The 43,419-nt window shown below is 61.0% G+C and carries 48 protein-coding genes; 10 read left to right on the forward strand and 38 right to left on the reverse strand.

Going from position 1 to position 43,419, the window contains the following annotated elements; all coding sequences use genetic code 11:
* From Q4P21_RS04680 to Q4P21_RS04690, 3 genes are all read left to right on the forward strand, one after another.
* The coding region (locus tag Q4P21_RS04680; RefSeq protein WP_303387671.1) for a glutamate--cysteine ligase at window positions 1-972 on the forward strand (972 nt) is incomplete at its 5' end.
* Between the two features lie 145 nt (window positions 973-1,117).
* Window positions 1,118-1,972 carry a phosphatase PAP2 family protein gene (locus Q4P21_RS04685; protein ID WP_303387672.1) on the forward strand — a complete coding sequence of 285 codons (855 nt, stop codon included), beginning with the start codon at window positions 1,118-1,120 and terminating at the stop codon, window positions 1,970-1,972.
* Window positions 1,973-1,981: 9 nt separating this feature from the next.
* Window positions 1,982-2,683: a DedA family protein gene (locus Q4P21_RS04690; protein WP_303387673.1), complete on the forward strand. Its 702-nt coding sequence runs from the start codon at window positions 1,982-1,984 to the stop codon at window positions 2,681-2,683.
* Window positions 2,684-2,721: 38 nt separating this feature from the next.
* Here the strand turns inward: Q4P21_RS04690 and tsaD are convergent, their stop codons facing one another.
* The 5 genes from tsaD to alr are packed head-to-tail and all read right to left on the reverse strand — an operon-like array spanning window position 2,722 to window position 6,917.
* Window positions 2,722-3,813 (reverse strand): tRNA (adenosine(37)-N6)-threonylcarbamoyltransferase complex transferase subunit TsaD, encoded by a 1,092-nt coding sequence (gene tsaD, locus Q4P21_RS04695; protein WP_303387674.1) that lies wholly within the window; start codon window positions 3,811-3,813, stop codon window positions 2,722-2,724.
* Window positions 3,810-4,286: a ribosomal protein S18-alanine N-acetyltransferase gene (gene rimI / locus Q4P21_RS04700; RefSeq protein WP_303387675.1), complete on the reverse strand. Its 477-nt coding sequence runs from the start codon at window positions 4,284-4,286 to the stop codon at window positions 3,810-3,812. The genes tsaD and rimI overlap by 4 nt, the downstream gene beginning before the upstream one ends.
* A 56-nt stretch (window positions 4,287-4,342) precedes the next feature.
* Window positions 4,343-5,077 carry a tRNA (adenosine(37)-N6)-threonylcarbamoyltransferase complex dimerization subunit type 1 TsaB gene (gene tsaB, locus Q4P21_RS04705; protein WP_303387676.1) on the reverse strand — a complete coding sequence of 245 codons (735 nt, stop codon included), beginning with the start codon at window positions 5,075-5,077 and terminating at the stop codon, window positions 4,343-4,345.
* A complete protein-coding gene (gene tsaE, locus Q4P21_RS04710) occupies window positions 5,065-5,703 on the reverse strand; it encodes a tRNA (adenosine(37)-N6)-threonylcarbamoyltransferase complex ATPase subunit type 1 TsaE (protein ID WP_303387677.1) in 639 nt (212 codons plus the stop codon). The genes tsaB and tsaE overlap by 13 nt, the downstream gene beginning before the upstream one ends.
* Window positions 5,703-6,917 carry an alanine racemase gene (gene alr, locus Q4P21_RS04715; protein WP_303387678.1) on the reverse strand — a complete coding sequence of 405 codons (1,215 nt, stop codon included), beginning with the start codon at window positions 6,915-6,917 and terminating at the stop codon, window positions 5,703-5,705. Before alr ends, tsaE begins: the two co-directional genes overlap by 1 nt.
* 199 nt (window positions 6,918-7,116) lie before the next feature.
* Between alr and mshA the strand changes: the two genes are divergently transcribed.
* Together mshA and Q4P21_RS04725 are read left to right on the forward strand one after the other, a co-directional pair.
* Entirely contained in the window at window positions 7,117-8,367 is a 1,251-nt protein-coding gene (gene mshA, locus Q4P21_RS04720; protein ID WP_303387679.1) for a D-inositol-3-phosphate glycosyltransferase, read from the forward strand.
* A gap of 270 nt (window positions 8,368-8,637) precedes the next feature.
* On the forward strand, window positions 8,638-11,709 hold the full coding sequence (locus Q4P21_RS04725) for a S8 family serine peptidase (protein WP_303387696.1): 3,072 nt from the start codon (window positions 8,638-8,640) through the stop codon (window positions 11,707-11,709).
* A 126-nt stretch (window positions 11,710-11,835) separates the two neighbouring features.
* Here Q4P21_RS04725 and Q4P21_RS04730 read toward each other — a convergent pair whose 3' ends face one another.
* Window positions 11,836-12,468: a hypothetical protein gene (locus tag Q4P21_RS04730; RefSeq protein ID WP_303387680.1), complete on the reverse strand. Its 633-nt coding sequence runs from the start codon at window positions 12,466-12,468 to the stop codon at window positions 11,836-11,838.
* Between the two features lie 114 nt (window positions 12,469-12,582).
* Here Q4P21_RS04730 and Q4P21_RS04735 point away from each other — a divergent pair, with 114 nt between their 5' ends.
* The gene (locus Q4P21_RS04735; protein WP_303387681.1) at window positions 12,583-14,274 is read left to right on the forward strand and encodes an alpha-amylase family glycosyl hydrolase; all 1,692 of its coding nucleotides are present in this window, start codon (window positions 12,583-12,585) and stop codon (window positions 14,272-14,274) included.
* Window positions 14,275-14,453: 179 nt separating this feature from the next.
* Entirely contained in the window at window positions 14,454-15,398 is a 945-nt protein-coding gene (locus tag Q4P21_RS04740) for a hypothetical protein (protein ID WP_303387682.1), read from the forward strand.
* 157 nt (window positions 15,399-15,555) lie between these two features.
* On the opposite strand, the gene Q4P21_RS04745 is transcribed toward Q4P21_RS04740, so the two are convergent.
* The 6 genes from Q4P21_RS04745 to glmS all read right to left on the reverse strand — a co-directional run bounded on the left by Q4P21_RS04745 (window position 15,556) and on the right by glmS (window position 23,947).
* Window positions 15,556-16,635 carry an inositol-3-phosphate synthase gene (locus Q4P21_RS04745; protein ID WP_303387683.1) on the reverse strand — a complete coding sequence of 360 codons (1,080 nt, stop codon included), beginning with the start codon at window positions 16,633-16,635 and terminating at the stop codon, window positions 15,556-15,558.
* Between the two features lie 241 nt (window positions 16,636-16,876).
* A complete protein-coding gene (gene mgrA / locus Q4P21_RS04750) occupies window positions 16,877-17,914 on the reverse strand; it encodes an L-glyceraldehyde 3-phosphate reductase (RefSeq protein WP_303387684.1) in 1,038 nt (345 codons plus the stop codon).
* 36 nt (window positions 17,915-17,950) lie between these two features.
* Window positions 17,951-20,071 carry a glycogen debranching protein GlgX gene (gene glgX / locus Q4P21_RS04755; protein WP_303387685.1) on the reverse strand — a complete coding sequence of 707 codons (2,121 nt, stop codon included), beginning with the start codon at window positions 20,069-20,071 and terminating at the stop codon, window positions 17,951-17,953.
* Window positions 20,072-20,081: 10 nt separating this feature from the next.
* Window positions 20,082-21,611 (reverse strand): NAD(P)H-hydrate dehydratase, encoded by a 1,530-nt coding sequence (locus tag Q4P21_RS04760; RefSeq protein WP_303387686.1) that lies wholly within the window; start codon window positions 21,609-21,611, stop codon window positions 20,082-20,084.
* A 1-nt stretch (window position 21,612) separates the two neighbouring features.
* Window positions 21,613-21,960 carry a holo-ACP synthase gene (locus Q4P21_RS04765; protein ID WP_207343546.1) on the reverse strand — a complete coding sequence of 116 codons (348 nt, stop codon included), beginning with the start codon at window positions 21,958-21,960 and terminating at the stop codon, window positions 21,613-21,615.
* 61 nt (window positions 21,961-22,021) lie between these two features.
* Entirely contained in the window at window positions 22,022-23,947 is a 1,926-nt protein-coding gene (gene glmS, locus Q4P21_RS04770) for a glutamine--fructose-6-phosphate transaminase (isomerizing) (protein ID WP_303387687.1), read from the reverse strand.
* A 142-nt stretch (window positions 23,948-24,089) separates the two neighbouring features.
* On the opposite strand from glmS, the gene coaA reads away from it, so the two are divergent.
* The 3 genes from coaA to mscL all read left to right on the forward strand — a co-directional run bounded on the left by coaA (window position 24,090) and on the right by mscL (window position 26,583).
* A complete protein-coding gene (gene coaA, locus Q4P21_RS04775; RefSeq protein ID WP_207343544.1) occupies window positions 24,090-25,058 on the forward strand; it encodes a type I pantothenate kinase in 969 nt (322 codons plus the stop codon).
* A 434-nt stretch (window positions 25,059-25,492) separates the two neighbouring features.
* The gene (locus tag Q4P21_RS04780) at window positions 25,493-26,110 is read left to right on the forward strand and encodes a D-alanyl-D-alanine carboxypeptidase family protein (protein WP_303387688.1); all 618 of its coding nucleotides are present in this window, start codon (window positions 25,493-25,495) and stop codon (window positions 26,108-26,110) included.
* 65 nt (window positions 26,111-26,175) lie between these two features.
* Window positions 26,176-26,583 carry a large conductance mechanosensitive channel protein MscL gene (gene mscL, locus Q4P21_RS04785; protein WP_207343542.1) on the forward strand — a complete coding sequence of 136 codons (408 nt, stop codon included), beginning with the start codon at window positions 26,176-26,178 and terminating at the stop codon, window positions 26,581-26,583.
* Window positions 26,584-26,648: 65 nt separating this feature from the next.
* Here the strand turns inward: mscL and glmM are convergent, their stop codons facing one another.
* The 26 genes from glmM to Q4P21_RS04915 all read right to left on the reverse strand — a co-directional run.
* Window positions 26,649-27,995 (reverse strand): phosphoglucosamine mutase, encoded by a 1,347-nt coding sequence (glmM, locus tag Q4P21_RS04790; protein WP_303387689.1) that lies wholly within the window; start codon window positions 27,993-27,995, stop codon window positions 26,649-26,651.
* A 228-nt stretch (window positions 27,996-28,223) separates the two neighbouring features.
* Window positions 28,224-28,739: a 30S ribosomal protein S9 gene (gene rpsI / locus Q4P21_RS04795; RefSeq protein WP_207343540.1), complete on the reverse strand. Its 516-nt coding sequence runs from the start codon at window positions 28,737-28,739 to the stop codon at window positions 28,224-28,226.
* 37 nt (window positions 28,740-28,776) lie between these two features.
* Window positions 28,777-29,220: a 50S ribosomal protein L13 gene (gene rplM, locus Q4P21_RS04800; protein ID WP_207343539.1), complete on the reverse strand. Its 444-nt coding sequence runs from the start codon at window positions 29,218-29,220 to the stop codon at window positions 28,777-28,779.
* 226 nt (window positions 29,221-29,446) lie between these two features.
* Window positions 29,447-30,355 carry a tRNA pseudouridine(38-40) synthase TruA gene (locus Q4P21_RS04805; protein WP_303387690.1) on the reverse strand — a complete coding sequence of 303 codons (909 nt, stop codon included), beginning with the start codon at window positions 30,353-30,355 and terminating at the stop codon, window positions 29,447-29,449.
* Window positions 30,356-30,490: 135 nt separating this feature from the next.
* Window positions 30,491-31,006: a 50S ribosomal protein L17 gene (gene rplQ / locus Q4P21_RS04810; protein ID WP_303387691.1), complete on the reverse strand. Its 516-nt coding sequence runs from the start codon at window positions 31,004-31,006 to the stop codon at window positions 30,491-30,493.
* Window positions 31,007-31,090: 84 nt separating this feature from the next.
* Window positions 31,091-32,101 carry a DNA-directed RNA polymerase subunit alpha gene (locus Q4P21_RS04815; protein ID WP_207343536.1) on the reverse strand — a complete coding sequence of 337 codons (1,011 nt, stop codon included), beginning with the start codon at window positions 32,099-32,101 and terminating at the stop codon, window positions 31,091-31,093.
* 133 nt (window positions 32,102-32,234) lie between these two features.
* Entirely contained in the window at window positions 32,235-32,636 is a 402-nt protein-coding gene (rpsK, locus tag Q4P21_RS04820; protein WP_038464649.1) for a 30S ribosomal protein S11, read from the reverse strand.
* Between the two features lie 47 nt (window positions 32,637-32,683).
* Window positions 32,684-33,061 carry a 30S ribosomal protein S13 gene (gene rpsM, locus Q4P21_RS04825; protein ID WP_038464651.1) on the reverse strand — a complete coding sequence of 126 codons (378 nt, stop codon included), beginning with the start codon at window positions 33,059-33,061 and terminating at the stop codon, window positions 32,684-32,686.
* Between the two features lie 190 nt (window positions 33,062-33,251).
* Window positions 33,252-33,365: a 50S ribosomal protein L36 gene (gene rpmJ / locus Q4P21_RS04830; protein WP_011775570.1), complete on the reverse strand. Its 114-nt coding sequence runs from the start codon at window positions 33,363-33,365 to the stop codon at window positions 33,252-33,254.
* A 29-nt stretch (window positions 33,366-33,394) separates the two neighbouring features.
* On the reverse strand, window positions 33,395-33,616 hold the full coding sequence (gene infA, locus Q4P21_RS04835) for a translation initiation factor IF-1 (protein ID WP_207343633.1): 222 nt from the start codon (window positions 33,614-33,616) through the stop codon (window positions 33,395-33,397).
* 217 nt (window positions 33,617-33,833) lie between these two features.
* Window positions 33,834-34,793, reverse strand: a complete 960-nt coding sequence (locus Q4P21_RS04840; RefSeq protein ID WP_303387692.1) for a P1 family peptidase — start codon at window positions 34,791-34,793, stop codon at window positions 33,834-33,836.
* 212 nt (window positions 34,794-35,005) lie between these two features.
* Window positions 35,006-35,842 carry a type I methionyl aminopeptidase gene (gene map, locus Q4P21_RS04845; protein WP_303387693.1) on the reverse strand — a complete coding sequence of 279 codons (837 nt, stop codon included), beginning with the start codon at window positions 35,840-35,842 and terminating at the stop codon, window positions 35,006-35,008.
* 114 nt (window positions 35,843-35,956) lie between these two features.
* Window positions 35,957-36,535 (reverse strand): adenylate kinase, encoded by a 579-nt coding sequence (locus Q4P21_RS04850; protein ID WP_303387694.1) that lies wholly within the window; start codon window positions 36,533-36,535, stop codon window positions 35,957-35,959.
* Window positions 36,532-37,857 carry a preprotein translocase subunit SecY gene (secY, locus tag Q4P21_RS04855; RefSeq protein WP_207343533.1) on the reverse strand — a complete coding sequence of 442 codons (1,326 nt, stop codon included), beginning with the start codon at window positions 37,855-37,857 and terminating at the stop codon, window positions 36,532-36,534. The genes Q4P21_RS04850 and secY overlap by 4 nt, the downstream gene beginning before the upstream one ends.
* 220 nt (window positions 37,858-38,077) lie before the next feature.
* The gene (gene rplO, locus Q4P21_RS04860) at window positions 38,078-38,557 is read right to left on the reverse strand and encodes a 50S ribosomal protein L15 (RefSeq protein WP_207343532.1); all 480 of its coding nucleotides are present in this window, start codon (window positions 38,555-38,557) and stop codon (window positions 38,078-38,080) included.
* Window positions 38,558-38,559: 2 nt separating this feature from the next.
* Window positions 38,560-38,772, reverse strand: a complete 213-nt coding sequence (gene rpmD, locus Q4P21_RS04865) for a 50S ribosomal protein L30 (RefSeq protein ID WP_207343531.1) — start codon at window positions 38,770-38,772, stop codon at window positions 38,560-38,562.
* Window positions 38,772-39,485 carry a 30S ribosomal protein S5 gene (gene rpsE, locus Q4P21_RS04870; RefSeq protein WP_207343530.1) on the reverse strand — a complete coding sequence of 238 codons (714 nt, stop codon included), beginning with the start codon at window positions 39,483-39,485 and terminating at the stop codon, window positions 38,772-38,774. The genes rpmD and rpsE overlap by 1 nt, the downstream gene beginning before the upstream one ends.
* Window positions 39,482-39,853, reverse strand: coding sequence for a 50S ribosomal protein L18 (rplR, locus tag Q4P21_RS04875; protein WP_207343529.1), 372 nt, complete (start codon window positions 39,851-39,853; stop codon window positions 39,482-39,484). The genes rpsE and rplR overlap by 4 nt, the downstream gene beginning before the upstream one ends.
* 2 nt (window positions 39,854-39,855) lie before the next feature.
* Complete coding sequence (gene rplF / locus Q4P21_RS04880) at window positions 39,856-40,392, reverse strand: 50S ribosomal protein L6 (protein ID WP_207343528.1); 537 nt, start codon at window positions 40,390-40,392, stop codon at window positions 39,856-39,858.
* A gap of 22 nt (window positions 40,393-40,414) precedes the next feature.
* Window positions 40,415-40,813 carry a 30S ribosomal protein S8 gene (gene rpsH, locus Q4P21_RS04885; protein WP_207343527.1) on the reverse strand — a complete coding sequence of 133 codons (399 nt, stop codon included), beginning with the start codon at window positions 40,811-40,813 and terminating at the stop codon, window positions 40,415-40,417.
* A 103-nt stretch (window positions 40,814-40,916) separates the two neighbouring features.
* Window positions 40,917-41,501 carry a 50S ribosomal protein L5 gene (gene rplE / locus Q4P21_RS04890; RefSeq protein ID WP_207343526.1) on the reverse strand — a complete coding sequence of 195 codons (585 nt, stop codon included), beginning with the start codon at window positions 41,499-41,501 and terminating at the stop codon, window positions 40,917-40,919.
* Window positions 41,498-41,860 (reverse strand): 50S ribosomal protein L24, encoded by a 363-nt coding sequence (rplX, locus tag Q4P21_RS04895; protein WP_207343525.1) that lies wholly within the window; start codon window positions 41,858-41,860, stop codon window positions 41,498-41,500. Before rplX ends, rplE begins: the two co-directional genes overlap by 4 nt.
* Before the next feature lie 3 nt (window positions 41,861-41,863).
* Window positions 41,864-42,232, reverse strand: coding sequence for a 50S ribosomal protein L14 (gene rplN / locus Q4P21_RS04900; protein WP_044576718.1), 369 nt, complete (start codon window positions 42,230-42,232; stop codon window positions 41,864-41,866).
* Window positions 42,233-42,671: 439 nt separating this feature from the next.
* Entirely contained in the window at window positions 42,672-42,902 is a 231-nt protein-coding gene (rpsQ, locus tag Q4P21_RS04905; RefSeq protein WP_207343631.1) for a 30S ribosomal protein S17, read from the reverse strand.
* A 62-nt stretch (window positions 42,903-42,964) separates the two neighbouring features.
* Entirely contained in the window at window positions 42,965-43,288 is a 324-nt protein-coding gene (gene rpmC, locus Q4P21_RS04910; protein ID WP_038464680.1) for a 50S ribosomal protein L29, read from the reverse strand.
* 2 nt (window positions 43,289-43,290) lie between these two features.
* The coding region (locus Q4P21_RS04915; RefSeq protein WP_303387697.1) for a ribosomal protein L16 at window positions 43,291-43,419 on the reverse strand (129 nt) is incomplete at its 5' end.

Below are 43,419 nucleotides of genomic sequence, written 5' to 3' on the forward strand. Positions count from 1 at the left end.
GGTGAAATGCTGCAAAACACTGTGGAATTGGTCACAGGCGTTGCCAACACCGTCGCCGACGGAATCGCCGATCTGCGCCACAGCCTCACCGACCTGCGTGCCGCCGCCACCCCCCTGGGGCTCGAACTACTCAGTGCTGGCACCCACCCCTTCAGCAACCCGAGCGAGCAGGCCGTCACCGACAAGGAACGCTACGCCAAACTGGTGGACAGGACCCAGTGGTGGGGCAGCCAGATGCAGATTTACGGTGTCCACGTCCATGTAGGCCTGGACCATGTTTCCAAGGCCATGCCGGTGCTGGACGGGCTCGTCAACCATTTCCCGCACTTCCAGGCACTCTCCGCTTCCTCCCCTTACTGGAATGGGGTGGACACCGGATACGCTTCCCAGCGCGCCCTGATGTTCCAGCAGCTGCCCACGGCCGGGCTGCCGTTCCAATTCCCCAACTGGGCCGCCTACGAATCCTACGTCCAGGACATGTTCACCACCGGTGTCATTGATGCCCACAATGAAATCCGTTGGGACATCCGCCCCGTCGCAAACCTCGGCACCATTGAAATGCGCATCTGCGACGGCATGTCCACGCTTGAGGAGATCGGCGCCGTCGCCGCACTGACCCAATGCCTCGTGGAAGACTTTTCCACCACCTTGAACGACGGCGGCACCATCCCCACCATGCCGCCCTGGCACATCCAGGAAAACAAGTGGCGCGCAGCCCGGTACGGCATGGACGCCATCATTATTTTGGATGCCGCCGGCAACGAACAACTCGTCACCGAGCACCTCGTTGAGCTGCTGAACAAGCTGGAACCGGTCGCTGCCAAGCTGGGCTGCTCCAACGAACTGGCCAGCGTGGAAAAGATTATTGCCAGCGGCGCCAGCTATCAACGCCAACGACGCGTTGCCGCCGCCCACGGAGGCGAGCTGCGCGCCGTCGTGCGTGAACTTGTTGCGGAAATGGCAAGCAACTAACCCCACCGGCTGGCGGGATAACGCTCTCCGAATGTCCCGTGGCGTGGAGCTTCTTAGCTAACTCTCAGCTGCCTCGCGTAAGAATTAGGGCAGGGCCATTACGTCCTGCCCTAAAACTTCACGCCACCTATCAGGGAGTTCCCGCATGGCACCACCGCCCCACAGCAGCAACGAAGCTGGAATCCTGTTCCGCACACGCCTGGCCGTGCTTCCACAGCCTGCCTATTGGGGACTCTGGGTGGCCGTCTTGTCTGTCGCAGTGCTGGCAATCGGTTTCTATGCCGTGGGAACGCCGGACTTCAGCACGGGTGAGTTCACTATTGACCAGCAGCTGAGCAGAAGCCACGTTGGCATCCTGACTTTCATCGCCATGAGCATCGGGACTGTTTTTTCGCCTGCGGGCGGGGTCCTCATCATTGCCGCACTGTGCCTATTTCTGCTGATCGTGCGTAAATCGCCGGTCAACGCCGTGGCCTTTGGCGGTGTGGCGGCTGCCGGTTGGTTGTCCAGTCAATTCTTTAAGGCCATTGTTGAACGGCCCCGGCCAAACCCGGCCTTGCTCTTTGACCCGTTGGCACCGGAAACAGGATCCAACAGCTTTCCCAGCGGCCACGTGGCCTTGGTCGTTGGCCTCGCTTGGGCCTTCTTCTTCCTTCTCAGGAACGGTCCATGGGCGAAACCAGCCGTGGTCCTGGGCGTTCTGGTGTCCGTCGCCGTCGCGTGGTCCCGGCTCTACGAAGGCGTCCACTACCCCAGCGACGTCATCGCGTCTTTCCTGGCTGCGAGCGCGGGTGTGCTGTTGTTTTGCGGTTTGTGGAACCGTTTCCAAGCCCAGCTGCTGCACCGCATTCCACTCCTGGCACGCTTCGGGCCTGTTGCCGCGCCCAAGACCGGAGCCAATGCGGCTGGCGGCCCCGCCGGTGGTCCGACTCGTGGCCCCGCCTCGTCGGGAGGATCCACACCTGCAGGCAGTTCCTTCTCCCCCGATCAGAATTCCTGAGGCCGCGTGGTGTCTGCCGTTTTACCTGCCATTCAGTATTTTCTTCCCCTAACCGGGACCCAGCACTCCGGACTGCTTTCCGCCCTGGACCCCGTAACGCTGCTGGAGGGGCTCGGGCCGGCGGTACTGGCAGTCGTAGCCTTGATCGTCTTCATTGAATCAGGTCTGTTGTTTCCATTCCTGCCCGGGGACTCGCTCCTTTTCACGGCTGGACTGCTGCACCACGAGCTCAATATTTCGCTGCCAGTACTCATTGGGGTGGTGGTGCTGGCTGCCATTGCCGGAGACCAAGTGGGGTATTTCCTGGGCCGTAAATTTGGCCGCCGCTGGTTTAAGGACGACGCTAAAATCCTCAAGAGCAAATACCTGCATGAAACCGAAGACTTCTTTGCCAGGCGCGGTGGCTGGGCCATTGTGCTGGCCAGATTTGTCCCCATAGTGCGCACCTATGCTCCCCTCGTTGCCGGGGTGGCCAACTACAACTACCGAAAGTTCACGCTGTGGAACATCGTCGGGGCCGTGGGCTGGGCCGGCTCGATCGTCATGCTGGGAACCTGGCTGGGGCACTTTGAGGTGATAGCCAACAACATTGATATCTTGGCTGCGCTTCTTGTGCTGGCCTCCTTGCTGCCGGCTGGCATCAGCTTCCTGCTCAAACGCCGCACAGTCAGGGCCGGCAAACCTGCGCAGGACGACGCCGCGGGCAGCTAGCCGCCCATCCAGCACTTCGAAAGTGGTGCAGTCGATGACTACAAACTGATGCTGGTCACCGGCATGGAGGAATCCGGGGCGAAGGACAGCTCGCTTGGAACCACGCCGTTCATCACCAGCTGCGCACCCAAGGCCGCCACCATGGCACCATTGTCGGTGCACAGGGACATCTTCGGCACCAGCAGCACGATGCCCGCCGCCGCACAACGCTGCTGAGCCAGCACACGCAGGCGGGAATTGGCGGCAACTCCCCCGCCCAGCAGCAACGTCGTGATGCCTTGTTCCTTGCACGCCAGCACCGCCTTGGCCGTGATGACATCCAGCACTGCTTCCTGGAACGACGCCGCGATGTCCGCCACGGGGATGTCCTCACCCCTGGCTTCGTAGCCTTCCACGCAGCGGGCCACGGCAGTCTTCAGCCCAGAGAAGGAGAAGTCGTAGCGGTGCGGCCCCGGCGCTTCGGAAGTTCCCATGTATTTGGGCATGGTCAGCCCGCGCGGGAAACGGACGGCCTTGGCGTTACCTTCCTTCGCCAGCCTGTCAATGGCAGGACCGCCCGGGTAGTGCAGACCCAACAGCCGGGCCACCTTGTCAAAGGCCTCCCCCGCCGCGTCGTCTATCGTGGCCCCGAGCAGTTCCACGTCGGAGGCAATGCTGCGCACCCGCAGGATCTCCGTGTGACCGCCGGACACCAACAACGCGCCAAGGTTTTCCGGCAGCCCCCCGTCCTTTCCGACAGCAGCGATGAACTCATCCAGCAGTGCGACTCCCACATGTGCCACCAAGTGGTTGATGGCGTACAGCGGCTTGCCCGTCGCCAGGGCCAAGGCCTTGGCGGCGCTGACACCGACCATGAGGGCACCAGCCAAACCTGGTCCGCTGGTGACAGCGAAGGCATCGACGTCATCGAGACTCACCCCGGCATCGGCCAAAGCCTGCTGAAGGGTGGGGACGAAGGCGTCAAGGTGGGCGCGGGACGCAATTTCGGGGATGACCCCGCCAAAACGTATGTGTTCCTCCATGGAGGAGGAGACCGTGTTGGTCAACAGTGTTGTGCCGCGCACCAGCCCCACGCCTGTTTCATCACAAGAGGATTCAATCCCCAGGATCAGCGGTTGGGTGTGGTTCATGGGTGGTCCTTCGCGGTGGTGGGAGCATCTGGTGCCGGCAACGAAAGGTGCATGACGAGCCCGTCGGAGCCGTCCCGGTAGTATTTGCGCCGGGTGTGGATGTGGCTGAAGCCGTAGCGTTCGTAGAGCCGTTGGGCACGGGGGTTGACCGCGCTGACTTCGAGCATGACCTCGGTAGCACCGCGTTTTGCAGCTTCGGTGATGAGTTCATCCATCATGGCCCGGGCGATTCCCCGGCCTTCATAGTCCGGGAGCACACCAATGGTTTGGATGTCCCCCGTCGGCGGCACACACATGAGGCCTGCATAGCCGACGGCGGTGCTGCCGCCATCGGCGTCGGGCACCTCGGCAATGACATAGCGGCGGGTTTCAGGATGTTCAAGTTCCTGGACAAACATGCTCCTGGGCCAGGCGTCTACACCGAAAAGCAGCTTGTCCAGGGCGGCAATGAAGTCAATGTCGCCCGGCCCCATGTCGCGTAGAAGTGCCGGCGGGCCGCCCGGTATTGCTTGTTGACCCGGCCCGGGCATCACAGGGCCCGCTTTCGGGGGCCGGGCACTTTCGCGTCGGATTCGCGCAGGTACAGCGGGGTCGATGGTAAAAATCCGGCTGTTTCGAGTGAACCGGACCCGGCAATCCGGCGGGCAGCCGCGCGTGCCAACTCAAAAGCAGTGGGCTGCGTGTGGGCGAACGTTGGGTGGACGCTGCAGCCGTTGCTTTCCAGCACGGCTTGATACAGTCCGGCGCCTGCGCCAAAGACCTGGAGGCCGAAAATCTCCTCTGCCGGTCCCACATGGGGCCCGTCAATCAGGTGGGCACCGGCACTGTATTTGGCCCAATACACTTCCTTACGACGCGCGTCGGTGGCTACCACAAAGTCGTTCATGGCCAGCGGACCAACTGCACGGCCATCCCGACGCGCTGGTGTGTCAAAGACTTGCTGGGCCAGCGCGTCAAGGCTCATCATGCCGTAGAGGGGTACACCCCACGTGAAGCTGAGCGTGCGAGCCATCGCAATGCCTGAACGCAGCCCTGTGAACGGGCCCGGGCCGGTGCCCACCACAATCGCATCCAGTGCCGGACCTTCCACAACAGGGTCGGTGAAAAGCGATTTCACCCCTGGTGCCAGCACCTCGGCATGGCTGCGAGTGTCGTCGGTGGCAAAGTTGGCCACCAGTTCCGTGGTCCGCACCAGATCCAACGGATCGAAGTCAAGGACCGCGGCGCTGGCAATGGCGGAGGTGTCAATGGTCAGGATTCGCACGGGTTTATTGTCAATTCTGTAATTTGTTTAGGCGGGCCAAGCTTGGAAAAGTCGGTGGTGGCCCAGCGTGGCCCGACGGCGCGCAGGCGCAGCGTGCGAGGTTCCCCATCATCTTCATCGGCGTCAAAGCTGTCGGCAAAGTCAGGGGCTTCGCCAGGTTCACCGGACCCGGCAACCTGTCCGGTTTCGGTGGGCCCCGCAGCCTCGGGTATCCCATTGCCGACGGCGCGCAGCAGTTCAATTTCAAGGCGGCTGGCGGCAAGATGTTCAACCCTGTCTTCGCCCCACTCAACAACTGTCACCGAGCTGTCCATGGTGTTTTCCAAATCGATGTCATCGATTTCCCCTGGCGTGGCAAGCCTGTACGCGTCAACGTGGACAAGATCGGGCCCTCCTGGGTTGTGCCCCTCCGGCAGGTTCGGGTGAATGCGCACCAACACGAAAGTCGGCGAGATGATGCCCGGGCGCACACCGAGGCTGCGCCCCAAACCTTGGGTAAACGTAGTTTTTCCCGCGCCGAGTTCCCCGCTGAGGATGATGAGGTCACCGGCTTGGAGCAGTGCAGCCAGCTTCTCGGCGATGTTCTGGGTTTGCTCAGGCGTGTCCGTGACGAACTCCCACACCATCAGTGTGCACCGTCGCTGTCGGCAGTAGCCTCTGACGCGCAGTCAGCCTGTCCAACATAGGTGCGCGGCACGCGCTGGCTGATCCGCGTCACGATCTCATAGTTGACCGTCCCGGCAGCTTCAGCCCACCGCTCGACGAGGGGTCCGCCGTCGAGCCCGTTGCCAAAGATCTCGGCTGTGGCCCCCAGCGCCGTTCCTGCCGTGTCGGCAAAGTGGCTCCGCCCGGCAGGCCCCAAGTCAATCACCATCTGATCCATGGCGATGCGCCCCACCACCGGGTACGTGATGCCGCCAACGCGTACTGGCCCGCCAGTGGCAACGCGCGGTATGCCGTCTGCGTAGCCCAAGGGCACCAGCCCCAAGGTGCTGGGTTCTGCCGTGGCGTAGTTCAGCCCGTACGACACCCCTTGGCCGGCAAGCACGTCCTTGCACAACGCGATGTGGGTTCGCAGCGTCATGGCCGGAACAAGGCCCAGCTCTGCGGAAGTAGTGTCAGCAAACGGAGACAGACCGTACAGGCCCAGCCCCACCCGCACCATGTCAAAGTGGGTGTCCGGACGGGACAACGTGGCCGGGGTGTTGGCGAGATGACGGACGTCCACATCGAGTCCCGCGTTCTCCACCACGGCCACAGCCTCGCGGAATCGCGCAAGCTGCAGATCGGTTTCGGGACGGTCCGTTTCATCGGCGACGGCCAGGTGGCTGAACACGCCTACAACGCGCAACACACCCTGACGCTGGTAGCTCGCGGCGGCTTCAACCAGCGTGGGCCAATCAGCCAACGAGCAGCCGTTGCGGCCCAGCCCGGTGTCCACTTTCAAATGCACCCTCGCCGGGTGTTCCAAGGAACGGGCCGCTTCAACGATGCTGTCCAGTTCCCAGCCGGAGCAACCAAGGTCGATGTCAGCCGCGACGGCCGCGGCAAAGTCGGTGGCTGGGGTGTGCAGCCACGCCAGAACGGGCGTCTTCAGCCCGGCTGCACGCAAGCCCAGTGCCTCACTGACATGGGCGGTGCCCAGCCAATCGGCGCCGGCGGCCACTGCTGTTTGGGCCACCTGGATCATGCCGTGTCCGTAGGCATCGGCCTTGACCACTGCCATGAGTTGGGCCGGCGCGGCAATGGAACGAAGGCGGCGGACATTGTTGGCGATCGCGGACAGGTCAATGATGGCTTGCCGTTCTAGCTCAGGAACGGGCGCAACGAAGGTGCTCACATCCCCATTTTAGGCCTCTTCCCCGACACCGCCCGCCAGCGCCGTCCGTCACTTCGCCATGGCACGTTTTTTGGACGACGTGCCCTCGTTGCGTTCGGGCTAGGTTCAGTGACTTGGCGGTGGCAAGATTAGGGTAGTAACAGCCCAGCTTTGACGTGTTCGTCGGCGGCTGCGCGCAACATCCACCAGGAAGGCAGCTGTGCACCAAGTCCGGCGCGTCGCCATGCTGTCCCTCCATACTTCCCCGCTCGAGCAGCCGGGCGGCGGCGACGCAGGTGGCATGAATGTCTACGTTCTGCACCTGGCCCTCGAGCTCGCCGCCATCGGGGTGGCCGTGGACATTTACACGCGTCGGACCGCCGAAGGACAAGCTAACCACGTGCAGGTGGCAGCCAACGTTGCCGTTCATCACATCACAGCTGGCCCGTTTACGAAGATTTCCAAAGAGGCTCTGCCTGATTTCATTCCCGAGATGGCCGATGCCGTGGCAGCTCATGTAAGTGCTCTGCCCGGGGATCCTGTCACTGTCATCCATTCGCATTACTGGGTTTCCGGCATGGCGGGGATCTTGGTGGCCCAGGCGCTGGACTTGCCGCTTGTGCACACCATGCACACCATGGCACGGGTCAAAAATAATCACCTGCCGCACGGGCAAACCGCCGAACCAGGCATCCGGGAGGACGGCGAGCAGCAGATTGTGAGTGCCGCCACTCGCCTGATAGCCAACACTGCAGCCGAGGCGGCCGAGCTCGAAGGCCACTATGACGGTTGCGAGCAGCGCATCGATGTAGTCTCCCCCGGCGTCGACCTGAAGATTTTCAAGCCTGCCTTCCGCGACCGGTCCCGGCAGCTGATGGGCATCACCCGCGAACATTTCCATGTGGTGTTCGCCGGGCGGCTGCAGCGACTCAAGGGCCCGCACGTGCTGGTCGGAGCCGCCGCCCTGTTGCGTCACGAGCGCCCCGACATCAACTTGCTGTTGACGTTTTTGGGCGCCCGCAGCGGCAATGACAAGTACGATCTCGAGCATATGATTGACGACGCCGGATTGGCCAGCATCGCTTCCATCCTGCCTCCTGTGGGGCCTGGGCAGCTTGCTGATTGGTACAGGAGTGCCGACGTCGTGGCCGTGCCATCCTCCAGCGAATCCTTCGGTCTGGTGGCCTTGGAAGCCCAGGCCTGTGGCACGCCCGTCATTGCCACAAATGTCGGCGGACTTCCGCGTGCTGTCAGCGATGGCCGCACGGGACTTCTGGTTGAGGGCCGCTCGGCGCGCGTGTGGGCGGATGCGCTGGCATCCCTGCATGACTTCGGCGAAACCCGTGCAGACATGGGCCGAGCCGCTTCCGTCTTTGCCGAATCGTTCGGCTGGGAAGACACCGCTGCCCAGACCATCCTCAGCTACGATCTGGCCCTGACTTACCAATATGTGGCCCCACCTGGTTGTTGAGAATTGTGCGTGAGCTCTTTCACAAGCGGCTGTTACCCTGTACGGTTTGTCAGATACCCGCCAACTTTGACAAATTTGTCAATTCTGGCGTTCCGCTGATCGCTCCGGCAAAGGCGCCGGGCGGTCCCCGCCGAAAGGTTCGCATTACTCGTGAAACATCTGGGGAGATCTCTGTTCAGCAAACCAGGCTTCAGGAGGGCTGCGGCAATATCCGCCGGCCTCCCGCTGCTCCTGTCCACCGTGGGGGTGCTGCCGGCGACTGCTGGCACGATGCAGTCCGCGCCTTCCACCGTCCAAACAAAAAATATTGACACGATTGACTACCAGGCCGGCCGCTACATTGTGGTCCTGGCCGAAAAACCCGCCGCCACCTACGACGGCGGAACGACCGGGCTGTCCGCAACCCGGCCAGTGCAAGGCCGCAAACTGGACGCCGCGCGTCCGGAGGTCAAAAAGTACCAGGCCCACCTGGAAAACCAACAGGTTGCTGTGGCTAAATCGGAAAACGTCACGATCAAGCACAAGTTCACAGCAGCCATCAACGGCTTCTCCGCCACGCTGTCCGCTGACCAGGCTCTCGCCCTGGCCAAGGACCCAGACGTACTGATGGTCGCGCCGGACACTGAAAACGCACCCGACTACTCCACCACCGACTTCCTGGGCCTCAGCGGCAAGAAAGGCTCGTGGAAAACGGACTTTGGCGGCGTAAAGAACGCCGGTAAGGGCGTGGTGGTCGGCGTGATCGACTCCGGCTACACGCCGTCGAACCCGTTCTTTGCAGGTGAGAAGGTCAAACCGCTGAAGGGCAATCCCCAAGTGGGGGTCCCGTACCGCACGGCTGACGGCAATTTCGCCATGCTGAAGGCCGACGGCGCAACATTCGTCGGCGAGTGCCAAAAGGGCGTCGGTACCGGCGCAGACTTTGACGGCACCGCCTGCAACTCCAAGGTACTCAGCGCCCGCTACTTCGCAGACACCTTCCTGAGCTCCGTGGCTCCCGAGCACCGAGCACCGCAGGAACTCATCTCCCCTGTGGACGTCAGCAACCACGGCACCCATACGGCCAGCACCGCCGCAGGCAATCCCAACATCCACGCCAACATCGGCAGTAAAGATCTTGGCATCACCGGCGGCATTGCCCCGGCAGCCAAGCTCTCGATCTACAAGATCTGTTGGGAGGACGATGACCCGGGCACAGGCGGCTGCTACAGTTCCGCCTCGATCGCAGCCATCAACCAAGCGATCTTGGACGGCGTCGATGTGCTCAACTACTCCATTTCCGGCAGCACTTCCACCACCACGGACCCCGTAGCCTTGGCCTTCCTTTCCGCCGCATCGGCAGGCATTTTTGTTGCAGCCTCAGCTGGCAACTCCGGGCCCACGCCCAGCACCGTTAACCATGGCGCCCCGTGGCTGACCACCGTGGCCGCCACTACCTTCAGCTCCGAGTTGCAAGGGACGGCTGAATTTTCCGACGGCAGCAAGTTCCGCGGAGCCAGCATGATGGACCACGAGGTCCCGCCCAGCCACGTCGTGTTGGGCGCTGACGCAGCCGCAGCGGGAGCATCCACACCGGAGCTTTGCGGTCCGGACTCGCTGGATGCAGCCAAAGTGACTGGCAAAGTGGTGGTTTGCGACCGCGGCGTATTTGACCGCGTTGCCAAGAGCGCCGAGGTCAAGCGCGCTGGCGGCATCGGCATGATTCTGGTCAACATCATCAGCGGGTCCGAGGACCTGGACCTCCACGCGGTCCCCACCGTCCACGTCAACCCGCCGGCCAGTCAGGAGATCAAGGACAAGGTCACGGCCAATCCGGACATTTTGGTAGCCCTCGTCGACAAGGACACCACGGGGCTGCCTGTTGACCCACAGCCACAGATTGCTGGCTTCTCTTCCCGCGGACCACTCACGGCCACGGATTCAGACCTACTCAAGCCCGACGTCGCAGCACCCGGAGTCAACGTATTGGCAGGGGTTTCTCCCATTGGTTCGGACGGTGCCCAGTTTGGCATGATGTCAGGAACTTCGATGGCTGCCCCGCACGTTGCCGGATTTGGAGCTCTGCTCCTTTCCAAGAACCCACTATGGTCCCCGGCAACGGTCAAGTCAGCCATGATGACCACCGCCTCTGATGTGGTCAACGAGGACGGGACGAAGAACACCGGCGTATTTGCCACTGGCGCAGGGCAGGTGGCCGTAGCCAATGCCCTGGAACCAGGGCTGGTTTACGATGCCGGCGTCGATGACTACTTGAAGTTCGTGCAGGGCACAGGCTTGGACCTGGGCATCCCGGGATTGGGCAGCACCCCGGCACGCGACATGAACGTGGCTTCGTTCGCCGTCGGCAGTCTGACCGGAAAAGTCACCGTCACCCGTACGCTGACCGCGCTGACCCCGGGTCTCTACCGTGCCAGCGCAAGTATCCCCGGCGTGGATGTCACGGTCACCCCTCCGGTGCTGAACTTTAGCTATGCCGGAGAACAACGAAGTTTCAAAGTGACCTTCGAAAATGCCACGGCACCGTTGAGTGAATTTGCCACCGGCAACCTGGTTTGGCAGGGGGCCGGCAAGAATGTGGCCTCCCCCATTGCCGTGCGACCGTTGCCGGTGCTCGCGGATCAGAACATTGCGTTTTCCTCCAAGGGCGTCAACGGCAGCGGTAAGATTCCGGTGACATCCGGAACCAACGCCCCCATCGCGGTCACCTTGGATGGGTTGTCCAAGGCTGATTCCACCCCGATTTCCCTGGTTCCGGGCCCATTGGCGGTGACAGTGAACAAGTCGAATTTCCTGAAGACCGTGACTGTCCCGGAAGGAGCCAAGCTGGCGAAGTTCTCCGTCATCTCCTCTGAGCCTACGGCCGACTTCGACATGATCGTCTTCAACCCTTCCGGAACGTACTCCGATGTGAGGACGGGCTCGGCCAGTGAAACTCTGTCACTGCCGAACCCTGCGCCGGGAACGTACACCATCCTCGCCAACCTGTATTCCAGCAACGGCGGTGCCGCAGTCAACGCAACCGTGGATGCGGCCGTGCTGGGGGCCAACTCCGGCAATGCCACTGTGGCTCCGAACCCGCTGAAACTGGCGAACGGCCAATCAGGCTCCGTGGTCCTGACTTGGTTCGGGCTGGAAACCGGCTCCTACATTGGACGCGTGACATTCGGAGACAGCGGAACCGAGACATTCGTTTCGGTCATCGTCACTCCAGCTGGCAACGCCGTGGCTCCTGACAACGGTAAAAATAAGAAGGATAAGCCAGCCAACCCCGGCAAACCCAAGCAGAAACCCCAGCAGTTGGAGCTTCCCGACGATTCAATGCACACTGACCTGAAACTTTAGGCCAGAGGCAGGCATCCCCTGCCGCCCACACAGCAACTGTGTGTCAGAAACCGTACGAAACCCCCGCATCCCGGGCGTTAATGTGCACCTTCTGGCACACAGTTTGCTGTGTCCGGTCCGTAAAGGCTAGATCGCGCCGGTTCCGCCAGCTACAGCCCCAAAGAGCGGAGCCAGTGCCTGCCAGCGCGCGGTCTGGCAACTGTCCGTGCGTTTGAAGGTCGCGTTGACGGACCGCCCGTTGAACGTGCCGGTGACAACAGCCACCTCCGGGCCACTGAAAACATCCAGGCACGCTTGCTGCGGGCCGGGGACAGGAAAAAAGATGCCTTCCCCGTAGCGGTCCAAGGCTGCCATCGCCGCGGTGGGATCCGGGACTGTTGACCCCGGCCCGGGCTCACCATTGGCGGACACCAGGATGAACACCTGCGGCTGCGCACCGGGCGAGGGTGTCACGGCGATGGAAAGCTCACTTGACTCGAGCGCTGGCTGCGGGGGCTCTGACGGGAATCCACTGTTTGCTGGGGGAATGCTGTTGGACGGTGTCACGGCGGGTGCCTCCGGCTGCGTGGTGTGGACGGAAGCGCTGGAGCTCGGCGGCACGTCGGGCGCGGTTGAGCAGGCAGCCAAACCGGCCACCAATACGGTACATGTCACCGAGGCCACGGAGGCCACGGCCACACGAAACGGAGCCTTTGCGCGGTACGCTGCGCCATTGCCTGCTGCACGGCCAGACGTCGTCGAGGTCCAAAACCATCCCAACTTCAACGCCTCCTCGCGTTTCTGCAATACTAGCCCACCGCGTTCGGGCATGCTTGGAACAAAGCCGCACGCAAAGTTGGTAACGTCACGGATACGACGAGAGGAACCCCTTCCATGAGCAATCCCGCACCAGCATCAACCCACCCCGAGGCCACCTGGTGGCGCCAAGCCGCCGTGTACCAGATCTATCCGCGCAGCTTTGCCGACTCCGACAATGACGGCATGGGCGACTTGCCTGGCATCACGGCCCGCATGGACTACTTGTCGGCGCTGGGAATCGATGCCATCTGGCTCAGCCCGTTCTACCCCTCCGCACTGGCCGACGGCGGCTACGACGTCGATGACTACCGCAACGTCGACCCGCGTCTTGGTTCACTGGACGACTTTGACGCCATGGTGGCCGCCGCCCACGAATCCGGCATCAAGATCATCGTGGACATCGTGCCCAACCACTCTTCAAACTTGCACCCCTGGTTCCAGGCCGCACTCGCTGCGGCTCCGGGCTCCCCAGAGCGCGCCCGCTACCACTTCCTTGACGGGCTGGGCGAGGAAGGCGAGCTGCCGCCGTCGGACTGGCCCTCCCACTTTGGCGGAGGCGCCTGGACGCGGGTGAAGGAGGCAGCGGGCCCGAACGCCGGCCAGCTGGGCCAGTGGTACCTGCACCTTTTCGCTGCGGAACAGCCGGACTTCAACTGGGACAACCCTGAAGTGCGCGAAGATTTCCACACCACGCTGCGTTTCTGGGCGGACCGCGGCGTTGACGGCTTCCGGGTCGATGTGGCGCATGCGTTGGACAAGGACATGTCCCTGCCGCTGCGCTCCAAGCCGGCACTGGAGATCCTGGTCGACGACGGCAGTGACCCGCTCTTTGACCGCGACGCCGTGCATGAGATCTTCGCCGGTTGGCGTTCAGTGCTCAACGAATATGACCCGCCCAAGGCCGCCGTGGCCGAGGCTTGGGTACCGTTTACTGACCGACGGTTGAAGTACGCCCGCCCCACCGAGCTGGGCCAGGCCTTCAACTTTGATCTCCTGCAGGCGCACTTTGACGGCACCGAATTCCGCACCATCGCCGAAAAATGCCTCTCCGAGGCCGAGGCATCCGGCGCATCTTCGACGTGGGTGTTTTCCAACCACGACGTTGTCCGCCACGCGTCCCGCTACGCGCTGCCTGATGACAGCACCTTGGAGACTCTGGAGGCTTGGCTGCTGAGCGACGGCGTCACTCCGGCCACGGACTTGGCTCGCGGTTTGCGTCGGGCCCGTGCCGCGACGCTCTTCATGCTGGGGCTGCCCGGATCTGCCTATCTGTACCAAGGTGAAGAACTCGGATTGTTTGAAGTGGCCGATCTACCTGCGGCAGCCCTACAGGATCCCACCTGGTTCCGCACACAGCACAAGATCAAGGGCCGTGACGGCTGCCGCGTGCCACTGCCTTGGTCCGCCACGGAACTGAACTTCGGATTTGGTGGCACGCCTTGGCTGCCCCAGCCCTCTTGGTTTGCGTTGCAGGCCGCCGACGTACAGGACGGCACCATTGGCTCAACATTGGAAATGTACCGGGACGCTTTGGCGTTGCGACGGAAACTGCAGACGGAGGAGTCGCTGGAATGGCTCAGCGGTGAATCCGGACCGTTGGTGCACTACCGCCGCCCCAACGGCTGGGAAGTGTTGACAAACTTTGCCAACAAGCCCGCACCACTGCCATCCGGCGTCGACGTAGCCAAAGTGGTGCTCAGCTCCGGCGATCCCGCCGACGCGACCACGACGATCCCGGCAGAGACAACCCTCTGGATCGCCCCCTAACCCCTACCGACCCTCCTGCACTTTCGGGGCGGTCCCACCCGACCCTCCTGCACTTTCGGAGCCACTTCCCACGACGCCTCTGCACTGTCCGCCGCATCCATCACAGCTATGGGGGATAGTGCAGAGGCGCCTGTGGATAACTTCTGCGGCCAAGGCACGATCAGGGCCACAATATCTACATGGACGCACCGCTGAAATCCCGACTCCCTTGCACCCCGTTCACCCTGCGCGAGGCCGAAGCGCTGGGGCTTTCACCAGATCGACTGCGGTCCAAGAGCTTTGTGGGTGTCGGTCACGGACTGTACAGACCGGCGTCCTGGGACTTTGAGCTGCGGGATGCGGCCCGGGCACTCTGTGCGGCAACGCCGGGCGCCTGGATCTCACACACGACGGCGGCGCGTCTGCACGGGCTGATTCTTCCACCATGGTTGTCAGATTCCAATGAGCTCCACCTCAGCAAGCCACGGAAGCTGGTGGGCGTCCGGAGGAAGGGCGTCATCGGCCATACGGTGCTGGCCCGTGCCGGGGAAGTTGAGACGGACTGGGACTTGCTGATCAGCACACGCGCCCGGACGTGGCTTGACCTAGCACGGGTCCTTCCACTGCCCGAGCTCACGTGCATCGGCGACCAACTGATCCGCCTGCCCCGCGCAGTATTCGAGGGCCGCGACACACCATATGCCACGGTTGCCTCGCTACGGACGATGCTGGACGGGCACCGAAACCTGCAGGGAATTGTCCGCGCGCGTGAGGCCTTGAGCCTTCTGCGGGTGGGCGCCGACTCCGGCCCCGAGACGCTACTGCGCCTTGCCATGCTCGACGCCGGCCTGCCGGAGCCAGGTCTGCAGCTCACCTTGTGGGAATTGCCGGGTGGACCTTCTGCAGACCTCGGATACCGGAGGCGGAAGGTCGCAATCCAGTACGACGGCAGCAGTCATCTGGACGAGCTTCAAGCCCTCAGCGACCAGCGCCGGGACAGCGCCTTCAGAAATGCCGGTTGGACAGTGCTCATCTTTGGCCGCGAAGACCTTGCCGACGGTTTTACCAGGGCGGTCCGGCTTGTCAAGAAGACGCTGCGGGGCGCCTGGATGGATCCTGCAGTCAGCGCCGGTTTTTGCTCGTAACAACTGACCCATTTCCACCACCGTCAAGCACACCTTAAATGCCGGATGCTCCCTCGTGGGGTGAGGGAGCATCCGGCGTTTGCCACCCGAAAGTGCGGCAGCGTCACCGCCAACACACCCGAAAGTGCAGGAGCGTCGGTGGCGAGGTGGGGCTGGATCAGATGTCGCCGCGAATGAAGGCTTCAACCTTTTCGTGGGCAATATCATCAGCGTACTGCTCCGGCGGGGACTTCATGAAGTAGCTGGAGGCGGAGAGGATGGGCCCGCCAATGCCACGGTCCAGAGCGATTTTAGCTGCACGGATGGCATCGATTATCACACCGGCGGAGTTGGGTGAGTCCCATACTTCCAGCTTGTATTCGAGCGAGACGGGGGCATCGCCGAAGTTTCGGCCTTCCAAGCGGACGAAGGCCCACTTGCGGTCATCGAGCCAGGCAACGTAGTCGGACGGGCCAATGTGGACGTCGTCCTCGCTAAGCACGGCCGAGGTGTTCGAGGTAACGGCCTGGGTCTTGGAGATCTTCTTGGATTCAAGGCGCTCGCGCTCAAGCATGTTCTTGAAGTCCATGTTGCCGCCAACATTGAGCTGGTAGGTGCGGTCAAGGACCACTCCGCGGTCTTCGAACAGTTTGGCCATGACGCGGTGCGTGATGGTGGCGCCGATCTGGGACTTGATGTCATCGCCAACAATCGGAACACCTGCAGCGGTGAATTTGTCGGCCCATTCCTTGGTGCCGGCAATGAACACGGGCAGAGCGTTGACGAAGGCCACACCGGCGTCAATGGCGCACTGGGCGTAGAACTTCGCTGCAGCGTCGGAACCGACGGGCAGGTAGCAGACAAGCACGTCCACCTTGTTTGCCTTCAGCTGGCCAACAATGTCGACGGGCTCGGCGTCCGATTCCACAATGGTCTCGCGGTAGTACTTGCCAAGACCGTCCAAGGTGGTGCCCCGCTGAACTTTGACGTCAAGGTTGGGAACGTCGGCAATTTTGATGGTGTTGTTTTCGCTGGCACCAATGGCGTCGGAGAGGTCCAGCCCCACCTTCTTGCTGTCTACGTCAAACGCTGCAACAAATTGCACATCATTGACGTGGTACTGGCCAAACTTGACGTGCATGAGGCCAGGAACCTTGACACTGGGATCAGCATCTTGGTAGTACTGGACACCCTGCACCAAAGATGCGGCACAGTTTCCAACGCCTACGATGGCAACCCGAATAGGATGATTGGACACGGAACTCCTTCATAAAAATCACACTGGCCCGGTTCTCACTTTGCGGTGATGGTCGACGCACGCCTTTACTCTTGAGGCAAAGGCACGACGCACGGCTGTTTCGACCGGACCTGACGCCCCAACGGCGCCCTAACCATACTAGTCAACTATCGCTGCCCCGAATTTGTTCCCTTCGGGTGCGGGAGTCTCTTTCATTTGCCACACATGTGGGTGCAGCCCAGCTGGGCTGCACCCCTATGGGCTATTTTTGCGCCCACCGGTTGATGGCGGATTCGACGGCGAACTCATCGATCGCTGTCAGCTCGGCCTCCGTGAAGTCCAGGTTGTTGATGGCCGCCGCGGTGTTCTCAAGTTGCGCCACACTGGAGGCTCCCACCAGTGCAGAGGTGACGGAGGTCCCCTTGGATTGCTCGCGCAGGATCCAGGCAATGGCCATTTGCGCCAGGGACTGGCCGCGTCCGGCTGCAATGTCGTTGAGCCCGCGGACCCGGTCCATTTTGTCCTCGGTCAAATCGTTTTCGTGCAGGAAGTGCTCCTTCGCTGCGCGGGAGTCAGCCGGCACACCGTTGAGGTAGCGGTCAGTCAGCATGCCCTGCGCCAACGGGGAGAAGGCGATGCAGCCAGCGCCGACCGTGTCGAGAACTTCGTAAAGGTTCGGCTCGCCGTCCTCGGTCCACCGGTTCAGCATGGAGTAGGAGGGCTGGTGGATGAGCAGCGGCGTGCCCATTTCCTTCAGTATCCGTGCGGCTTCAAGCGTCTGCGCCGGAGTATAGGACGAAATACCTGCGTACAGCGCCTTGCCTGAACGGACGGCATGGTCCAGCGCCCCCATGGTCTCCTCCATGGGGGTCCCCGGGTCGGGGCGGTGGCTGTAGAAGATGTCCACATAGTCCAGGCCCATCCTGGTGAGCGACTGGTCCAGGCTGGAGAGCACGCTCTTACGCGAGCCCCATTCACCGTAAGGGCCGGGCCACATGAGGTAGCCGGCCTTGGTGGAGATGACGAGTTCGTCGCGGTGGGCGGCAAAGTCGTCCTTCAAGTGCCGGCCGAAATTCGTCTCCGCGCTGCCGGCTGGCGGACCGTAGTTGTTGGCCAGATCAAAGTGCGTGATTCCGAGATCAAAGGCGCGCCGCAAAATAGCCCGCTGCACCTCGAACGGCTTGTCATCTCCAAAGTTGTGCCACAGGCCCAGCGAGATTGCCGGCAGCTTCAGCCCGCTGCGGCCCACTCGGCGATATGGCATGGTTTCATAGCGGTTCTCCGCGGCGTGAAAGGTCATGCTCTCAATCTTGCCACGCAATGCTGAGTGCTGCTGCTAGTCCCTGCCCGGGGCTCGCAACACCAGCGCCGAGCGCGCGCTCACCGCCACGGCGCCACCTGCGGCAAAGTCATTCCCGGACACCCCGTCCGTGTGGACTTCCACCACCCAGCGCGAAGCGTAGCTGGCATCAGGCAGCGTGAAGTTGACCGGGTCGGCGCCGCCGTTGAACAACAACAAGAAGCAGTCATCCACCACTTCCTGCCCGTGCTCGTCGCAGTCGGGAAGGCCGTCGCCGTTGAGGAACACGCCGATGCTGTGCCCAAAACCGCTGTCCCAGTCCTGACCGGTCATAGCGGCCGCGTCGGGGCGCAACCACACAATGTCCGCGAGCGCATCGTCATCCCCGCGTTCCACTGGGCGTCCGTCGAAGAACCGACGACGACGGAACACCGGGTGCTCCCGTCGCAGCCTGCCCAGCCGGGAGACAAAGTCAACGAGTCCGGCGTCGGCCTGTTCCCAGTTGATCCAGGTCAGTGGGGAATCCTGGGCGTAGGCGTTGTTGTTACCGTTTTGGCTCCGCCCCAGCTCATCCCCGTGCAGGATCATGGGTACACCCTGGGAGAGCATGAGTGTAATGAGGAAGTTCCGCTGCGCCCGTGCCCGCAGCTCTTGAACGGCAGGGTCGGTGCTGGGGCCCTCCTGCCCGTGGTTCCAGGAGCGGTTGTGGGATTCACCGTCGCGGTTGCCTTCCCCGTTGGCTTCATTGTGTTTGTCGTTGTAGCTGACCAAATCCCGCAGTGTGAAGCCGTCGTGGGCTGTGACGAAATTGATGGAGGCTACCGGGCGGCGTCCTGAATGTCCGTAGAGGTCGGAGGAACCGGTCAGCCGTGAGGCAAATTCGCCGAGAGTGGATGGCTCCCCGTGCCAGAAGTCCCGCACCGTGTCACGGAATTTGCCGTTCCATTCCGTCCACTTTGGCGGGAATTTGCCTACTTGGTAGCCGCCGGGGCCCAAATCCCAAGGCTCGGCAATGAGCTTGACCCGCGACACCACGGGGTCCTGCTGCACCATTTCAAAGAAACTGGAGAGCTTGTCAACGTCGTAAAACTCACGCGCCAACGTGGCTGCCAAATCGAAGCGGAAGCCGTCCACGTGCATCTCGCTGACCCAATACCGCAGTGAGTCCATGATCAGCTGCAGCGAGTGCGGCTGGCGGACATTCAACGAGTTCCCAGTGCCGGTGTAGTCCAGATACAGCTCCTTGTTCTGTTCCTGGAGCCTGTAGTAGGCGTCGTTGTCGATACCGCGGAAAGACAGGGTGGGGCCCAGATTGCTGCCCTCGGCCGTGTGGTTGTAGACAACGTCCAGAATGACTTCCAGACCGTTTTTGTGCAGCTCCTTGACCATGGATTTGAATTCGCGCACCTGGTCGCAGGGGTCGGTACTGGCCGCGTACTCATTGTGCGGGGCGAAGAACCCGATCGTGTTGTAGCCCCAATAATTCCGCAGCCCCTGTTCCAGCAGTCGCTCGTCCTGCACGAACTGGTGCACAGGCATCAGCTCCACCGCAGTGACACCCAACTTTTTCAGGTGCTCCACCACTGCTGGATGGGCGACGGCGGCATAGGAGCCCCGCTGTTCCTGCGGCACATCCGGGTGCAGCTCAGTCAAACCCTTGACATGAGCTTCGTAGATGACGCTCAGGTGGTAGGGAGCCTCGGGATTCACATCGGGGTTGCCGTGCGCGTCATTCCAGTCGAACTCGTTATCCACCACCACGCTGCGGTAGGTGTGGGCGGCCGAGTCCTCATCGTTGCGCACACGGGGTTCGCCCAGTTGGTAGGCGAACACGGGCTGGCCCCAATTCACGGTTCCGTCGATCCCTTTGGCGTAGGGGTCCAGGAGCAGCTTGGCTGCATTGAAACGCACGCCGTTGGCCGGGTCCCAGGGTCCGTCCACCCGGTAGCCGTAGCGCTGGCCTGGCCCGACCCCCGGCACGTAGCAGTGCCACACGTAGCCATCCACCTCGCCCAGTGAAATACGGGTTTCGGCCCCCCCGGCATCAAATAGGCATAGCTGAACGGACGCTGCTCCCTCACTGAAGATGGCAAAATTCGTGCCTTTACCATCAGCGTGCGAGCCCAAGGGATAGTCCTTGCCCGGCCAAACGTCCATGGTGCGCCCCTTAGTTTGGTTCCCTGGCTGCAAGCGCTCCCCACACCGCGGGGATTCTGTTTGCAAGCATTCCGGCATTCAATGGTTCATGGGCACGGGCGTGGCGAGCCAGTTCCCCGTGCAGAGCCGCTGCGAGGGCCGCCGTTGCTGCCAGGTCTTGCGGGGCTGACACCATGGCCAGCAGGGCAACGAGGATCCCAGCCAGGGTGTCGCCGCTGCCAGCCGCAGCCAGCCGCGGGGTGCCATTGGCTTGCGTGAAGACAGCACCCCCAGGTGCCGCCACCACGGTCGTGGCCCCTTTAAGTAGCACAGTTGAACCAAAAAGCTGGGCAGCTCGTCGGGCCGCAGCCAACGGCGCCGCCTCGATGTCAGTACGGTGCATGTCAATGCCGCAACGGGCGAAAAGTGCGCTCAGCTCCCCGGCATGCGGTGTCAGCACCAGATGCGCATTCTTCGCTCCGTCATCGGGATTAACCAGGTCCAAGGCAGCCGCGTCAACCGCAGTGGGCAGCCCCGCCTCCATGGCTTCACGGGCCCGTCCCAGCTGCCGGGAATCGCCGTCGATCCCCGGTCCGGCCAACCACGCCTGCACTCTGACGTCCTGCGGCTCGTCTTGCGAACAGACGACTTCGGGGTTTCGCACATGTAGGGCGTCCGCCACCGAGGGCGGCCCCAGGTACCTCACCATCCCCGGACCGCACGCCGATGCGGCAGCCACGGCCAATATGCCGGCCCCTGGGTACTGCCCGGAACCGGCTATAACCCCGGCCACGCCACGGGTGTACTTGTGATCGGCAACGTTCGGCATGGGAAGCATGGCGGCAAGATCCGCCGGTTCAAGCCGCAGCAGCTCCGACTCACCAAGATAGCTGCCGAGCCCTAAATCAACAAGGCTTATTTTCCCGCAGAACTGTTCACCCGGTGAGGCCAGCAGCCCGGCCTTATGAGCACCAAAAGTGACCGTCAAATCAGCGCGCAGCACGGGAGCATGGACTTCGCCTGTGGTGGCGTCCACGCCACTGGGCAGGTCACAGGCCACAACGGCTGGCCGTGCACTGCCGGAGAGTTGTTCCAGCCGCGCCACTATTGACGCCACCGGCTCCCGCAGCCCACCCCTGCCACCGGTGCCCAGCAGACCATCAACCACGACGTCGGACACCCCGGCTGCTGCGAGGAAGCCAGTCGCGGCCAACGTCGGATCGCCGGCGTCGGCAGACAGGGAAAGACACCGCCCGCCGGCGGAGGCAAAAGCAGCCAGCGCCTCGGGATGAGTGCGGCCACTGGTGAGCAGCGCCGTCGTGCGTGCCCCGCGTGCAGCCAGGAAGGCTCCAGCAAAGAGCGCATCCCCACCGTTGTTGCCTGGGCCAATGAGCAGCGCCACACGTGCTCCGTACACCATGGCGCCCCTTGCACGCAGCGTGGCAAGAACGCCCTGAGCCAAGCCGTAAGCAGCCGTGCGCATGAGCTCCGGGCCACGTCCGGCCGCCAGCAGGGGCGCTTCGGCGGCGCGGACGGAAGCCGCAGAGTGGGCGCTGATCATGTCAGCTTTCGGCGATGACCATGGCGGTGGAGATGCCACCGTCGTGACTCATGGACAAATGCCAATGCTTGATGCCCTTGGACTTGGCCACCGCCGCCACCGTGCCTTTGACGTTGATGGTGGGGCCGTGTTCGTCAAGGCCGATCCAGCAGTCCTGCCAGTTCATGCCAGCCGGAGCACCAAGTGCCTTCGCCACCGATTCCTTGGCGGCAAACCGTGCCGCCAGGGACTGCGTGTTCAAGCCGCGCTCGGCTGGCACAAAGAGCCGGTCAAGCAGCCCCGGCGTCCGCTCCAACTGCCGCCCAAACCGTTCAATGTCAACAACATCCACACCAATGCCAATAATCATGACCCCAGCCTATCCCCACCCGCGCAAGCAACAGTGAAGCGGCCCCGCTGCGGGACCAGTACTATTCCACGGTGACGGACTTGGCAAGGTTGCGTGGCTGGTCCACGTCGTACCCCTTCGCCGTGGCGAGTTCACAGGCGAAGATCTGCAACGGCACGGTGGTCAGCAGCGGAGCCAAAAGGGTGCTGGTTTCGGGAATGTAGAACACGTGCTCCGCGTGGGCGCGCACCGATTCATCCCCCTCCTCCGCGATCACAATGGTTTTAGCTCCGCGTGCCCTGACTTCCTGGATGTTGGAGACAACTTTAGCGTGCAGCGAATCACGCCCGCGCGGTGACGGCACCACGACGATGACCGGCTGCCCTTCCTCTATCAACGCAATGGGACCGTGCTTGAGTTCGCCTGCAGCAAAGCCCTCGGCGTGGATGTAGGCCAGTTCCTTGAGTTTCAAGGCACCTTCCATGGCCACCGGGTAGCCGACGTGGCGGCCAAGGAACAGCACGGTACGTGTGTCGGCCATGCTGCGGGCCAGTTCCTTGATCTGGTCTGCATGGGCAAGCACACTGGCAATTTTCGCCGGTGTCTTGGCAAGCTCGGCCAGAATGTCCTTGATCTGCCCTTGGAAGAGGTTTCCGCGCAGTTGTGCCAAATAAAGTCCCAGGAGGTAGGCGGCCGTGATCTGGGCAAGAAATGCCTTCGTTGAGGCCACCGCGATCTCGGGGCCTGCGTGTGTGTACAGGACCGCGTCGGATTCGCGGGGAATGGTGGAGCCGTTGGTGTTGCAGATGGAAACGGTCGTGGCCCCCTGCTCCTTGGCGTACCGGACGGCCATCAGCGTGTCCATGGTCTCCCCTGACTGCGAGATAGAGACGATCAGTGTGCGGTCATCCACAATGGGGTCCCTGTACCTGAACTCGTGGGATAGTTCCACTTCCGTCGGGATCCTGCACCAGTGTTCAATAGCGTACTTAGCCACCTGCCCGGCGTAGGCGGAGGTGCCGCAGGCCAGCACAATGATCTTGTTGATGGTCTTGAGTACTTCCGGGGCAACGCGGAGCTCGTCCAGGATCAGGTTCCCTGCGCTGTCGCTGCGGCCCAACAGGGTCTGCGCAACTGCGTCAGGCTGGTCGTTGATTTCCTTTTCCATAAAGGACGGGTAACCATCCTTTTCAGCTGCGGCCGCGTCCCAGTCCACCTTGTATTCCCGCCCTTGGGCTGGGACCCCGTAAAAGTCTGTGATCTCGACACGGTCGGCGGTGATGGTGACCACCTGGTCCTGACCCAGCTCCACGGCCCTGCGCGTGTAGTCAATGAACCCTGAGACGTCGGATCCCAGGAAGTTCTCTCCGTCACCCAAACCCACCACGAGAGGTGAATTCCGGCGTGCCGCCACCACTACCCCAGGCTCCTTCGCATGAGTGGCGACGAGCGTGAACGCGCCGTCCAGTTGCTGGGCAGTCAACTGCATGGCCCTGGCCAGGCGTGAGCCGGACGCCTGGCCGGGTACACCGGCGTCGTCAGTATCACTGGCCAGTCCGCGGTAGATATCTCCCAAGAGGGTGGCCGCTACTTCGCTGTCGGTCTCAGAGGCGAACGTGTAGCCGCCGTCCAGCAGCTCCGCTTTTAGTCGCAAGTAGTTTTCGATGATGCCGTTGTGCACCACGGCCAGGGAGCCTCCGTCAACCACATGGGGGTGCGCGTTGGCATCCGTGGGGCCTCCGTGAGTGGCCCATCGCGTGTGACCAATGCCCGTTGTAGAGGCGGGCAACGGGTTCCGTTCCAACTCTTCGAGCAGTTTGGCGAGCTTGCCACTGCGCTTGCGCATCTCGATGCGGCCATCACACGCAACGGCGACGCCAGCTGAGTCGTAGCCACGGTATTCCAGCCGGCGCAAGCCTTCAACCAACACATCGAGGGCGCTGTGGCCCGTAGCTGAAGCAGTTCCTTGAGCCGGGGCGGTACCGGCGTATCCCACAATTCCACACATGAAAATCAATCATAAACCCCTCATTATTTATAGGACGTACTACGTCTTATAAAGGGTGGTGCACTGAAAATGCGTCAGGCCCCGAAGGACTGTCCAGCTTCATCGTTTCCCACACTGCCCCAAACAAGGCAGAATTGACCTTGTGACAGCGCAAAGAACCGAGTCCGGCAGCAGCGTCAGCGCGTCCCCTTTTGTGGAACTGGACCGCCAGACGTGGTCCCGCCTAGCCAACAAGATTGAGCAGCCTTTGGACGAGGACGACGTCCAGCGCCTCCGCGGCTTGGGCGATCAGCTCGACATGCGCGAGATCCACGACGTTTACCTGCCGCTTTCCCGACTTCTAAATTTGTACGTCGGAGCTGCCGAACACCTCCACGACGCCACCACGACGTTCTTGGGTGAACGCGGCTCCCGCACTCCGTTTGTCATTGGCGTGGCCGGGTCGGTTGCTGTTGGCAAGTCCACCACCGCCCGCGTGCTGCGCGAGATGCTCCGCCGCTGGCCTGACACCCCCAATGTGGAACTTGTCACAACTGACGGCTTCCTCTACCCCAACGCAGAGCTGGAGCGCCGCGGCCTCATGAGCCGCAAGGGGTTCCCGGAATCTTACGACCGCCGCGCGCTCCTGCGCTTTGTCAGCGCGGTCAAGAGCGGTGCCGAAGAAGTCCGCGCCCCCATGTACTCCCACCTGACCTACGACATCCTAACGGACAAGGAGGTGGTGGTTCGCCGCCCTGATGTGCTCATTGTGGAGGGCCTAAACGTGCTGGCCGCCGCCCGCCCCCGCAACGACGGGCGTTCAGGGCTGGCCGTCAGCGACTTCTTCGACTTTTCCATCTATGTCGATGCCAAGACCAGCTATATCGAGCAGTGGTACGTCGAACGGTTTCGGTCACTGCGCACCAGTGCCTTCGCCGACCCGGACTCCTACTTTCGCCGCTACGCCGAACTTTCCGACTCAGAGGCAACAGCCACCGCCTCACGGATCTGGAAGAGCATCAACGAGCCGAACTTGATCCAGAACGTGCTCCCAACCCGCGGCCGTGCACAACTGGTGCTCACTAAAGAAGCCGACCACTCGATCCGGCGAATGCTGTTGAGGAAGGTCTAGTGCAGGCTGCCGGTTTTCGTCAGGCCCGGCGTCCCCGCCAAACGCGGATGGCCAAGCTGAAGCGTGAACTTTCCTGGCCGCGACCAGGTGGCATTGCCATCACATTGGCCGGTGCTGGACTTCTCGTTACCGGCGCGCTGAATCTCCCTTCGTCAGCCGATTCACTGCTCCCATCCGCTGCGGCTGCACCCGCCACTTCCCAATCGTCGACGACGCCGGACACCGCCGCGGAGCCAGCCTCCCTTCCCCTGTCAACGGGGCCTGGTACAACGCCGTTAGCCGCATCCCAGCAGGGTGCTGAAGCGCCCTCCTTGCTCTCCGGTGCCGGTAATTCCCTTTCGCCTTTGCCGAAGGTGACCGCCACTCCACTCATCGCCGGGTCCGCGGCCGGTTCACCACTTCAAGAATTATTCGCCTCAGGAATCGCCCTTCCCATGGAGAAAGCCCTATGGGACACCAACAGTGCAGCCAGCCCGCTGGTCCTGGTCAATAAACGCCACTCACTCGTTCCGCAGCAGTACGTTCCAACGGATCTGGTAGCCCCTGGAGTCCTCACCGGTTCGACGGAACCTCCCTTGCTTCGCGCTGAGGCCGCAGCAGCCGCGGAACGCATGTTTGCTGCCGCAGCAAGCGAAGGCATCAACATCACCATCAAAAGCAGCTACCGCTCATACGACACACAGGTCTCTGTCTACGACGGCTATGTATCTGCCAAGGGAGTGGCTGCAGCAGACTCCACTTCTGCCCGGCCAGGCTTCTCCGAACATCAGACCGGATTGGCCATGGATATTGGTGATGCCAACGCGGGAACGGCTTGCGACTTTGCCTCCTGTTTTGCCTCTACAGGTGCGGCACTGTGGGTAGCCGCGCATGGGGCCGACTACGGTTTCGTGGTCCGCTACGTCCCCGGTGAAGAATCGGTTACCGGATATCTGGCGGAGCCTTGGCACTTACGCTATTTGGGTGTCTCCGTGGGCCAGGACATGAAGGTGCGGGGAATTCACAGTTACGAGAATTACTCAGGTCTGCCCGCAGCACCCGATTACAAGTAGACAGCCGGAAGCAAATATTTTCACAGCTGCCTGTTATATTCCACCGAATGGGGTATTTTAGTTGCATGCTAAAGGGATTTAAAGATTTCATAATGAAGGGCAACGTCGTAGACCTTGCCGTGGCCGTCGTTATTGGTGCAGCTTTTGGTGCCGTCGTAAACTCGCTGGTGGAAAACATCATCATGCCGCTCATCGCGGCATTGGTGGGTTCCCCCAACTTCGACAGCTTTGCGGTTCTGTCAATCAATGGCGTTGACGTCAAGTTCGGTGTGTTCCTCACCGTGCTGGTCAACTTCATCATTGTCGCCGCAGCCATCTACTTCATCGTGGTGGTGCCCATGAACCACATGATTGCACGCCGCAATGCAAAGCTGGGGATCAAGGATGAGGAGCCTGCGGTTGACCCGCAGATTGAACTGCTCACCGAAATCCGCAATGCGCTGACCACCACCAACCGCGGTGGCCAGCTGTAACTGTCCACCATAAACAACTGAGGCGGCAACCCACCCGGGTTGCCGCCTCACCTTTTAAGTATCTGTTAGAGCGTCAGCTCTGCCCTGACCACTGCCACCAGGTCATTGCAAATTCGTTCCGCAGTCTCAACATCCGCGGCTTCCACCATCACTCGCACCAATGCTTCCGTGCCTGAAGGGCGTAGAAGAACTCGACCGGTGTCACCCAGTTCAGCTTCTGCCTTGGCCACTGCCGCGTTGATGGCCGGTACGGATGAAGCCCGGCTTTTGTCGACGTTCTTGACGTTGACCATGATTTGGGGCAGCTTGGTCATGGCCCCGGCCAGTTCCTTGAGCGTCTTGCCGGTTTTGGCCACCTGAGCGGCCAACTGCAGACCGGTGAGCAAGCCGTCCCCGGTCGTGGCGTACTTGGAGAAGATCACGTGCCCTGATTGTTCCCCGCCCAGCGTATAGTCCCCGCGGCGCATTTCCTCGAGTACGTAGCGGTCCCCCACACCGGTTTCACGGATGGTGATCCCTGCGTTGCGCAAGGCTATCTTCAATCCAAGGTTGCTCATGACAGTGGCGACAAGAACATCGTCTTTGAGCTCCCCGGCGGCCTTCTGCGCAAGAGCGAGGACGGCCATTATCTGGTCACCGTCAATGACGGTGCCTTCATGATCCACGGCCAGGCAGCGGTCTGCGTCGCCGTCGTGGGCGATTCCCAAGTCCGAACCCGTGGCCAGCACGGTTTCCTGCAACAGTTCCAGGTGGGTGGAGCCCACACCGTCATTGATGTTCAACCCGTCCGGATTTGCGCCAATGACAGTTATTTGGGCGCCCGCGTTGGTAAAGACCTGCGGGGAACATCCACTGGCCGCACCATGGGCGCAGTCCAGGACAATCTTCAGGCCGTCAAGACGGTGCGGCAAGGTGCCCAGCAGGTGAAGAACATAGCGGTCCTCCGCGTCGGAGAAGCGCTGGATGCGGCCCACGTCCACGCCGGTAGGCCTGAACGCGCTGTGTTCCAGCTGAGATTCGATGGCGTCCTCAACATCGTCCGGCAGTTTAGTTCCGCCGCGTGCAAAGAACTTGATGCCGTTGTCGGGAGCAGGGTTGTGTGACGCGGAGATCATGACGCCAAAGTCTGCGCCCAGATCTGCGATGAGGAATGCGGCTGCAGGTGTAGGCAGTACCCCGGCATCGTATACGTCAACGCCGGCACTAGCCAAGCCAGCTTCCACGGCAGCTGCAATGAACTCACCGCTGGCCCGCGGATCACGGGCAATCACGGCGCGTGGCCGTTTTCCCTCGCTCATCTGCTGATGACCCAATACCACCGCAGCAGCTTGGGCCAGTGAGAGAGCCAATTCAGCCGTTAGCAGGCCATTGGCCAAACCCCGGACACCGTCTGTTCCAAATAATCTTGACATCCCCTTTAGTCTAAATGATGGAACTGCGAATACTGGCTTCCACCCGATGCACCGCACCCCGACTTTGGCGCCTCTCCGCTTCAATACTCACGAAACCGCGTACAGTCCGCGTGCCTGCGCGGGCCTGTGGCGAAATAGCGTGTGTGGAGCCAAGCGCTAATTTCAGCACCGGGACCCAAAAAATCCCCGGTCGCTGTGCGACCGGGGATTTTTGTGGGAGCGCTGAAATTAGCGCTTCGAGTACTGCGAAGCCTTACGAGCCTTCTTGAGACCAGCCTTCTTACGCTCGATGACACGAGCGTCACGAGTCAGGAAGCCTGCCTTCTTCAAGATGGCGCGGTTGTTCTCAACGTCGATTTCGTTCAATGAACGAGCAACGCCGAGACGCAATGCACCAGCCTGGCCGGAGGGGCCACCACCGTGGATGCGGGCCCAAACGTCGTAGGCACCTTCCAAGTCGAGGAGGCGGAACGGATCGTTCACTTCCTGCTGGTGCAATTTGTTCGGGAAGTAGTTGGACAGCTCGCGGCCGTTGACAACCCACTTGCCGGTGCCGGGTACGACGCGGACGCGGGCGATTGCCTGCTTGCGACGGCCAACAGCAGCGCCTGAGACGGTCAGTGCCGGGCGTTCCTTCTTGGGGGCTGCATCGGATGCAGCTGAGCTTTCGCTCGTGTAGCTGGTCAAAACTTCTTCCTCGGCCACAACGGCCTCGGTGTTCAGCTCTTCAGTGTTCTGAGCCACGATTCTCCTTGGTAAATGATTTAGGTGGTGGCCAGGACTACTGGGCGACCTGGGTGATTTCGAAAGTCTGGGGCTGCTGTGCACCATGGGGGTGCTCTGCGCCGCGGTAGACCTTCAGCTTGCTGATCTGGGAATTACCAAGCTTGGTCTTGGGGAGCATGCCGGCGACGGCCTTCTCCACTGCACGAACCGGGTTCTTCTCCAACAGTTCTGCATAGTTCACGCTGGACAGACCGCCCGGGAAACCCGAGTGGCGGTATGCGCGCTTCTGCTCGAGCTTGGCGCCGGTGAGGGCGACCTTCTCGGCGTTGATGATGATGACGAAATCGCCCATGTCCATATGGGGAGCGAAGGTCGGCTTGTGCTTTCCACGCAGCAGTGTTGCGGTCTGGCTGGCAAGACGGCCCAAGACTACGTCGTTGGCATCAATGATGTGCCACTGACGGGTGATATCGCCGGGCTTCGGGGTATACGTACGCACGGTTTTTGCCTTCGTTTCTTGTTCTTTGGTGGTGTCACAGATGGTTGACACCTGCTATCTATGCGTTTACCGGAACAGAGGTGAGGGCTCCAACACCAGTCATCCTTACACTTCCCGATAACGCCCATTCAGTGGTAGTCCTGCAACCGGACCTGCAATGGGCGCGTGGCACCGGGATAGGACACGCACAACGACTACCAACAATAGCGTTAATATGCACCTCCGGTCAAAATGGGGTGCCGGAATGCTCTGCATGAGTCCTGCGCGCTCTGGTGAGTGTGGCTCGCTCGCCAAGTTCTGCCTCATCAGGGTAGCTGACTTCCTCGAAAACCAGCGGATGCGCCCCCGCCAACACTGATTTCGCGTCCCTTATCCCTGCCAACTGACGCTCGCGCATCCAATGCGGACCTTCCACGCCCCGCCCAACACGCAGCGCAGCGCCGGTCAGAGCACGCACCATGTTGTGGCAGAACGCGTCGGCTTGGATATTGATATTAATCACACCATCAGCCTGCCGTGTGAAGTCGAAATGTTGCAGCGTGCGGATGGTCGTGGAGCCTTCTCGTGGTTTGGCAAAAGCCTTGAAGTCACCCAGCCCGATCAGCTCCGCCGCACCGGCGTTCATCAGGTCCACGTCAAGATCGTGGTTGAACCAGAGCGTTTGTGCACGCTGCAATGGATCACGGGCAGTGGAACCGTCCGCGATCCGGTAGCTGTATCGCCGCCACAGCGCCGAGAACCGGGCATCGAAACCCGGTGCCGCGGCCTCCACTGCAAGGACCTGTACGGCACCTGTCAGGTTCCCCAGGACCCTTCCCAGCGCCCCGTTGATGCGGCGTTGCAGAGCGAGGGAAGGCTCGACGTCGTGTCCCCGGTTCAGGGAGTCCCATTCCTCCTGCTTGAGGTCAAGATGGGCAACTTGTCCGCGGGCGTGCACACCGGCGTCGGTGCGCCCGGCCACAGTCAGCCGGACTGGTCGCCGCAGGATCATCGCCAGCGCCTCTTCCAATGCTCCCTGAACGGTCACCAGCCCAGGCTGCACGGCCCACCCGCTGAACGGTCCACCGTCGTACGCAATGTCCAGCCGGACCCGTACAAGGCCTAGTTCTTCCGGAGAAGGATGGGGATTTTGCATGAACCAATTCTACCGACGCACCGGCGTAGTTCCGAAAGCCGCTGCTCCCCTGCAGGACAGCCCAGTGCAGAAGGACCCGCCACCCCAACGGGATGACGGGTCCTTCCTGGCAAAACTCAAGCCATGGCTTGGGCCTTACTTGGATTCTTCGGCAGCTGCCTCTTCAACCTCGGCGGGGGCTTCCTCAGCCACAACCTCGGTCTCGACAACTTCTTCGACCGGTACTTCTTCAACCGGAGCAGCCTTGGCGGCGGCAGCGGTTGCTTCCTTCACGACGGCCTGCTTGGCGCTGACCGGTTCCAGAACGAGCTCGATGACGGCCATGGGGGCGTTGTCGCCCTTGCGGTTGCCGATCTTGGTTATGCGGGTGTAGCCGCCTTCGCGGTTCTCCACAGCCTTGGCGATGTCGGTGAACAGCTCGTGGACAATGCCCTTGTCGCTGATCAGGCCGAGAACGCGGCGGCGTGATGAGAGGTCTCCACGCTTGGCGAAAGTTACCAGTCGCTCTGCGTAGGGGCTCAGGCGCTTTGCCTTGGTCAAGGTGGTGGTGATCCGCTTGTGCTCAAACAGAGCGGCGGACAAGTTCGCGAGCATCAAGCGCTCGTGAGCCGCTCCGCCTCCAAGGCGGGGACCCTTAGCGGGTGTAGGCATGGTGTTTCTCCTCAAGTGACAGCCGAACCGGAAAGAACACGTCTAAGTGTTCTCCCGGACGGCTAGAAAATTAGTTGTTCGACTTTAGAGCTCGTCGTCGCCGTAAGCGTCGTCGTTCTCATCAAGGGCTGCGGCATGGGCGGCCAGATCAAATCCTGGAGGGGAATCCTTCAGTGACAGACCGAGCTCAACCAGCTTTGCCTTTACCTCGTCGATGGACTTCGCACCAAAGTTGCGGATATCCATCAGGTCAGCCTCGGAGCGAGCAACGAGTTCACCCACAGAGTGGATGCCCTCACGCTTGAGGCAGTTGTAGGAACGAACCGTCAGGTCCAGGTCCTCGATCGGCAATGCCATGTCTGCGGCAAGAGCGGCGTCCGTCGGTGACGGGCCAATCTCAATGCCTTCAGCTGCGGTGTTCAACTCGCGGGCCAAACCGAACAATTCAACCAGCGTGGTGCCGGCAGAGGCAATGGCATCCCGCGGGGAGATGGCCTGCTTGGTCTCTACATCAACAATCAGCTTGTCAAAGTCGGTGCGCTGTTCAACACGGGTGGCCTCCACGCGGAAGGTCACCTTCAGAACGGGTGAGTAGATCGAGTCAACCGGAATACGGCCGATCTCCTGATCTGCGTTCTTGTTCTGAGCTGCCGAGACGTAGCCGCGACCGCGCTCAATGGTCAGTTCGAGTTCGAACTTGCCCTTCGAGTTCAGCGTGGCAATGTGCATGTCCGGGTTGTGGAATTCCACGCCGGCCGGCGGTGCAATGTCTGCAGCCGTAACGACGCCGGGACCCTGCTTGCGCAGGTAGGCGACGACGGGCTCGTCATGCTCCGAGGACACGGAGAGTCCCTTGATGTTCAGGATGATCTCAGTGACATCTTCCTTGACACCGGGGACCGTGGTGAACTCATGCAGCACACCATCGAGGCGGATGCTGGTGACAGCAGCCCCTGGGATGGAGGACAACAGGGTCCGACGCAGGGAATTTCCCAGGGTGTATCCGAATCCGGGCTCGAGCGGTTCGATGACGAACCGTGAGCGATTTTCGGAAACTACTTCTTCAGAGAGGGTGGGGCGCTGTGCAATGAGCACTGGGTTTTCCTTTCAGCGAGCATCCGCTATATGACGCAACACAGGTAGTGGAAATGACGACTGACGAAAGCTGCGGGCGGCGCAGTTGGCCCTCACCAAAGGTGAAGGCCAACTGCGCAGCTCGTTTGTCTCGTTAGACGCGACGGCGCTTGGGCGGGCGGCAGCCGTTGTGGGCGCTGGGGGTGACATCCGAGATGGAGCCAACTTCAAGACCAGCAGCCTGCAGTGAACGGATAGCCGTTTCGCGGCCCGAGCCCGGACCCTTGACGAAAACGTCAACCTTGCGAAGGCCATGCTCCTGTGCGCGCTTGGCAGCGGCTTCAGCAGCCATCTGTGCAGCGTACGGAGTTGACTTGCGCGAGCCCTTGAAGCCAACTTCACCGGCGGATGCCCATGAGATGACTGCACCGTTGGGATCCGTGATGGAAACAATGGTGTTGTTAAAGGTGCTCTTGATGTGGGCCTGGCCCAGCGCAATATTCTTTTTATCCTTGCGACGCGGCTTACGGACCGCTCCACGAGTCTTTGGGGGCATTTTATTCTCCTACGAAAGTTTAATGAGGTGGCGGCACACGCTGAAAATCAGCGGCCAGCCTTCTTCTTGCCTGCGACGGTACGCTTCGGGCCCTTGCGGGTGCGTGCGTTGGTCTTCGTGCGCTGGCCATGCACGGGCATGCCGCGGCGATGGCGGATACCCTGGTAGCTGCCGATTTCAACCTTGCGGCGAATATCTGCTGCTACTTCGCGTCGAAGGTCACCCTCAACCTTGTAGTTGCCCTCGATGTTGTCACGCAACTGAACGAGTTCAGCGTCAGAAAGATCCTTTACGCGGACGTCCGGGGAGATCCCCGTGTCGGCCAGGACTTTCTTTGCACGGGTCTTGCCCACGCCGTAGATGTATGTAAGCGCTACTTCCAACCGCTTTTCGCGGGGAAGGTCTACGCCAGCGAGACGTGCCATATTTGGCTGCTCCTTGTGTAAACCGGAGGTCGTAGACAGTACACCCGCACATTTTTGTGTGATGCGGCCCTGGCCTCCGACCAGGGGTCCGTTGACCGGTTGCGAATTGCTCCGCCTTCGTCCAACTTGTGCTGCCTTATTAATTTACTTACGTGAGCAATCGCCCGGGTTTTCCTCGAAGAAGAGGAAATTAGCCCTGACGCTGCTTGTGGCGCGGGTTCTCGCAGATCACCATGACTCGACCGTTACGGCGAATCACCTTGCACTTATCGCAGATCTGCTTGACGCTCGGCTTGACCTTCATGGCATTCCTTTGCGTGATTGCAGTTGTGGTTATTTGTAGCGGTAGACGATACGACCACGGGTGAGGTCGTAAGGGCTCAGCTCCACCACAACTCGGTCCTCAGGAAGGATACGAATGTAGTGCTGGCGCATTTTTCCTGAGATATGGGCAAGAACGATGTGCTTGTTGCTCAGCTCAACACGAAACATCGCGTTGGGCAGCGCTTCAGTCACAACGCCCTCGATCTCAATGACCCCGTCTTTCTTGGCCATATCCTCCGCTAACTTTGTTGCGCCGACATAGGCAGTCCCGAGAGGAACCGATTTCAGATCGGCGTTCGATTTGCTACTGATTATTGTTCGTCCGAACGCACTCAGCATGTATGGCGTGACGCCAAGCACCGCTGCGCACCCCACAAAAGAGCAGGCACAGACAACCAACAACCTACTCTAGTGCAATTTAACCATTAAGTTAAATTGGCCCGTGCTGTCAACCGCCAGGGAATGGACGGAGGGTGCCGGCCGGAGTTTCAACCGCCGTGGCCCGCGCCACACCGTCGAGAATCGCCAGGCGAACCGCTTCGGCCGCGGCACACTGAAGTTCAATGAGTGCGGCAACAGGAACGTCCGGATTCAGCACCAGTATGTCGGCACAGGTGGCCAGGACGAAGATGGTATCCCCGTCCGCAAGGGTGTGGACGGGGTTCAGGGCTCTGGCCATGCCGGCATGCGCGGCAGTGGCTGTGCGCTTGGCTTCAGCGACGCTCAGGGTGGCGTTGCTGGCCACCACTGCGAGCGTGGTATTCAGCCCCTCCCCCGGCATCATCGCGGCGGCACCGGGCTGCCAGGGGATGCCGGCTGCATTCACCACGGCAAGGGCGCCCACCACAATGTGTGAGTTCTCCCCCGTAAGCCGCACTGACGCAGTTCCCAGACCGCCTTTGAAGTTCCCTGCCCCAATGGCGCCACCGGTCCCTGCACCTGCATTTCCGCGTTCGACGTCGGCCCCCTCGGCTGAGCCTGCAGCGTCAAGTGCCGCTTCATAACCCATGTCGGCGTTGGGCCGCTTTGCGAAGTCGCCTCCACGTCCAAGGTCAAAGATCGCGGCTGCGGGAACTATGGGAACCACACCACCCGGGACCGGAAAACCCCGCCCGTTCTCCTCGCACCAACGCTGGACTCCGGAAGCGGCAGCAAGCCCGTAGGCACTACCGCCCGTCAGGGCCACGGCGTCAACAGTGGGGACCATGGTGGTGGGGTCCAGCGCGTCCGTCTCATGCGTGCCAGGGCCGCCACCACGGACGTCAACTGATCCGATGGTCCCAGGAGGTGGCAGAACCACGCTCACACCCGTGAGCCAGCCGTTGGTGTCGCGCCGAGCCTGTCCTACCCGAATGCCGGGTACATCAGTGATGGATCCAGGGCCACTCGGTTCCGGCTGTTCGCTCATGTCCGACTCCTAGGCTGTGGTCTCCGGGTATGGAAGTCTTCCGGCCACCCTACCCGGGCCGGCGCCATGAGGAGGGGCTGGGTGGGCCCACGCTTGCCAGGTTCCCAAAAAATCGCGCCAGCGGACGCCATTGGTAGGGGCGGTTGGGCCCACGCGCCCGAGGGGCCCCATTTCGGCTCGCTCTGCGAACCGAAACGGGGAGGGCGTGGGGACTAGTCCAGCGGGACCGGGGTGACGCCCCACGGCGCAAGGCGCTCCGCTCCGCCGTCGTCCGCGGTGAGCACCCAGATGCCTTTGGCGTGCACGGCAACGGAGTGTTCCCAGTGTGCTGCGCGGGCTTTGTCTGCGGTGACCACTGTCCAGTCATCCTGCAAGGTGACCGTCTCAAGCCCCCCTCGGACCAGCATGGGCTCCAGCGCCAGGCACATGCCGGGCTTCAGCTTGGGCCCGCGGTGCTTGGAGGAGTAGTTCAGCACATCCGGGGGCATGTGCATGGCCGAGCCGATGCCGTGGCCCACGTAATCTTCCAAAATGCCCAATTCCGGCCCGGGCTGGGACGTGACGTAGTCGTCGATGGCATCGCCAATGTCACCTACGTACTTCGCTCCGGCCATGGCTGCGATACCGCGCCACATGCTTTCCTCGGTGATATCTGACAAGCGCCGGTCCGCGGGGTCTTCGTGGTCGGGTCCGCCCACAATGACGCTGCGGGCTGAGTCTGAGTGCCAGCCTTCAACAATGGCACCGCCGTCGATCGACAAGAGGTCGCCGGTTTTCAGGACGCGGGGTCCGGGAATGCCGTGCACTACTTCCTCATTGACGGAGGTGCAGATCGAGGCTGGGAAGTCGTAGTAGCCCAGGAAGTTGGAGGTGGCGCCGGCCTTCTTCAGTTCGGCCGCGAAGATCGCATCCAGTTCGCCGGTCGTGATGCCAGGCACTGCTGCAGCGAGGGTGGTCTTCAGTGCCGCGTCGAGGATCAGCCCGCTACGGTGCATGATGCGCATTTGTTCGATGGTCTTGTATTCAATTCTTTGCTGGCCAAACGCCATGAAAGAATCCTTTCGCTAAGGAAATGATGGAGGGCTCCTCCCCATAGTGCGGGAAGGAGCCCTCCTTCAGAACTGGGTACCTATATGGCACCGTTTGAAAACGCTTTGCCGCCGTTAGGCAGTCTTGACCTGCTTGATGGCGTCCATGATGCGAGCAGTCACGTCGTCCATTTCACCCAAACCGTCGACCTTCGCCAGAATGCCTCGCTCCGCATAGCGGGACACTACAACTTCAGTCTGTTCACGGTAGAGATCCAGGCGGTGCCTGATGACAGCTTCGGTGTCATCGCTGCGCCCGGTTTCCACGGCCCGTCCCAGCAACCGCTTGACGAGCTCTTCGTCGTCGGCTGTGAGCTGGACTACAACATCAAGACTTACCTCGGCAGAGGCCAGGATGTCATCGAGTTCATCGACCTGGGGCGAGGTGCGCGGGTACCCGTCAAGCAGGAACCCGTCCACCACGTCGCTTTGTGCCAGCCGGTCGCGAACCATGCGGTTCGTGACGCTGTCCGGCACAAAGTCACCGTTGTCCATGTACTTCTTCGCTTCCAGACCCAGGGGGGTTTCACCCTTGACGTTGGCCCGGAAGATATCTCCGGTGGAGATGGCAACAATGCCAAGCTCCACACAGATCCGTTCGGCTTGTGTGCCCTTACCTGACCCGGGAGGTCCAATGATCAACATTCTTGTCATCGCAATAACCCTTCATAGTGGCGCTGCTGGAGTTGCGCATCAATCTGCTTGACCGTCTCCAAGCCCACACCCACCACAATCAGGATTGAGGTTCCACCGAACGGGAAGTTCTGGTTTGCCCCAACCAGGACAAGTGCGATGAGTGGGATGAGGGCGACTATGCCCAAATAGAGCGCGCCCGGCAGCGTGATGCGCGAGATAACGTACTGCAGGTAATCCTGTGTGGGACGTCCGGCACGGATGCCGGGGATGAACCCACCATACTTCTTCATGTTGTCGGAGACCTCTTCAGGGTTGAAGGTGATCGCAACGTAGAAGTAGGTGAACCCAACGGTCAACAAGAAGTACATCAACATGTAGATCGGGTGATCTCCACGAGTCAGGTAGTTGTTGATCCATTCAATCCACCAAGGCGGGTTTGAGCCATCTGCCGGTGTGGCGAACTGCGAAATGAGTGCCGGCAGGTACAGCATCGAGGATGCGAAGATGACCGGGATAACGCCGGCCATGTTCACCTTGATGGGAATGTAGGTGCTGGTGCCACCCATCGTGCGGCGACCAATCATCCGCTTGGCATATTGAACGGGCACACGACGCTGGGACTGTTCCACGAAAACAACGAGGGCAACAACCAGCAAGCCCACGACCATCACGATCAGGAACGTGCCCCAACCCTGGGTCTTCAAAATAGCGCCAAGGGCGGTGGGGAACTGAGCTGCAATGGCTACGAAGATCAGCAAGGACATGCCGTTGCCGACACCCTTTTCCGTGACAAGCTCGCCCATCCACATGATCAAGCCTGATCCTGCTGTCAACGTAATGATCAGCAACAAGATGGTGACCAGGTTGTCGTTGGGTATCAAGGCACCAGGCTTGCCTGCTGCACCACATCCGGCAAAGAGCTGACCGGAGCGTGCCAGCGTCACCAAGGTGGTGGCATTGAGCAGACCCAAGGCTATGGTGAGGTAGCGCGTGTACTGAGTGAGCTGGCTCTGGCCCTGAGCGCCTTCAAGGTGAAGTTCCTGGAAGCGGGGGATCACAACGCGCAGCAACTGCACGATGATGCTCGCGGTGATGTAGGGCATGATTCCCAACGCAAAGATGGAAACCTGAAGCAAGGCGCCGCCGCTGAACAGATTCACAAGCTGGTAGATACCTTGGCTTGTGTCAGCAGCGTTCACGCACTGTTGGACATTTCGGTAATCAATTCCGGGCGATGGGATGAACGCACCCATGCGGAAGATGGCAATAATTCCCAGCGTGAACAACAACTTGCGTCGCAGATCAGGCGTGCGAAAGGCGCGGCCAAATGCGGTAAGCAAGCGTCCTCCTGATATGTAGTAAGGGTGGTGGGTTCTCAATGGAAGCCCAAGGAATGATTCTAGTGGGTGATCCAGCTCGCATAGAAACTATGACAGTTCAAGGGAACTGAGGGACACCCTGCGCAATTCTGTTTAGATAAAACGAAAGACCCCTGGTGAGCGGAACATAAGCTCCGCCCACCAAGAGTCTAGTCGCTAGATGTGCGCATTTGTGAACTTTTTACAGTTCGGTGGTTGTTCCACCTGCAGCAGCAATCTTCGTAACGGCGCTGGTGGAGAATGCGTCGGCAGCAATATCAACCTTGACGGTGATCTCGCCTGTGCCAAGCACCTTCACGGGCTGGTTCTTGCGAACGGCGCCCTTTGCAACCAGGTCCTCGATGGTGACAGTGCCACCTTCGGGGAAGAGCTCGTTCAGCTTGGCCAGGTTTACAACCTGGAACTCCACACGGAACGGGTTCTTGAAGCCACGCAGCTTCGGCAGGCGCATGTGCAACGGCAACTGGCCGCCGGCAAAGCCAGCCTTGACCTGGTAGCGGGCCTTGGTACCCTTGGTACCGCGACCGGCGGTCTTACCCTTGGATGCCTCACCACGGCCAACACGGGTTTTAGCCGTCTTGGCGCCAGGTGCGGGGCGCAGGTGGTGAACCTTGAGCGCATTCTGCTTTTCAGCAGTTTCTACAGTCTTCTCAGTAGCCACTTTTACTTAGCCTCCTCGACCTTGACAAGGTGCGGAACCGTGTTGATCATGCCAACGGTCACTGCATCGGCAACACGGACGACAGAGTCGCCGATGTGCTTCAGGCCCAGTGAGCGAAGGCAATCCTTCTGGTTCTGCTTGACGCCAATGACGCCCTTGGTCTGCGTGATTTCAAGCTTCTTGGCAGAAACCTGAACATTTTTCGGTGTAGTCATTACAGACCTGCCTTTTGCATATTGCGCAACAGCACGGCCGGAGCTACCTCGTCCAAAGGCAGGCCGCGGCGAGCCGCAACAGCCTTCGGGTCTTCCAGGGCCTTCAAAGCAGCAACGGTTGCGTGAACAATGTTGATGGCGTTGGAGGAACCCAGTGACTTGGACAGCACGTCATGGATGCCAACGCATTCCAGGATGGCGCGAACCGGGCCACCGGCGATAACGCCGGTACCAGCTGCAGCCGGACGCAACAGAACGACGCCGGCAGCGGCTTCACCCTGTACGCGGTGCGGAATGGTCTTGCCAATCAGCGGGACGCGGAAGAAGGTCTTCTTGGCTTCTTCAACACCCTTGGCGATGGCGGCCGGAACTTCCTTGGCCTTACCGTAGCCAACGCCAACCAGGCCGTTGCCGTCACCAACGATGACGAGCGCGGTGAAGCTGAAGCGACGACCACCCTTGACAACCTTGGCTACACGGTTGATGTTGACAACGCGCTCGATGAACTGGCTCTTCTCAGCCTCACGTCCACCGTCGCGACCGCCGCGGCCACGGCCACCGTCGCGACCGCCTTCGCGGCCTCCACGAGCACCGTCGCGACCGCCACGGCCACGGGCGCCATCGGCGCCTGCAGCTGTTTCGGTCTTTGCGGCTGCACCGTCAGCTGCAGTTGCTTCTGACACAGTGTTCTCCTTGTTAGTGTTCTCGGTCACAGTGCCAGACCGCCTTCACGTGCGCCATCAGCAATTGCTGCGACACGGCCGTGGTAGCGGTTACCGCCACGGTCGAACACAACAGCTTCGATGCCGGCAGCCTTGGCGCGCTCAGCAATGAGTTCGCCAACGCGCTTGGCCTTGGCGGTCTTGTCACCGTCAAATGAGCGCAGGTCTGCTTCCAGGGTCGATGCCGACGCCAGGGTCAGGCCCTGGGTGTCATCAATGACCTGCACGAATACGTGGCGTGCTGAACGGTTGACCACCAGACGCGGACGTACAGTGGTGCCGCTGACGCGCTTACGAACGCGCAGGTGACGACGGCCGCGTGCTGCGGCCTTGGACTTTCCTCTTACGGACAGTGCCATGGTTACTTACCAGCCTTTCCGACCTTGCGGCGGATGATTTCGCCGGCGTAGCGTACGCCCTTACCCTTGTACGGGTCGGGCTTGCGCAGCTTGCGGATGTTGGCAGCAACTTCGCCCACCTGCTGCTTGTCAATGCCTGACACGGAGAGCTTAGTGGGGCTCTCAACTGCCAGTGTGATGCCCTCGGGTGCCTCAATGACAACCGGGTGGCTGAAGCCCAGAGCGAACTCGAGGTTCGCGCCCTTGGCGACTACGCGGTAACCGGTACCAACAATTTCCAGCTTCTTCTCGTAGCCCTTGGTGACACCGATGATCAGGTTGTCAATGAGGGTGCGAGTCAAACCGTGGAGTGAACGCGAGTTGCGCTCATCGTTGGGGCGGCTAACGCTGATGGTGTTCTCTTCGAGAGCAACCGCGATGGGGCTGGCAACAGTAAGCTGCAGCGTTCCCTTCGGGCCCTTGACGGAAACCAGGTTATCTTCAACCTTGACCTCGACGCCGGCAGGCACGGAGATGGGGAGACGTCCAATACGTGACATTTTTCTTTCCCTTCTCTCTCTACTACCAGACGTAGGCGAGGACTTCCCCACCCACGCCCTTCTTGGCAGCCTGACGGTCGGTCAAAAGACCTGAAGACGTCGACAAGATGGCGACACCCAACCCACCCAGCACGCTGGGGAGGTTTGTGGACTTTGCGTAAACGCGCAGGCCGGGCTTGGAGATGCGGCGCAGGCCAGCGATTGAACGCTCACGTGCGGGGCCATACTTCAAGTCGATGGTCATCTTCTTGCCAACTTCGGCGTCTTCGACCTTCCAGGCAGTGATGTAACCCTGTGCCTTGAGGATGTCGGCGATATGGCCTTTAAGTTTGCTAAACGGCATGGACACGGTGTCGTGGTGTGCCGAGTTTGCGTTGCGCAGACGCGTAAGCATGTCTGCGACAGGATCTGTCATTGTCATTTGGGCGCTTGCCCTTCCTCGTAACGGTTTCCTTCGCGTAGCGCACCCGCGCCGGCATCAAATGCCGGGACGACGCGCCCGCAGAACGGACCTTTTACGTAGATTATTTATCTTCGGATTTGAACGGGAAGCCAAGTGCCTTGAGGAAGGCACGGCCTTCGTCATCGGTCTTGGCTGTGGTGACGACGGTGATGTCCATGCCGCGGGGGCGGTCAATGGAATCCTGGTCGATCTCGTGGAACATAACCTGCTCGGTCAAACCGAAGGTGTAGTTGCCGTTGCCGTCAAACTGCTTGCCACTGAGGCCGCGGAAGTCGCGGATACGGGGCAGTGCCAGTGTGACCAAACGGTCCAGGAATTCCCACATGCGGTCTCCACGCAAAGTTGCGTGGCAGCCGATCGGCATGCCTTCGCGCAGCTTGAACTGTGCGATCGACTTGCGGGCCTTGGAAACCTGGGGCTTCTGGCCGGTGATGGCTGTGAGGTCGCGGACGGCGCCATCGATGAGCTTGGAGTCCTTGGCGGCATCTCCAACACCCATGTTGACAACGACCTTGACCAGGCGCGGAACCTGGTTCACGTTCGAGTATTTGAATTCCTCGATCAGGGTCGCCTTGATTTCCGCTGCATAGCGGGTCTTCAGGCGGGGTGTGATCTTGGGTGTGTTCTCTGCAACTGCGGCGCTCATGGCAGGTCCTTCCCCGAGGTCTTGGCAACGCGGACACGTACTTGACGCTCGCGGCCATCGCGCTCAACGGTTTCGATGCGGTAGCCAACGCGAGTCGGCTTCTTCGTGGACGGGTCCACTACAGCAACGTTGGAGATGTGAATGGGTGCCTCGACGGTCTCGATGCCACCAGTGTTGGTGCCACGTTCGGTCTGTCCGGCTTTGGTGTGCTTGGTGACGCGGTTTACACCTTCAACCAACACGCGGTTGGTTTCGTTGTAGACCTTCAGGACCTTGCCCTGCTTGCCACGGTCGCCGCCACGCTCAGCCTTGGCGCCTGTGATGACCTGAACCAGGTCACCCTTCTTGATCTTTGCCATCAGTTACAGCACCTCCGGAGCCAACGAGATGATCTTCATGAATTTCTTGTCACGAAGTTCACGGCCAACCGGGCCGAAGATACGGGTACCGCGGGGGTCCCCGTCAGCCTTGAGAATGACAGCTGCATTCTCATCAAACTTGATGTAGGAACCATCCGCACGGCGGCGTTCCTTCTTGGTGCGAACGATGACAGCCTTGACGACGTCACCCTTCTTTACGTTACCGCCGGGAATTGCATCCTTGACGGTGGCGACAATGGTGTCGCCAATGCCTGCGTAGCGGCGTCCGGATCCACCGAGAACGCGGATGGTCAAGATTTCCTTGGCCCCCGTGTTGTCGGCGATCTTAAGCCGCGACTCCTGCTGAATCACTAGAATCTCCTGTTCGTCGCGCCGGTTCTTGGCCATATATCAGCTATGGACAAGCCTTGCGGAACGTATTGTTCGGGATGTCTCTCGACGCGCCTGGATTTTGCCAAAACACGCCTAAATGCTTCATGCCAAATGCACTTTCCAATCCGGCCAGGTGCATGAAAAACACGCGGCAGACGGCAGTTTGTAGTGGCACGATGCATTTACGAGGTATTTGCCCACCTGATTCCACCACCGAAAACGGCGGCACGGAAAAGGCGCAGCAATAGACAATCCTAGCACGATGCCGGAACCAATCGTTACGCCGTAAGCCCGCTCAGGCGTTGCCTTCCCCACACCACGGGGTGGTGGAAGGGTTAAACGACGCAGGGCCCGTCACCGCGAACGGTGACGGGCCCTGCGTTTAGTTCACAAGCTCAACGCAAAGCGTTGAAAATGCTTACTTGGCCTTCTCGATGATCTCCACCAGGCGGAAACGCTTGGTGGCGGACAGCGGGCGGGTCTCACTGATGAGAACCATGTCGCCGATGCCGGCACTGTTCTCTTCGTCGTGGGCCTTGACCTTCTTGTTCCGGCGCAGAACCTTGCCGTACAAGGCGTGCTTTACGCGGTCTTCGACCTCGACGACGATGGTTTTGTCCATCTTGTCGGAGACGACGTAGCCACGCATCTTCTTGCGCTCGCCACGAACCACAGCCGTGGCGCCTTCTTCAATGTTGTCTACAGAATCGCTCACTTGGCGTCCTCCTCAGATTCTTCAGCCTTCTTGGAGGCCTTCTTGGCTTCCTTGTCAGCCTTCTTGGAGGCCTTCTCCACGGGTGCAGCGGCAACGACGTCCGGGCGAATGCCCAGCTCGCGCTCACGCAGCACTGTGTAGATACGGGCGATGTCGCGCTTTACAACGCGCAAGCGACCGTGGCTTTCCAGCTGGCCAGTGGCTGACTGGAAACGCAGGTTGAACAGTTCTTCTTTAGCCTTGCGGAGTTCTTCAACAAGACGTGCATTGTCGAACCCGTCAAGCTGTGCAGGGGCAAGTTCCTTGGAACCAACTGACATCTCTACTCACCACCTTCGCGACGCACAATGCGTGCTTTCAACGGCAGCTTGTGGATTGCCAGGCGCAATGCCTCGCGTGCTACCTCTTCTGATACACCGGAGAGTTCAAAGAGAACACGGCCGGGCTTGAC

This window comes from Arthrobacter sp., from assembly GCF_030540645.1.
Lineage (GTDB): Bacteria > Actinomycetota > Actinomycetes > Actinomycetales > Micrococcaceae > Specibacter.

Bases quoted from the DNA above. Each gene is read 5' to 3' on its own strand.
- rplQ (WP_303387691.1), bottom strand. From the start codon at position 31,006: ATGCCTACACCCGCTAAGGGTCCCCGCCTTGGAGGCGGAGCGGCTCAC.
- rplX (WP_207343525.1), bottom strand. From the start codon at position 41,860: ATGGCAAAGATCAAGAAGGGTGACCTGGTTCAGGTCATCACAGGCGCC.
- infA (WP_207343633.1), bottom strand. From the start codon at position 33,616: ATGGCCAAGAAAGACGGGGTCATTGAGATCGAGGGCGTTGTGACTGAA.
- rpsM (WP_038464651.1), bottom strand. From the start codon at position 33,061: ATGGCACGTCTCGCTGGCGTAGACCTTCCCCGCGAAAAGCGGTTGGAA.
- glgX (WP_303387685.1), bottom strand. From the start codon at position 20,071: ATGGACGTTTGGCCGGGCAAGGACTATCCCTTGGGCTCGCACGCTGAT.
- mscL (WP_207343542.1), top strand. From the start codon at position 26,176: ATGCTAAAGGGATTTAAAGATTTCATAATGAAGGGCAACGTCGTAGAC.
- Q4P21_RS04735 (WP_303387681.1), top strand. From the start codon at position 12,583: ATGAGCAATCCCGCACCAGCATCAACCCACCCCGAGGCCACCTGGTGG.
- rpmC (WP_038464680.1), bottom strand. From the start codon at position 43,288: ATGTCAGTTGGTTCCAAGGAACTTGCCCCTGCACAGCTTGACGGGTTC.
- Q4P21_RS04765 (WP_207343546.1), bottom strand. From the start codon at position 21,960: ATGATTATTGGCATTGGTGTGGATGTTGTTGACATTGAACGGTTTGGG.
- tsaD (WP_303387674.1), bottom strand. From the start codon at position 3,813: ATGAACCACACCCAACCGCTGATCCTGGGGATTGAATCCTCTTGTGAT.
- rplR (WP_207343529.1), bottom strand. From the start codon at position 39,853: ATGGCACTGTCCGTAAGAGGAAAGTCCAAGGCCGCAGCACGCGGCCGT.
- glmM (WP_303387689.1), bottom strand. From the start codon at position 27,995: ATGTCAAGATTATTTGGAACAGACGGTGTCCGGGGTTTGGCCAATGGC.
- mgrA (WP_303387684.1), bottom strand. From the start codon at position 17,914: ATGACCTTTCACGCCGCGGAGAACCGCTATGAAACCATGCCATATCGC.
- Q4P21_RS04850 (WP_303387694.1), bottom strand. From the start codon at position 36,535: ATGACAAGAATGTTGATCATTGGACCTCCCGGGTCAGGTAAGGGCACA.
- tsaE (WP_303387677.1), bottom strand. From the start codon at position 5,703: ATGGTGTGGGAGTTCGTCACGGACACGCCTGAGCAAACCCAGAACATC.
- rplF (WP_207343528.1), bottom strand. From the start codon at position 40,392: ATGTCACGTATTGGACGTCTCCCCATCTCCGTGCCTGCCGGCGTCGAG.
- Q4P21_RS04840 (WP_303387692.1), bottom strand. From the start codon at position 34,793: ATGAGCGAACAGCCGGAACCGAGTGGCCCTGGATCCATCACTGATGTA.
- Q4P21_RS04725 (WP_303387696.1), top strand. From the start codon at position 8,638: ATGCAGTCCGCGCCTTCCACCGTCCAAACAAAAAATATTGACACGATT.
- Q4P21_RS04780 (WP_303387688.1), top strand. From the start codon at position 25,493: ATGGAGAAAGCCCTATGGGACACCAACAGTGCAGCCAGCCCGCTGGTC.
- glmS (WP_303387687.1), bottom strand. From the start codon at position 23,947: ATGTGTGGAATTGTGGGATACGCCGGTACCGCCCCGGCTCAAGGAACT.
- rpmJ (WP_011775570.1), bottom strand. From the start codon at position 33,365: ATGAAGGTCAAGCCGAGCGTCAAGCAGATCTGCGATAAGTGCAAGGTG.
- rpsH (WP_207343527.1), bottom strand. From the start codon at position 40,813: ATGACAATGACAGATCCTGTCGCAGACATGCTTACGCGTCTGCGCAAC.
- rplE (WP_207343526.1), bottom strand. From the start codon at position 41,501: ATGAGCGCCGCAGTTGCAGAGAACACACCCAAGATCACACCCCGCCTG.
- Q4P21_RS04685 (WP_303387672.1), top strand. From the start codon at position 1,118: ATGGCACCACCGCCCCACAGCAGCAACGAAGCTGGAATCCTGTTCCGC.
- rimI (WP_303387675.1), bottom strand. From the start codon at position 4,286: ATGGGGCCGGGCGACATTGACTTCATTGCCGCCCTGGACAAGCTGCTT.
- rpsQ (WP_207343631.1), bottom strand. From the start codon at position 42,902: ATGCGTGGCTACGTCGTCTCCGACAAGATGGACAAAACCATCGTCGTC.
- rpmD (WP_207343531.1), bottom strand. From the start codon at position 38,772: ATGACTACACCGAAAAATGTTCAGGTTTCTGCCAAGAAGCTTGAAATC.
- map (WP_303387693.1), bottom strand. From the start codon at position 35,842: ATGGCGTTTGGCCAGCAAAGAATTGAATACAAGACCATCGAACAAATG.
- Q4P21_RS04760 (WP_303387686.1), bottom strand. From the start codon at position 21,611: ATGATCAGCGCCCACTCTGCGGCTTCCGTCCGCGCCGCCGAAGCGCCC.
- Q4P21_RS04740 (WP_303387682.1), top strand. From the start codon at position 14,454: ATGGACGCACCGCTGAAATCCCGACTCCCTTGCACCCCGTTCACCCTG.
- rpsK (WP_038464649.1), bottom strand. From the start codon at position 32,636: ATGCCCCCAAAGACTCGTGGAGCGGTCCGTAAGCCGCGTCGCAAGGAT.
- Q4P21_RS04805 (WP_303387690.1), bottom strand. From the start codon at position 30,355: ATGCAAAATCCCCATCCTTCTCCGGAAGAACTAGGCCTTGTACGGGTC.